At 68.0% G+C, this 57,671-nt stretch carries 24 protein-coding genes; 14 read left to right on the plus strand and 10 right to left on the minus strand.

Features of this window, described 5'->3' with window-relative positions:
* Positions 1 to 291 precede the first annotated feature (291 nt).
* Complete coding sequence (locus AB0D67_RS28985; protein WP_362942772.1) at positions 292 to 579, minus strand: hypothetical protein; 288 nt, start codon at positions 577 to 579, stop codon at positions 292 to 294.
* A gap of 257 nt (positions 580 to 836) precedes the next feature.
* Here AB0D67_RS28985 and AB0D67_RS28990 point away from each other — a divergent pair, with 257 nt between their 5' ends.
* A complete protein-coding gene (locus AB0D67_RS28990) occupies positions 837 to 1,934 on the plus strand; it encodes a hypothetical protein (protein ID WP_362942775.1) in 1,098 nt (365 codons plus the stop codon).
* A gap of 264 nt (positions 1,935 to 2,198) precedes the next feature.
* Here the strand turns inward: AB0D67_RS28990 and AB0D67_RS28995 are convergent, their stop codons facing one another.
* From AB0D67_RS28995 to AB0D67_RS29020, 6 genes are all read right to left on the minus strand, one after another.
* Positions 2,199 to 2,879, minus strand: coding sequence for a hypothetical protein (locus AB0D67_RS28995; protein ID WP_362942778.1), 681 nt, complete (start codon positions 2,877 to 2,879; stop codon positions 2,199 to 2,201).
* A gap of 112 nt (positions 2,880 to 2,991) precedes the next feature.
* On the minus strand, positions 2,992 to 4,617 hold the full coding sequence (locus AB0D67_RS29000) for a hypothetical protein (RefSeq protein WP_362942781.1): 1,626 nt from the start codon (positions 4,615 to 4,617) through the stop codon (positions 2,992 to 2,994).
* A gap of 22 nt (positions 4,618 to 4,639) precedes the next feature.
* Positions 4,640 to 6,397, minus strand: a complete 1,758-nt coding sequence (locus tag AB0D67_RS29005) for a hypothetical protein (protein ID WP_362942784.1) — start codon at positions 6,395 to 6,397, stop codon at positions 4,640 to 4,642.
* 175 nt (positions 6,398 to 6,572) lie between these two features.
* On the minus strand, positions 6,573 to 7,589 hold the full coding sequence (locus tag AB0D67_RS29010; RefSeq protein WP_362942787.1) for a C40 family peptidase: 1,017 nt from the start codon (positions 7,587 to 7,589) through the stop codon (positions 6,573 to 6,575).
* A gap of 56 nt (positions 7,590 to 7,645) precedes the next feature.
* Positions 7,646 to 8,215 carry a hypothetical protein gene (locus AB0D67_RS29015; protein WP_362942790.1) on the minus strand — a complete coding sequence of 190 codons (570 nt, stop codon included), beginning with the start codon at positions 8,213 to 8,215 and terminating at the stop codon, positions 7,646 to 7,648.
* Positions 8,185 to 8,520: a helix-turn-helix domain-containing protein gene (locus AB0D67_RS29020; protein ID WP_362942793.1), complete on the minus strand. Its 336-nt coding sequence runs from the start codon at positions 8,518 to 8,520 to the stop codon at positions 8,185 to 8,187. Before AB0D67_RS29020 ends, AB0D67_RS29015 begins: the two co-directional genes overlap by 31 nt.
* Positions 8,521 to 8,780: 260 nt before the next feature.
* On the opposite strand from AB0D67_RS29020, the gene AB0D67_RS29025 reads away from it, so the two are divergent.
* The 9 genes from AB0D67_RS29025 (at position 8,781) to AB0D67_RS29065 (ending at position 19,887) form a co-directional block, all read left to right on the plus strand.
* Complete coding sequence (locus tag AB0D67_RS29025; RefSeq protein ID WP_362942796.1) at positions 8,781 to 9,173, plus strand: DUF6112 family protein; 393 nt, start codon at positions 8,781 to 8,783, stop codon at positions 9,171 to 9,173.
* 29 nt (positions 9,174 to 9,202) lie between these two features.
* Positions 9,203 to 9,904: a hypothetical protein gene (locus AB0D67_RS29030; protein ID WP_362942799.1), complete on the plus strand. Its 702-nt coding sequence runs from the start codon at positions 9,203 to 9,205 to the stop codon at positions 9,902 to 9,904.
* A 307-nt stretch (positions 9,905 to 10,211) separates the two neighbouring features.
* Complete coding sequence (locus AB0D67_RS29035; RefSeq protein WP_362942802.1) at positions 10,212 to 11,810, plus strand: hypothetical protein; 1,599 nt, start codon at positions 10,212 to 10,214, stop codon at positions 11,808 to 11,810.
* Positions 11,807 to 13,372, plus strand: a complete 1,566-nt coding sequence (locus AB0D67_RS29040) for an SCO6880 family protein (protein ID WP_362942805.1) — start codon at positions 11,807 to 11,809, stop codon at positions 13,370 to 13,372. The genes AB0D67_RS29035 and AB0D67_RS29040 overlap by 4 nt, the downstream gene beginning before the upstream one ends.
* A gap of 115 nt (positions 13,373 to 13,487) precedes the next feature.
* Positions 13,488 to 15,110, plus strand: coding sequence for a hypothetical protein (locus AB0D67_RS29045; protein WP_362942808.1), 1,623 nt, complete (start codon positions 13,488 to 13,490; stop codon positions 15,108 to 15,110).
* Positions 15,107 to 16,795: a type IV secretory system conjugative DNA transfer family protein gene (locus AB0D67_RS29050; RefSeq protein WP_362942811.1), complete on the plus strand. Its 1,689-nt coding sequence runs from the start codon at positions 15,107 to 15,109 to the stop codon at positions 16,793 to 16,795. The genes AB0D67_RS29045 and AB0D67_RS29050 overlap by 4 nt, the downstream gene beginning before the upstream one ends.
* Positions 16,792 to 17,634 carry a hypothetical protein gene (locus AB0D67_RS29055; protein ID WP_362942814.1) on the plus strand — a complete coding sequence of 281 codons (843 nt, stop codon included), beginning with the start codon at positions 16,792 to 16,794 and terminating at the stop codon, positions 17,632 to 17,634. Before AB0D67_RS29050 ends, AB0D67_RS29055 begins: the two co-directional genes overlap by 4 nt.
* Complete coding sequence (locus AB0D67_RS29060) at positions 17,631 to 18,755, plus strand: DnaB-like helicase N-terminal domain-containing protein (RefSeq protein ID WP_362942817.1); 1,125 nt, start codon at positions 17,631 to 17,633, stop codon at positions 18,753 to 18,755. The genes AB0D67_RS29055 and AB0D67_RS29060 overlap by 4 nt, the downstream gene beginning before the upstream one ends.
* A gap of 34 nt (positions 18,756 to 18,789) precedes the next feature.
* Entirely contained in the window at positions 18,790 to 19,887 is a 1,098-nt protein-coding gene (locus AB0D67_RS29065) for a DnaB-like helicase N-terminal domain-containing protein (protein WP_362942820.1), read from the plus strand.
* Positions 19,888 to 20,031: 144 nt separating this feature from the next.
* On the opposite strand, the gene AB0D67_RS29070 is transcribed toward AB0D67_RS29065, so the two are convergent.
* Both AB0D67_RS29070 and AB0D67_RS29075 read right to left on the minus strand, forming a co-directional pair.
* Positions 20,032 to 20,427 (minus strand): hypothetical protein, encoded by a 396-nt coding sequence (locus tag AB0D67_RS29070; protein ID WP_362942823.1) that lies wholly within the window; start codon positions 20,425 to 20,427, stop codon positions 20,032 to 20,034.
* The gene (locus tag AB0D67_RS29075) at positions 20,424 to 20,636 is read right to left on the minus strand and encodes a hypothetical protein (protein WP_362942826.1); all 213 of its coding nucleotides are present in this window, start codon (positions 20,634 to 20,636) and stop codon (positions 20,424 to 20,426) included. Before AB0D67_RS29075 ends, AB0D67_RS29070 begins: the two co-directional genes overlap by 4 nt.
* A gap of 377 nt (positions 20,637 to 21,013) precedes the next feature.
* Here AB0D67_RS29075 and AB0D67_RS29080 point away from each other — a divergent pair, with 377 nt between their 5' ends.
* The 4 genes from AB0D67_RS29080 to AB0D67_RS29095 all read left to right on the plus strand — a co-directional run bounded on the left by AB0D67_RS29080 (position 21,014) and on the right by AB0D67_RS29095 (position 56,239).
* On the plus strand, positions 21,014 to 21,982 hold the full coding sequence (locus tag AB0D67_RS29080; RefSeq protein ID WP_362942829.1) for a hypothetical protein: 969 nt from the start codon (positions 21,014 to 21,016) through the stop codon (positions 21,980 to 21,982).
* A 35-nt stretch (positions 21,983 to 22,017) separates the two neighbouring features.
* Positions 22,018 to 22,578: a hypothetical protein gene (locus AB0D67_RS29085; RefSeq protein ID WP_362942832.1), complete on the plus strand. Its 561-nt coding sequence runs from the start codon at positions 22,018 to 22,020 to the stop codon at positions 22,576 to 22,578.
* A gap of 107 nt (positions 22,579 to 22,685) precedes the next feature.
* The gene (locus AB0D67_RS29090; protein WP_362942835.1) at positions 22,686 to 55,883 is read left to right on the plus strand and encodes a UvrD-helicase domain-containing protein; all 33,198 of its coding nucleotides are present in this window, start codon (positions 22,686 to 22,688) and stop codon (positions 55,881 to 55,883) included.
* A gap of 197 nt (positions 55,884 to 56,080) precedes the next feature.
* Entirely contained in the window at positions 56,081 to 56,239 is a 159-nt protein-coding gene (locus AB0D67_RS29095) for a hypothetical protein (protein ID WP_362942838.1), read from the plus strand.
* Between the two features lie 106 nt (positions 56,240 to 56,345).
* On the opposite strand, the gene AB0D67_RS29100 is transcribed toward AB0D67_RS29095, so the two are convergent.
* Complete coding sequence (locus tag AB0D67_RS29100; protein WP_362942841.1) at positions 56,346 to 57,422, minus strand: hypothetical protein; 1,077 nt, start codon at positions 57,420 to 57,422, stop codon at positions 56,346 to 56,348.
* Between the last annotated feature and the right edge of the window lie 249 nt (positions 57,423 to 57,671).

Consider the following 57,671-nt stretch of genomic DNA (forward strand, 5'->3'; position numbering starts at 1 on the left):
GCAGAAACAGGATCACGCGAAGGGCGGCTCATACACCACTTCGCTGGACGTGACCTCTTACATTCCGCAGTGAGCGAACCGGCCCTCCAAGGGTCTCGTCTTGCAGCTGGTCAGGCAGCACCTCGACGCTTTGAGGCTTCGCTGCCGATGACCCATGTTGCAGGCAGCTCGGACTGCTACTCGCCGCGAAAGGCCGAAGGTCCGCACCCCGAAAGACGACCCCACTTCGGCCCCGCCGCGGCTTGGGCCCTGGCGCCCGCCTCGCGCCGGTCTATGGGCGGATCCGGATGGTCAGGCGGTGCGATACTCCACCCAGGCTCGGCATGCCGCAGCCATCTGCCGTCGCTTCGGCCGCAAGAGCTCGGGCCCGGACGTGGCGAGCCGCTCAGCGAATAGTGCCCGGGTTGCGGCCAGCGCGGTAACCCCGCCGGTCGGCGCCGCGCCCCAAGTGGGTAGGCGGGTGGCGGCCTGCTCCGCCTGTTCGGGGGTGTGGCCGGCGTCGATCAGCCGGGGAATCAGCAGTGCGATGTCCGCCCAAGGCGCGCCCTGGCAGGCCATGGACCAGTCGACGATCCGCACCCGGCCGGCCTGGATAAGGAGTTGGCGTCATCGTCACCCGGACACGTGCGGTGAGCGGGGGCCGTCCGCCATCGCCGGGTGCAACCGCGGCGGCCTGCGTTCTGGGCTGGCTTATGATGGCCGACCCCGCCAAGACGATCCAGGCCCGGCCTAGCCGAACAGAACAGCGCAGAGCGTCGCACGGCGCGGCATCCGCGACGACATGGGATGTCGTCCCTAGGATTTCCGCTGATCATCCGTGAGAGGAGACATACCCCGTGGGAAAACCCAACCAGCAGCAGCGTCGCGTGAAGAAGGCCGCACGTCGTAAGCAGCGGCTCGCCGGTCGCCCGGCGAACGCTGAGCGGCCAGCCAAGGGGCACAAACCCGCTCCGGCACCACTGTTCTCGCCCGGTCCGACCTTGGACGATCTCGGCTGGCAGCGCCCGGTACACCGGCTGGTTCCCCTCGAAACACCACGAACGCTGGAGCAGTTGGCACGCCGCTACGGCCTTGCCGACAGCGACCATGTCTCCCTCAACGGCCAGTGGTGGACTCCCGAGGAATTCCTCGCTCTGCAGTGGATCGAAGAGATCTGTGATGACGAGGAGGAGAAGACCCGCGACGATATCCTTGCCCGCTACGGCACGAAGATCCCCGCTGACCTCGCGGTGCTGGACTTCAGCACCTGCAGGTTCATCGGCGTGACCACCTGGAACGATTACTTCCTCGCAACCTGTGCTGAGGATCTCACCGCTCTGGCGCAGACTTCCGACCTACGCGAAGCGCTCGCCATCTTGCACCGCGACGGCTGGATTACCCCTATGGCCGATGGCCTCCTCGACGCCCCCAGCCTTCTCCTTGAGCGGGTGCCGCCCGCACCGCCGTATGCCCGCCGCTGGCCCACCGCCAGCCATCTCCACACCCGCTTCCGGCTCCAGGTGCTGCCAGCGGACGTGGTCCCCACCCTGGACGAGTTGCTTTATGCCTGCCAGTTCCAGTGGATGGATCAAGATCTCCACTCGATCACCGGCATGACATGGACCTCGAAGCAGCTCAGAGATCATCCTTGGCTGGACGCGCGGGAAGGTGAACTCGACCCGCAGGTGGTCGACGAATACCAGCGCATCCTGGACCGCTATGGTGAGGAGATCCCCGCCGAGCAGGCAGCCTTGGACCTCGCGGCGGTGGCCTTGCCGTACATCGTTACCGGCAACTTCGACCTCGTCAGTGACGAGCAGCTCATCTTGAGCTTCGCCCAAACCGGTGACCTTCGCCAGGCGCTCGGCACCCTGCACCGCGACGGCCTGCTCTTCCCGCTGGCCAATGGCCTGCTCCTGGCGCCCGGGCTCGCCAAGGTCATCGACGAGACCTGATCAGGACACTCCAGTCACCGTATGCCTGAGCCAGGCCATCATGAGCACGACCGACCTTGAAGAAGACCTTCCGCAACTCGTTTCAAGCGTTGGACGGCAAGCTTGCACGATCACGTCCACGTGCTGCTCACTGACCTGCCGACGGAAGCTTTCTACGCGGCCGTGGATCGTCTCGCCGGTCCGGTCACCGACGATCGGCGCCATCTCACCCACAAGATCCACCACCTAGCGGAAAAGTGTCACCCCGGTCGGCGAATGTGATGATCAGACGGGAATGATCATACGTTGGTAGAGGGAGATGGCGGAGTCTTGGAGTCGGTCCACCACGGGCCACAGGTGCGTTGGGGCGTGTTTGGCAGTGCACTCGACGGCATGCCAGAACTCCCAGACCGCGTCCCAAACGATGGCCAAGGCTTCGTTCCAGGCGGTGCCTTGGGCGGCCTCCCAGACGTAGGAGGTGGCGGCGTAGGCGGCGTACCAGGCGACACCCCAGGTGGCTTCCCCGATGAGATCCGTGGTGACGGTCTCAGGGACGTTACTGATCGCTCGTATGACAGGCGCGGCCGCCCACACTGCTTCCATAGATCGGATCTCGTTCATGCCGTGCAGCGCGGTGGCCTGGATAGCGAACCCGGTCACGCTCAGCCACTCAGCGGTATAGGTGCGGATCAGCCAGTCCAGTGCGAGGTATGAGCGCGCTTCGTCATGTCCGTCTCCAGCCGTTCCGATCATAAGAGGGATCAAGGGGCGGAGAAGCTGCCGCTTGTCATCTGGCAGCACATCGTTCAGCTGTCGCCCGTAGGCGGTGAGCAGGGGTGATACGCACCGTGGTTCGTCGCTGTGCGGCTCTCCTGCTACCCAGGCCACCGCCTCCAGCAGACACACTCCGTCCTCTCGGGTGGAGTGATCGCCGGGCGTCAGTGTGACAGTAGCGAGGTCGATCATGCCGGTGTCCTTCATTGGAACCGTCCCGTCCGATGTGGCATCGAACGGGACGTCTCAAAGGGAAAGGAGCGGCCGCCTACGCCCCGCGCGGGTTGAGGCGGCCGCGGATGGGTTACTGGGCGTACAGGTAGACCTCAGTGGCGACCTGGCCGATCACCTCTAGGTCCTCGGCGATGCTCTTTTCCGGGTCGTGTGGGTTGAAGGCGATCGCGATGCGGCCGAGGTTCTTGCGGCGTGTCAGGGAGTTCCAGATGGGGTTGGGTGCCAGGCCGGCGTCGGTCAGGCGCCAGGTGGCGCCGTCCCAGGTCTGGCGGTGGGTCCACAGCACGACGCTGCGTACGCCGCCGGTGTTGACCGGCTGGTCGACGCGGGCGGCGGCGGCGGCATCGGCGGCCTTGGTGATCTCCCTGGTGACCTTGGTGGGGGTGTCACCGCGGTGGGCTAAGCCGATCTCCCGGGCTCCGAGCAGGACGCGGGTGTCCCATCCGCGCATGCGCAGACGCACCCACTGGTTGGTCAGGGCCCGCTCCAGAGGGATCTTGTAGGTCTGGTAGTCGGTGGCGAACAGACCGGAGGAGATGTTGACGACGTCGACGCCGCCGGTCAGGACGTACTTTTCGACGCGCTCTAGGGTCAGGAGCGGATATTTGGCCTGCAGGCCTTTTTGGCAGGTGGTGTTGGCACCGCAACCGAGCTCGGGTACGACGACATCGACGGCGAGCTGGCGGCGGCCTTCGGGAACCGCGGTGCGTAGGGCGGCGCGTAGGGCGGCCGAGGTCTCGGCGACGAAGCGTTGGATCTCCTCGGCACTGTCGAAGTTACGGATGCCCAGGTCGTAGGCGATTTTTATGCCGGCGACACCGGGTTTGGCGGCCTGTTGAGCCAGTTGGTCGACGGCGGCCTTGAACTGCTCTGTGTTGCCGCGCCGGGCGGCTTCCAACCAGGTGGTGGTGAGGTCGGCTTCCAGCCAGATGCGCAGGCCTCGGCGGTGGGCTTGGCCGATGGCCTGGCTGAGGGAGTCGTCAGCGGGTGCGGGGGAGGTGGTGGTCGGCGTCGCGGCCGGAGCGGAAGCGGTGGTGTTGGGAGTTGGGATGGTCGAAGAGGTAGGCGTCAGGGAGGGACGGATCAGCTCGGGGTCCGGGACGGTCGTCGGTGGAGGAGAGGACGCCTGTTCAGCGGTGGTCGAGCTGGTGGAGAGGCAGTCATAGCCAGTGGAGCGCTGGCATAGGGCGGCGGGTGGTTCGACCAGGTCCCCGTGCTGGTCGACACAGCGCCAGCCGCTGGTGCTGTCATCGGCGGTGCAGGTGATGGTGCGCGGGCAGGTGGAGCGGCGCTCCGAGGAGATGAGAGTGGCGCCGCCGTTGGGGCCAACGCAGTAGATACGTTTGTCACCGCGGGCGCCGGAGGGGGAGTCGAGATCGGCACTGGGTGGGGGAGCGGTGTCAGAGCCCGGGGAGAAGCCATCGACGGTATTGACCGCGACCTTGGTAGGGGAGGGCAGCGGAACGCGCGTCATAGAGGTGCTGACGCTGACGGGGGTGTCCATGGCGGCGGCGCAGGCGGCGTATTCGCTGGTACCGGGCTTGTACAGGCTGGTGCACGCCTGGGAGGCGGGGACCTGTTCGGTGTCGGCGATGGCGAAGCCGCTCCAGGCGGTCACCAAGACGACCGCGATCAGCGTGATGGCGCGCCAAGGGCGTTTGCGTGGTGGGGGTGAGGCGGTGGGGTCCGGTGTCATGGCGGGCCTTTCGATCAGGAGGTCAGCCGCACGACGGGGTGCGGACGACGATGGTCAGCTGGCCGGTCGAGCCGGCGGTTGACCAGGTCACGGTGAGGGGATGGGCAGAGGCGGCGCAGGCGCCGTAGTCGATGCGGGTGGGGTCGGTCATGGGGGAGAGGATCTGCAGCGTGGAGCTTTGGCCCGAGCTCAGGGCACCGCTAGCGGGTAGCAGTTGCAGGGCTGGGCTGCTGGCGCTCCAGGTGAGTGACCCGCTGGCCGTTAGGGTCACGGTGGCTGTGCCGGAGGCATCCAGATCTACCGTGGTGGACGAGGCGCTCAGTGTGGTGCCGGTGCCGGATCCGAAGTCGCGGCCGGTGCTCGGCGGTGGTGGCGGCTGGCCGGGGCCGGTGTCGGGCAGATTGCTGGAGCGGGGCCGCGGAGAGGAGCCGTTGACTTCTCTGCGGGCGGGGATCGGGGAGGAGGTCGGGCGCTTGGGGGTAGCGCGCGGGCGCTTGGTGGGGGCCGGTGGCGCGCTGGTGGTCGGGGCCGCCGTAGGCGTGTGCGAGGTGAGGGTCGTCGGCGGGGGCGGCGGGGCGGTCTCTGGTGGCAGCGGGTCTTGGCTGGGCACGGCAAGAGGTTCGGGGTAGCGGGCGCTGGTGGTCTGCACCGGGGCGGGCTGGCTGAGCTGCATTCCGACGATGATGCAGATGACCAGGGCGGCGGCGGTCAGGGCTGTGGAGCGGGCGGCGCGCAGGGGGCGCGCGCTGAGGCTGATCAGGACATCCCGTGGGCTTTTCTTGCCGGGCGTAGCCGCCTCAGTGAAGCGGGCTTCGGTGACAGCTGCGGGCTCGTCGGTCCAAAATGCGCGGTCGGCGTGGTCGGAGTCGGCCCAGAAGTCCTTGCCGGCGTTGGCGCGGAACCCGTCGAGGGCGGGGTCGACAGGGCGGGCGGGCCCGAGTTCGAGCTGATCGATCTGCTGGGGGAAGCCGGTGACGGTCCAGGTGAGCGGTGTTTGGACGGCGTCGCCGGTTTGCAGGATGCGGGCGCGAGTGCGATCGGTGAGCTGCGCTACCGGCAGGTGCTGCAGCAATGCGGTCGCGTCAACGGTGAGGTTGGCGGCTTTGGCGCAAATGGGACAGCGGCCGACATGGGAGCGGATTTTGATGCGGATGCCGCGGCTGGGTGTGGTGATCCAGCCGTGGGCTAGGGTCGCGACCTCAGGGCAGGCGGGGTTTTGGCGGTCGGCCTGGCGGATCGCGCTGGCCCACGCCTCGACGAGGTCGGTGGCGGCGGTGAGCGCGGTGGTGATCGCGGCAGGGTCGGTGGCGAACAGGGCGGCGAGTTCAGAGGCTTCCAGGCGGTGGCGCAGGTGCAGTTCCAGCAACTCCCGGTCGCGGCGATCCAGCGCTGACAAAGCGTCGTAGGCCAAGCGCGCGCCGGTGAGGCCAGGCCCGGCGGAAGGGTCGGCGGGCGAGGGGACGGCCGAGGAGGGGACGGCCGGCAAGGGGCTGGTGGAAAAAGCGTGGCTGTCGTCGCAATGAGCGGCCTGGTGGCGGGCGAGGGCGTACAACCAGGCACGGAGCTGGTCGGGGTGGGTAAGGCGGTGGGCGTGTTGGTGGGCCAGCGCCAAGGTCTCGCGCACGGCGTCGGCGGCCCGGGAGGTGTCGGCCAGCCACAGTCTGGTGTAGTCGAGCAAAGCGGCGCCGTAGCGCTCACATAGCTGCTCAACGGTGGGGAGCGCCGGGGCGCTCTGGAAACGGGGCGGCGCGGCGATGTGGTGCGGTGGTTGGTCAGTCATTGGCCCACCCTCCGGAACCCGAACGACATGACAAGCGAGTCAAGGCGGTTGTCAAAGTTAGTTGGGATCTTGATAGGAACTCCATCGCGATGCTCTAGAACGAGGGGATTGTGACCGTTTCGTGACACGTTGTGTCATGTTTCCTGACTGTACTTGTCGGATGCGCAGTGGCAGGTCAGAGTGCAACTCGCACCACCGCCACGACCGAACGCCGATAGGTGGTCCAGTCGGTCAGCTTGACCACCTCCCCGGTGCGGGGAGCCTGAATGACCTTGCCGTCACCGACGTACATGGCCACGTGTCCGGGCCGGGTGGGGGTGCCGTCACTGCCGGCGGAAAAGACCAGATCACCTGGGGCGACCTCGCTGATGTTCACCCGGCGGCCGACCTTGACCTGCTCGAAGGTGGTGCGGGGCAGGGTGATGCCCGCGCTGCGGTAGGCGGCCTGTAGCAGGCTGGAGCAGTCGCAGTTTTGCCGTCCCGGGTTGGTAGGTCGGGCCTTGGGGTCCTCGCACGCTCCGCCCCACTGATACGGGGAGCCCAGCGCGCGCATCGCCCAGGCGATGGCGGCGCGCACCGCCTGCGACACCGCGCCGGGCAGGCGCGGGACGGCCTGCGGGCCCGGGGTGGAGGCGGCCGGATCCGGAGCGCAACTCGGTGCCGACGCCGCCGGGCCGTCGGCCAGCAGGCGGGAGGCCAAAGCGGTGGACTCTTTTGCCCAGCGCCGGTAGTTGGATCCATCGGGGTAGGCCGAGCGCTGCACGGCCTGGGCCGCGCTCCAGGGCGGCAACCGCTGCCAGCCGGGGATGTCCAGCAGGCCGGGATTGGCCGGTGGGGCGGGCCCGCCCAGGAAGGCCAGAGTGGCGTAGCGCACGTCGCGGCGCTGGGCGGCGCTGCCCCATCCGGCGCGCTGCTGAAAGATCCCCAAGCTGTCACGGTCACCGTGGTTGAGATTGCGAAGGGAGGATTCGGCCAGCGCGGTCATCAACGCGATCGGGGCCGCGGCTCGGGCCTGGGCGGCGGGCAGATGCTCGGCGATGATGGTCACGATGTGGCGGGCGTTGGTCATCTGCTCGGCGCTGAGCCTGGTCGTGGCCACGGTGTCGGTTGAGGCCACGGGGGACAGGCTGCACTCTTCGGTGTCATAGTCGTCCAGGTCGAAGGAGGAGCCCTGGATGAGAAGGAACAACACCACGCTCAGGGCCAGGGCCAATGCGAGGACCGCGGTGACGAATGGCCGGGGAGGGCTCATCCGGCCTGGCTCACCTCATCGACGCGCCAGGTAGCGCCATAACGCAACAAGCGCAGGCTCCAGATCAGTTCGATGTGCTCGGTGCGCTCGTCCAAGGTGAGCTTCTGAGTGCAGGTCAGCAGCACGTATTGGGTATCGGAGTCGCCCGGGGCGTCGGCGGCGATGCGGGCGCTGGTGATGCGCACGCTCGATACCTCACTCAAGGTGGTGGCCAGAGTCGGGTCGATGCGGTCGCGGGGGGCCAGCGCGGCGGCGTAGCGATGGGTGATCAGACCGCGCAGCCGCACCGAGGGCGCTAGTTGCTCAGGGGCCCGGTGGGTGTAGGTGAGCAGGCGGTGGGCGAAATGGCGGGCGGCGGCCACGGCGGCCCGCTGCTGGGCGGGAGTGGCCGGGCCGGGCTGGGTTCTGGGGGGCGGCAGGGACGCTCCGGCGGCCGGCGGCACCGGGGTGAAGGAGGGCGGGCTGGTAGTGCATCCGGTCGCGAGCGTGATCAAAGCCGCGACCAGCAGCGCGAGGAACCCGGCCGTGCGGCGGGCTAACTGGTGGTGATCGGCGGCTCCGGGCACAGGCAGCGCAGCAGCGCGGCGCGGGAAAAGCGCCAGGTGCCGCCCAAGTGCACGCTCGGGATGACGCCGCTCGTGGCGGCGCGCAGCAGTGTGATCAGGCCAACGCCCAGCAGAGCGGCCGCCTGCTCGGCGTCCAGGATCTCCTCGTCGTAGACCAGGTCGGCGCACGAGCGCCCATGCAGGCGCTCGGCCAGGCACAACCGGGAAAAACGCAGCACGCGCGGAGCGAGACGCAGATGGTGCAGCTCGCCCTTGTCCGCCGCACGACGCACAGTGCGCTCGTCGACACCCTGGAAGTCGGCCACGTGCGCGGTCGTCCACACCGGCCCGTCGCGCGGGAGCAGGTCGGCGGGAGCCTGACCGCGGGGCGGGCGGCCACGACCACGGGAAGGGGCATCCACCCATCAAGTCTCGCATTCGCAGCGTCCGCCTTTACCGGTGATCCATTGCCATCCACTCATCGTGTCCGTAAAAATAGCCAACCGTCCGTAAAATTTGTAAAGTGGCGCTGTCAACTTCGTCGGGCCGCTACCGCACCCAGTGAGGTCACATGGACGCATCAAGCGTGAGCGAGCATGCCTACCGGCTGGTGGTGATGGCCCACACCCGCTGGCTTGACGCACGCGAGCAGCTGCAGCACGCGATCGCCTGGGCGCCCACCCCGCAACCTTCTGGAGGGCCCGAAGGGGTCAACCTCAACATCGCCCCGAATCGCAAGCTGCCTGGAATGAGCGCTTTCGAGGAGATGGTCGGCGGCTTGATCTCCTACGGGCTGATCGGGTCATTGATCGGTGTGGTGGTCTCCGCGTTAATCCTCGGAGCGGGGCGGTGGTTCGGCAATCCCTACGCCACCTCCGTGGGCCGAGTCGGCATCTTCGCCGCCTTGGCCGCAGGACTGATCATCGGCGCCGCCCCCCAGCTGGTGATCTGGTTTTACAACATCGGCAAGGCGTTCTAACCGTGTCGCCCACAGGGCGGCTCCGGCTCATGGCCGCCATCGCCGTCTTGGTGGTTCTCCCGGCGGCCTGGTGGGCGGGACGCTTGACCGCTGCTCCGGCACCTATGACGGCCGAATCAGCCACCGGGCCCGCCGCCGCAACCTTCACACCGCCACCTGCCGTCGCACCGTCGGGGTCGACGACCACGACCACTCGGCGCAAGAGCGCGCTGGCGGCGGCCGCGCGCGCGGTAGCGCTGATCGGCTCACCCCATCTGCTGTCGACCGATGGCCGCACCTGGCTGGCACAGGTGCTGGCCGCGCCCACCCACCGCATGCAGCTGCGCACCCTGCTGGAGCGCGAGGCTTCAGCCCCCACCATGGTCGCGCTGCGCGACGATGCCGAACGTGGCCTGCGCTATGGGTTTCGCACCGTGCCGGTCGCGCTGCGCGCCGAACAGGTCGATACGCGCCGTGCGGTGGTGAGCGTCTTCGCCGCCCTGTATCTGGTCAGCTCCTCCCAGCCCGCCACGCTGGGGCACGGCCTGATCCGCGTGGAGTTGACCTGGAGCGCCCTGGGGTGGCGGGTGCAGTACTACCGCAACAGCCCCGCCATCGGCCCGGTCCCGGCTGGATATGCTCCGCCCGACGGCGGCTGGCAGCCGATCAACGGCGACAACGTCATCTTGCTCAGCGAGCAGCTGCGCGAGCTGCTGTCGGACTCGGTGGCACCGGACTATGCCCCCTCCTAGCAGGTGCGGCGGCTCATACCGCCTGCCTGCCATGAGCGCGGCCGGCAGGCGGCGGACCCGACGCGTCACCGTCGCCAGCGCCGCCGCGTTATTCATCGTGATCACAGCGCTGGTGTGCGCGCCGACTGCCACCGCCGCCCTCCAGCCGGCTCCACAACCCACCTCGGTCCCCGCGCCCACCGCGGCACGCAGTCCGGCCCCGGCGTCACCTTCGGCCCGCCCGTCGGCGGACCCGTCGGCCTCGCCGTCGGCCAGGCGCTCGCCATCGACGCCGGCCACAGCGCCGACTCCCACCCCGGCCCCCAGCATGCTCACGCGCGAGGGGGATGTCTGGTGCGACCAGATCGCCGGGGGGCTCGACCCGAACTGCCTGATCAAAGGCGTTCAGACCTCCATTTTGACGCAGGTCAGCGAGACCACCGTCTGGCTGGCGCAAAAGATCACCGCCGCCATCGAAGAGCACGGCAAACTCGACCTGCGCACAGGGTGGTTCACCGACCTTTACGGCACCATTCGCGCACTGGCCACGATGGTCGCGGTGATCACCTTGCTGGTGTCGGTGCTGTTTGCCTCGCTCAGCCGCGATGGCGCCGAACTCGGCCGCACCCTGGTGCGGGTGCTGTCGGCAGGCGTCACCACAGGTTTGATCGTGGCGATCGTGATGCTGGCCCACCAACTGATCGATGAGTTCTGCGTGCTCGTCCTCGGCGAGGGCGGCTGGGATGCGATCACCCGCCGCATCCTGGCTCCCGTCGGCTACCTGTGGAAGGTGTCGGTCAGCGCCTCACCCGACCAGCCCTTCGTGCTGATGGTGCTACTCAGCCTGGCGCTCCTATTCGCCCTCGCGGTCATCTGGGTTGAGATGATCATCCGCCGCATGCTGATCGACCTGTGTGTGATGATGTGGCCGCTGGCCGCCGCAGGCAGCGTCTGGAGCGGCGCCCGGGTGTGGACGGCCCGGCTGCGAGACACCATTGTGGCCCTGCTGGTGGTCAAGCCCGTCATCATCGTGGTGTTACGCATGGCGGCCGGCCAGCTGGAAGGGGCCGACTCACCCGACGATCTGCTGCTGGCGGCCGGATTGTTCTGGCTGGGCGCCTTCAGCCCGTTCCTGGTCATGAGACTCATCGGCCTGGTCCAAGGTGCCCTGAACCCCGGCGGCACCAGTGAAGGTCTGCGCCAGGTGGCTGCTGGAGCCACGCTCGCTGCCGCGGGCAAGGCCTTCGGCATGGTCTCCCGCCTGGCCGGCAAGGGAGCGGGCGCCGCTGGAGCAGCGATGCTCGGCGGTGGCCGCACTCCAATGCCGCAGTTGGCCGAACCCGCCCAGCAAGAGACCACCCCATCCGACGGGCAACGTGACACCTCCGCCGAACGCGACTCCGGCGCGGTCAAACCGATCGACGCCGAGGTGTTACGCCGCATGGGCCACCCGGTGCATACCCCGCAACGGGCCCCCAGCGCCTCGTCCGCGAACAACGGATCCTCCTCGCCCAGTCCGGATCGCCACGCCCGCCCACGACCGGCTGCGGCACAAACCTCTTCGCCGGCCGCCGGCAGCCACACTCCGCCCACTGTCCCTGGCAACAACACCCCGCCTACCGACCCCGGCAATGGCACCACGCCCGCCCCCGTCGACGCCGGTCCAAGCACTCCGCCAGCACCGACCGTGCCCCTGCCGCCGCCTGTGCAGCGCACCTACACCCCCGTCCCCCCGGTGCTGCAGCAGCCACTGGGCAGACCCCCGGCGCCCGCCGGACCCGGGCGCGCGACCACCCCGCCCCCGTCGCCGCTGCCGCCCCGCGGAGTGGAGGGCTTACGCAGCTATGACGACACCCCACCCGTCCCCCCACCCTCCTCTGCGCCTGTTCCTGACCCGCCGCCACCTCCGCCGAAAGAGCAGCCATGACCCCTGACGCCTCCTCCTATCAGCGCTACACCTACACCTTCGGTCCCCGGGAGAGCACCGGCGTGGTGCTGGGTTTGGGCATGGGCTCGATCCTGAGCGTCTTCGCCTCCCTGTTCATCCTGATCCACCTGGCTACCGCGGGTACCTGGGGGCTGGTGGCCGGAGTGGTGATCGTGGCGGCCACCGTGGTGGCGGTCTGGGTACCGATCGCAGAGCGGCCGATTGCGCACTGGCTGCCGATCGCGGCCGCCTTCGCCGTCCGCCGCGTGCTGGGCTACAGCCAGTTCCGCGGCGGGCCCGCCGCCGAGCACGCCAGCACCGTCCGCGAACAGGGCCGAATCACCGGCAAAGGCAGCAGGCGAGCCCGCCCGCCGGTCGCCGAACCCCTGGAGCTACCCGGTGAACTCGCCGGATTGGCGATCATCACCGCGCACGTGCACACCCGCCACGGCCCCCGCAAGGTCGGCGTGATCAAAGACCGGCGGCGCGGCCTGTACACCCTCATCCTCGCCACCCGCGGTACCGCCTTTCACCTGCTGACCCCGGCTGAGCAAGATCAGCGATTGCTGCGCTGGGGCGAGACGCTGGCGGCGCTGGCCGCGCCCGGCTCTGGCATCGTGCGGGTGCAACTGCTGGACGCCGCCGTACCCGACTCCGGCGATGCGCTGGCCCGCTACTGGCTGACCGGCGGCGGCCACGGCGGTACCGCCACCCGCGACTCCTACCGGGAACTGCTAGAAGCCGCCCGCCCCATCACTCAGCGCCACGAGACCTACATCGGCCTGACCGTCCACCCGGCCCGCATCCGCCGCCAGATCCGCACCCTGGGCGGCGGAGATGCCGGAGCCTGCGCTCACCTGATCGGCCAAGCCCAAGCCATCCAACGCGACCTGTTCGGCGCCGGAGTCGACGTTGACGGCGCACTGGCACCCCGACAGATCGCCGCGCTACTACGCACCGCCTACGACCCAAGCGCACGCTGGTCGATCGAGGCCAACGGACCGGACGCCCAGCGCGGCGGCGGTATCGCCGTCTCTGAGGCCGGTCCGATGGGGAGCGACGGCAACCACGCCGCCTACTACAAAACCGACGGCAGCTACCACGCCGTCTACTGGATCAGCGAATGGCCGCGCCGCCCGGTCACCGGCGCCTTCCTGGAGCAACTGTTGCTGCACACCCACTGCGAGCGAACGGTCAGCGTGCTGCTGGAGCCGCGCGATGTCCGAAAAGCCGAAGACGAACTGGCGCGCGCCGAAACCACCAAGGACTCCGACGCCGGGATCCGTCAGCGCTGGGGATTTCGCAACTCGGCACGCGAACGCCACGAGCGCGCCACCCGCCGCCGCCAAGACGACGCCCTGGCCGCCGGTCATGCCCCCTACCGGTTCCTCGGCCTGGTGCGCATTTCCGCCCCCACCCTCAAAGACCTGGATCGGGCCTGCGGAGATATCGAGATCAACGCTCGAGGCCTGAAGCTGCGCCGCCTGTATATGGAACAAGACGTCGCCTTTGCCGCCACGCTCCCGCTGGGGCGGGGCCTGCGCTACGGGCTCATGCGATGACCCGCATTACTTCCCCCCGAAAGCTTGGCCGTTCGCGCCGTTCTCGCCGGGCGCGTCCGCGCCTCCCGCGCTGGCGGATCGCTCCTCGTCCTCACCGTGCTCACCGGAGGATCGCATGTGGCTGAAGCGCCGCTCCCGCCCGGACGGGCCGGTGGCCAAGGTCGACGTCCAGGTGCCGCGCATTCGCCGCACCACCGCCCCAGCTGTCGCCCGCCCTGGTCCGGCCTGGGCCACCGAAACCGTGCCCGGCGTGTTCGGTGATGGTGCACTGCGCCCAATGTCGGGTCGCCAGCTGCGGCGCCTGCACCTGCCGCCGCACCGGGCCACCACCGATGTGCTGCAGGCCATCTACCCGTGGATGGCCGATGCCGGGGTCGGCTCACTCGGCCCGCTGGTCGGCCACAATCTGCTCGGCGGCGGCACCTGGTGCTATGACCCATGGGAGTACTACGACGCCGGATTGGTCACCAACCCCAACCTGATGGTGCTCGGCGAGATCGGCTCCCGCAAATCCACCCTGGTCAAATGCATGATCGCCCGCGGGTACGAGTTCGGGCGCGACGCCTACATCACCGACGTCAAGGACGAATACTCCGATCTGGCCGACTTCGTCGGCGCCCAGCCGGTGTTCCTCGGCCCCGGCCTGCCCGCCCGGCTCAACCCCTTCGACGCCGGCCCGCTGGGTACCAGCGATCCGGACCTGGTAGCCGAACGGCAGCTGGCCATGCTGGTGGCGCTGGGCACCGCGGTGCTGGATCGGCCGCTGACCCAAGCCGAGCACACCCTGTGCAAGATCGCGATGGCCGAAGTCACCGAGGGAGCCCTGCGGCCGAGCACCGATCCCCGCGGTGGTCCGGCGGTCGCCGTGGCGGCCGTCGACCGGCCCCGCGTGCCGGTCCTAGGCGATGTCATCAACGCCATGATGGATCCGGCGCAGCGCTTGGTCGATCAGCTGCCCATCACCCGCGGCGAGCTGCGCGACAAGACCGCCGACCTGATCATGGGCGTGCAGCGGCTCGTCGACGGTGACCTGCGCGGCATGTTCGATGCCCCCACCAACATCGACGCCGGACCGCACTCGCGGCTGATCGTGATCAACCTTTCGCGGATCTTGGCGCAGCGCCGCTCGGCGCTGCCGCTGGTGCGGATCTGCGCCACCTCCTGGTTGCAGTCGGCGCTCGGCCAGCGCGATGGGCGGCGGCGTTTCGTCGTCTCCGATGAGGCCTGGGCTGATCTGACGCTGGGCACGCTGCGCTGGTATCAGTCGATGCGCAAGCTGGCGCGCCAGAACTTGGTGTCCAACGTGCTGGTCTTCCACCAGCCCGCCGACCTGCACGCCGCCGGCGATGCCGGCAGTGAACGCGAGTCCCTGGCCCTGGGGCTGATCGCCGACACCGGCACGGTGGTGCTGTATCAGCAAAAAAGCGGCCAGGTGCCGCTGTGCACCCAATACTTCGGGCTGAACACCACCGAGGAGCAGATCGTCACCGATCTCCGGCCCGGCGTCGGATTGTGGAAGGTCGCAGGGCGACGCTCCTTCCTCATCCAGCATGTGCGCTCCTCGGCCGAGGCGCGCTTCACCCACACCGACTACCGGCCGCCCGCCTCGGCTGGCCCATCCGGGCCGGGGGAGCAGCTGACCCTACCGGTCGGCACCGATCCATCTCCTCCAAGCGCCGCGCCCGCCGGGCGGCGCGGCCGCCGGGCCCGGCGAGGAGCGAACGGGGCACACCCATGACCCTCACCCCGGCTCCGCCTGCGTCCAGCAGCGGCAACGACCCCTACTATGTCGCGCTGGCGTTCTTCGCCGCGCTGATGAGCATGGTCGTGCTGGTGTGGCTGGCCGGGCGCGCCGCGGCCGCCGCCGCTGGCAGCACCGGCGACTTCAACGACGCGCTGGCGTTCGTGGCATACCTGCTGACCTCCGCTGACGCGGCCGCCTCCTGGCATCGTGCCACCGGCCAAGGGCCGCTAGAGCCCGGCGTGTTCTGGGGGCTGCTGGCGTTGCTGCTCGTGGTGGTCGGCGCCATCGTCTTCCTGGCCGGACGTGCGCTGCGCGAGCATCTGGCCCAGCGCGGCAACCGGGGCGCCGCCTGGGCCACGCCCACGCACGAAAAACGCATCACCGTACCCGAGGACCCCGCCGAGCGTCCCGGGCGCATCGTCGCCGGACGCAGCATGCGCACCCGCTCCCTGCTGGCGGGCGACGACTGCATCTCGGCCACGGTGTTCGGGCCCAACGGGTCAGGAAAGACGCTGGGTCTGATCATCCCCAACGTGCTGGAGTGGAACGGCCCGTGCGTGGTCTCCACCGCCAAGGGCCCCGACCTGAAATGGATCATCAAGGCGCGGCGCAAGCACGGACCTGTCTGGGTGGTGGCTCCCGAAGGGCTGTCGTTCATGCGGCCGGCCCGCTGGTCACCCACCACGTACGCCACCGACGAAGAAGCCGCCGACCGCATGGCCCGCTGGCTGTGCGACGCCTCGACCATCACCGACGACCCGCGCACCCGCCCCTGGGTGCTCAAGGCCCGTTCCCTGGTCGGCCCCGTGCTGATGGCCGCTCACCTGTCCGACGGGGGAGTGGACAGGTTCTACCGCTGGTGCCTGGACGGCCAAGACGCCCGCCGCGACGTGCGCTCCATCTTGATGGAGCACGGATACGAGCAGATGGCCGACAACTACGAAGCCGTCTGGCGGCTGCACCCCGACGGAGTGGGCAGCGTGCTGTTCACCGCCGCCGCCGTGGTCGATGCCTACTCCCGACCCCGCATCCGTGACAGCGCAACCACCAGCGATTTCACCGCCGCGCAACTGCTGCGCGAAAAGGGCACGGTGTGCATCGTGGCCCCGCCCTCCCAGGCCGAGGCCCTGGCGCCGATGTTCACCGCGCTGGTCGCCTCCATCGTGCACGAGGCTGAACAGACCTACGAACGCACCGGCCCGCTCCAACCACGGCTGCTGCTGGCGCTGGACGAGGCGGGAAACGTCTTCCGCTACCCCGGCCTGCCGACCCTGCTAACCACCGCTCGCGGCATGGGCATCCAGCTCATCACCGTCTGGCACGACCTGGCCCAGCTCCAGACCCGCTACGGAGCCGACTCGGCCCGCACCATCTTGTCGCAATCCAAGCTGCGGCTGCTGCTGCCCGGCATGGGCGACATGAACACCCTGGAGTACTTCTCCCGGATGATCGGTAACGAGGTGACCGACCGGCCCAGCCACAGCACCGGCAACGACGGCCGCCACAGCGTCTCCACCCAGCCGCAAAAAGACGAACTCGCCCCCGTGCACCTGCTGCAGCAGCTGCCCGAGTGGAACGCGGTCATGCAGTACGCCAACCTGCCGCCGATGCGCGTGCGCATGCGCACCTGCTTCGGCGAGCCCACTCTCAAAGCCCTGGCCAAAGGAGAGACTCCATGACTCACCCCGCCTCGGCGTTCGTGCCCACCCCGCCGGCTCATCGCCTGGCCGCGGCCGCGCCCTCCCAGGCCGGCGACACTGTCGGCCAGAGCCCGGCTCAGCCGCCCGAGTCGGCCGCGCCGCGATGGATATGGGAAGCCATGGATCCCGGCCAGCGGCGCACCCGCATGAGGCACATGGCCGCCTGGGTGAGCTGGCTGTGCACGCGCCACACCGAACCTCCGCTCGCCCTGCAAGAGAAGATCCCCAACTGCTGGCACCTGCATCCCGGCCCGCTCGACATCTTGACCACGCTGTATGCCGAGTGGATCCGCATCCACGCCCCTGGCAGTGACCTACCGCTGATCTCCTTCTACGACGCGCTGGCCCGCCACGCCCCCGCCCTGGGCTATCCCGGCAAATGCTTGCGCAGCGGCCACGACAGCCAACGCGACGGCTCGCGGTTCGTGGATTTCCCCACCTGGATCACCGCCTCCGACTGGGCTACCGCCCCGGCCACCGCGATCACCTTCCTCATCGAACCGGAGACCCCTATGCCCGCACCGGCCGCTCCCGCCCACTCCCAGCCCGACACCCTGCCCACTGCCGACATCGCCGCCCTGGTCGAAGCCGGTCACGCCGAACGCCTGGGTCGCCTGCCCGCGGTGCGCATCGAGGGCACCTGGTGGCTCGGTGACGAAAGCGCCGGTATCTACGTGCGCGTCCCCGACCCGCAACTGACCGTCGACCTTGACCGCCGCCTGGCCAAATACGCCGCCGGCCAGGCCGCGATCGCCCGCCAGCAGGCCGCGACCGGCACATCGGCGACCACCCCGGCCCAAGAGGAGGCACCGCGATGACCCCGGATCTGTACGCCGAACGCGCCCTGCTGGCCGCCCTGCTGCGTGACCCTCGCCAAATCCGCAAGACGCTGCAACTAACCGGCATCGACGACTCCGAATTCGGTGACCCCGGTCACGCGCAGCTCATGCGGGCCATCATCGACGCAAGCCAAGATGAAACGCTCGATCTGAGTGACATCGACGGCTGGAACACCATGCGCCGCACGGTGGAGAACGCCGCCGTCGCAGGCGGCCGCAGCCGCGCCTGGGTACACGAGATCGCCGCCAGCCGAATCACGCCCTCTCAGGCCGTCGAGTATGCCGTCATGGTTCACGAGGGCGCCACCCGGCGCGGCATCGCCGCTCACGCCCAGCGCATCGCCGACATGATCAGCCAAGCGCCTCCCGAACAGGTCAGCGCGCAGATCACCATCGCCCACAACGTCATGATCAAACTAGCCGAGCTCTGGAGGCTGGATCCTGAGATCCTGACCGCGGAAGCGACAGAAGCCGACGACACCGAGGTCCTCGAGACCCCGCAGGCCCCCTCGTTGCTGCAGCGTGGCCTGGCTGCTCTGCGAGCACCGCTGCCTTTCCTGGACGGCACCGCCCGCACCGAAGACCGACTGCTGGCCTCTCTGGTCACCGACCCCGGCCAGATAGCCGAAGTGCGCGGCTGGCTGGACCTGGAAGACTTCACCGCTCCCGGCCGCGCCGAAATCTACGCTGCACTGGTGGATCTCGCCGACCGCAACCGGCCGATCGACGCCCCCACCGTGCTGTTCGAAGCCAGCCGACAGGTGGCCATCAGCGCCCGCCAAGCCGACCGCTTCATGGCCCATTGCGCTAAAGCCGAACCCGGCCAGGCCATCTCCCTGGCCCGAACCCTGGTCGCCACCGACACCGCCGCCTACATCAGCGCCCAAGCCCAAAAGATCATCACCACGGTCACCGCCGGCACTGCCACCCCTTCACAAGCCATCGGCGTCGCCATGACCACCCTGCAACGCATGCAGGAATCACTCGCCCGCCTGAACACCGGGCGACAGGTGACCGCCAGCGACAGCATGGTCTACGTCCCGCCCCCACCTGACCGCGCGACGATGAGCACCCCACCAAACGCCAAGACCTCCATGTGACCGGCCCGGCAAAGACGAGGCCACCATGACCTCCTTGAGCGATCAAGTCGGCGCCCTGTACCCACCGACCAAGCTGGACATCCACATCGAGCAAGCCCTCCTCGGTGCCCTGTTGCTGGAGCCGACGCAGATCGACCAGGTGCGCTCCTGGCTAGAGGCCGACGACTTCGCCCGCCCCGCCCACCAAGAGATCTACAAAGCTCTTCTGGCCCATGCCGACGCCCGCTCCGCCGGGCACGCCGACCCCGCTGAGCATGCTGCGGTGGCAGTCTTGAAACGCCTCAAGCACGTACCGAACTTGACCGGCGACTATCTGCACGACCTCATGACGGCCTGCCCCATCCACGCGCATCCCGTCAGCTACGCCCTGCTGGTAGTAGAGGCCGACACCCGACGTGCCCTGATCGCGCATACCGCGCGCCTGGCCGACCTCATCGACCAGCACGCTCGCGGTGAAAGCAGCGACGTTGACCATGTCGCGCTGATGTTCTCCGTCAACGAGCACGTCAAAAACGTCATCACCCGCCTGGCTGCCCGGCTCAACGTCACCGACCTAGCGGCCGTTCCTCTCCCTGAACCCACCGGCCCTACTGCCTCGCCCGTCGCCGTTCCAGCCCACCTGGACCAGCAAGATCAGTTGCTGGCCGCACTGATCGCCGACCCTCGTCGTATTCCCGAGGTGCGCATCCTGTTGGACCCTCAAGACTTCACCGATTCGACCCGCGCCCGACTGTTCGCACTTTTGACCACCATGACCGACAACGGTCAAGTCATCGACCAGGTAACCGTGATGGCCCACGCCTACGACACCGGCATCCTGACTCCCGACCAAAGCGGTGTGACCTGGTTTCAGCAGCGCTTCACCAACCCCGCCAGCGCGGCGCCCTGGTTCCTGCAGCTGGCTCAGCAGGTCCAAGAGTCCTCCGCCTACGCTGTTGCCGCCACCGCCGTCAGCCAGATCATCGCCACCCTTGGCCGTCCGGGCCTGGACGCCCGTCAGGTGCTGGCGGCGGCCGCCCGCGAACTCACCGCGCTGGCCGCACGCCAACCTCACCATGTCCAGCCCGTCTACGAGCCGCCCTACAGCGCAGACTCAGCCGCTTCTAGCGAGACGCCGCCCATGCGCTTATGACCATTGGATCCATCCGCTTGTACGATGTCGGCGCATGAAGGATCGCGTATGTACGGTCCGCGGGACCGACACCTGCGCCAGGCCCTTAATCACAGCCTTATACCCTACAGAACCCTGATTCTGTTTGGTTAAGGGAGCACTCCCCTACGGCATCTTCTCGACACTAAGTCCGAGCGGGAGATACAGCTGCGGCTCGCCCGTGACGATGGGCCAGCCGGTCTGAATGGCCACCAGGCAGCAGTGTGTGGCACACACGTCGCGGTGCAACTCGGGGTACGGCGCCGCCAGGTAGGCGGCGTTCTCCAGGTCAAGGCGGTCGCTCAGGGCGTGCAGGGTGACCCCGGGTGTCGTCACCAGGTCGAACAGCATCGGCTGGGCGGTCGGCCGACGGGCGATGGTCACCTGGTAGGCCGAGGCCGGCACGACCAAGGTGGCGCCGTCACGGGTGGCGACGCTGAGCAGGGCGCGCTGGTAGAGCTCGGGTGCGGCGGCGTATTGCAGCAGCGCGGAGGGGTCGAAGATCTTGCCGGAGCTGATCACGCGCTCGCTCGCGCCGGGTCCTCGCCGCTGTGCCAGAAGTCCTCCATGCGGGCGATGAGCCGGGGGTCACTGGCGCGGATCTCTTCGACGGCACGGCGGGCGTCGGCGACTTGGCCGGGTGTGGCGACGCGCACGGGCGAGACGAAGGTGCCGTACAGCCTCTCCCGTAGTGCATCGAGTCCGGGGGTGCCCGGTACCTGGTCGCTCATGAATTCCACGATAGCGCGCCCGGAGTGCGTGCTCCAGCGTTGCGGCGTCCTCCTTGCCGCCGAGCGCCCCTTTTGCCGGCCGTGGCCTCAGAGCACTGATGGCGCCTGCCGTTGGCAGCAGGAGGCACGCCCTCTTCCCGCCGCGGAAAGGGGTCACAGCTTGATCACAGCGAACGTGCGCGTGCTATTGCATCATGACTCTCATCCTTACACTCTCTTGACTAGAGATGACAAATATTGTCAGAAGCGTTCGAGCAGGGACTTTCCCTCTCTTTCGGCGCTCTGATCCCAACACCGTCACAGCGGCCAGGCAGCGATGACGTCGCAGGGGATCCACCGAGGCGCATCCAACCTGACCGCAACGATCGAAACGGGGCGTGGACGTGAGTGCATCCGCCGACGGCACAGGCGCGGTCAATCTGCTCGATCTCACTGACGGCTCGTCGGTGAGCGCCGGGGGCGGCACGACGGCGCCGGATGACAGCGAGGCCCGTAGCACTACGAGCGCCGCCGGTCACGACCTCCCCGACGCTGAGGGGCCTCAGGAAGACATCGAACCGGAGTTTTGGGACGACGATGAGGAGCCCCGGCGGTTTTTGCTTTCCTCCCGGGCGGCTCTGCTGGTCGTCACAGGTGTGCTAGTGATCATCGCCATTGCGGTGATCATGTTCTTCCTGGGCAAGGACCAGTCGCCATCGGAAAGCACCACGGCGGCGCCTTCGGCTCCGGCCGTACAGGACCCTGATCCCGTCGTGGTGGAATCACCGCCTCCTCCCCCGGTCAGCGAGCCGCCCTCGCCGCCGGTCAAGCCACGCCCGAGTCGGCGGCCGACGTCCAAGCCCACGGCGCCGCCCCCATCGCGGGCCAAGGCCACCGAAGCACCTTCACGGCCGCCGACTCGCCGCCCTACCCCCTCGGTAGCGCGACTGGTCGGTGCTCCGACGGCGGCTCCGCCGCCGCCGGAGACCGCCGAGGCCTGGCCCGCCCGGCTGCTCAGCGCTCCCCCGCCGCCGACCGGACGATCGCTGTTGACGGTCTCGGCCACCGTCCTGGATCTCAGCGCGGCGCAGACGGCTCCGCTGGTGCTGGCCGCGCCGCAGGAGCAGGTGAGCTGGAGCCTCACCTCTGGCGAGGGGCTGGTGGCCTCGGCGACCTCCGGGACGCTGATGGCCGGGCAGAACGCGACTGTCCTGGTCAACGCGGCCCCGGCACCCGCCGGACCGCCCGCCGGGTGCGGGCAGGTCAAGCGCGGATCGATCATGGTGCGCTGGAGCCTGGGCGCGGATCCGGCCCGCACGATGGGGACGCATACGGTCGCGGTGGCGTTCTGGGTGCCATGCCGGTGAGTGCCCGTCCCGCCCCTGAGCCTTCCCTGACCGGGTTGATGCGGTTGGCCCACACCGGCCTGCAAGTGCCCGATGCGCGAGTGCGGGTGGTGCGCTGCCGCCCCTACTACGTGAGCCGGTGGGAGTATCGGGCGCTGCTGGTGCGAGGACGGCAGCAGGTCGGGCAGATCCGGGGGCCGCTACCAGATGTGGCTGATCCGGAGGCGGCGGCCTGTGAGCCGGTGGTGTCGTTTCATCCCTGCGGGCGCGTGTTCACGCCCGAGGATCTGGAGCGCTTTGCGGCGGCCTGCCGTTTGGACGGCCACGTGCTCTCACCGGCGCGAGTGCTGATGCTGTTGGTGGACGAGTACCGCTTGGAGCAGATGGTGCGCGGATGCGCGCACCGGGGCGGGGTCATGGCCCGCTTCGTCGATCAGGAGCAGGCGTATTACATCCCGTTGCGGACTTGGCCGCGCAGCGCTGAGGAGCGTGCGGCCGCACTGGCACACCTGGAGCGGGCCAGTGGGGTGGGTGGCCCGTGGTGGATCTGGGACGGACAGGGGTGGGGCTTGCTGTCCGTCCCAGATCCACCTAGCGCGGGACCGGGAGGTGCCTGATGGCTCGCAGGTCTTGGCCCCGTGTCATTGCATGCCGCCGGTTCAGTGCCTCGGATCCGGTGGGCCGAGCGTGGGCGCGTGTTGGTCTTTTCGTTGGGAAGTGAATCATGGCGATCTCCGTCTTACGTGCAGCGCGCCGTCATCCCCTCGTGCGCCGGGTTCAGCGCGCGGTGGCCATCGGACGGCGCCGGGGTGAGTATCTGGCCGGCCAGCGTGGGCAGCGTGCCCGCGCCGCCCAGGCGCACGGCGATGCGGCGCTGGCTGGTTATGCCCGCCAGTTGGAGGCGCAGCTGGCTTTCGCCCAGCCGATCATGCGGCAGGTCTATGATCCGGCCTGGTGGGCTCAGGTCTCGCCTGAGCGGCTGGGGGCGGCCTGGCAGCTGATCGTCAGCTGGGCGGCGCTGGCTGAGCCGGCTGCCCAGGCGGCGCTGGCGCACTTGAGCACGCAGACCGAGGCCCGCTACGGGGTGCGCGTCGACAACATCCGCATGCAGGCGCGTGACGTGGTCGCGTTGCTGGCGCGCGCGTGGTCGCCGCGTGCGCGCGACCCGCAACCCGGGGATGCCGAGGTCGAGGAGCCGGTCTACAGCTACGTGATCCGCGATCTGTGGCAGCAGACGATCGTGGCCCAGCAGATCGGATGCCGGCCCGGCGCCGGAATCGCACCTGCACTGTTCGGCGCTGAGCAGTTGCTGGCTTTCGACGCTGAGCTGAGCGCCGCCACCGGGATCGCGACGCCGGCGCGCTCATACCGGTTCGCGATCGAGGTCTACCAGGGGGAGGACGTCACCGCCGTCCCGCTGGCCGACATCAGCGGCCTGCACGCCGCCGCCTTCCGGCAGCAGGCGCTGGAGCGGCGGGAACGGATCCTGGCCGGAGCCCCGGCCGACGCGCAGGAACTGCGCGATGCGTTACTGGTGGAACGGCGCCGCATCAGCGACCTGATCGCTGTGCATCGACGGCCGGACACCGAGGAGATCGCCCCGGAGCATGGTCCAGCGGTCGAAGGCGCTCTTCAGGAGCAACTCGCCTATGTCCAGGTGCGGTTGGAAGCGACCGAAGCGACGCTGCGCGGGGAAAACGCCGAGCACGTCTACCAGCGCGTCGCCTTGCTGTACTGGTTGGATGATGCCTGGTGGCGCTCAGCCTCGGCTCAGGAGATCACCGAGATCTGGTCGCAGGTCACCGCCTGGGCAGACGGGGCGGCCAAGCGACAGACACTGGACACCCTGGCCGCACAGCTGCATGCCCACCGCGGTGTCACGGTGGCGCCGCAGACCACCCCGGCGCAGCTCCTCGACGAGTTGACCGTGGTGATCGTCGACGAGCCGGCGACCGTGAGCGACGCTGGTCCGCCTCGACCGGCCCCGCCCGCGACTGACGAGCAAGTCTGGCCGGTCCGGTCCTCGGGCGCGGTCCCGCAGACCGGTGACCGCCCCTCAGCTACACCCCGGCAGGAAGCTCCCGACTCCCTCCCGCGGCCGGACGCCGGCGTACAGCAGCCGAGCTCCGATGCCGGTCCGGAAACGACGGCCGCCCCGATCAGCGGCCCGACTGCGGTGCCGCTCGCGTCGGCGCGTCCTCGCTACGACAGCCATGAGCCTGCGACGTCCTTCCCTACCGAGTCCATCAGCCTTGAAGGACCGTCGGTGGCCTCGCCCGCCGTCAGGGACGAGACTCTGCCGCCCGTGCCCGCTTCGCCCTCGGCCCCGGCCGATCTGCAAACGGCGCCCCCACAGCCCTCGGCCGCCGACGCTCCTGGCAGCACACCACACGCCGTGCCGCCAGCCGAACAGCCCAGCACTCCCTCACCTTCGCTTCCAGGTGGCGAGCACGCCACGCCCCCACCTGGCCCTGCGCGCTCATCCGCGCCCACTCCCGCTGACGTTCCCGACGCGGCGACAACGCCGACGAGCGCGGACGCCCCTGCAGCCGCATCTCACGATGCGCCGGTCGCCGATCATCGCCGCAGCGCTCCGGCTGCACTGCCTCCTGCACCGCCGCGCGGTGGTACGGCAGCGCCGCGTGACGCTGCCGCCGAGCCGCCGCCCCGCGAGTTGCCCCCTGTCGCCAGTGCCCCAGAGCCGGGCATCACGCCTGAACCGTCCGCGCCCGCCCGCGCTGCCGTCCCGGTGCCTACCGCACCGGCGGACCCGCCCTCGCACCGGGACGCCCCAGCAGACTTCGATCCGCGCATCGCCGCGGCCTCACCGGAGCCGAAGCGCACGCCGTCACCATCCCTGCCCGGGTCGAGCGACCGGTTCACTTCGGCTGAGGAACTGGACGCCGCACGCACCGCACTCCAGCGTCTCTACCAGGAGTGGGCCAATACCCCAACGGCCAGCCTTCTGCACCTCCAAGAGGAGGAGTTGCGGAACGAGCTCGGCGTAAGCGGCGGGACCAATGAGGGCGCGCTCATCGCGTTGGCCTGGCAGCAGCTTGGTGCCGCCGCCGACGTGCCGGGCCGGGCCGCCACCGGATATGCGGACCTGGCCAAGGTCTGTTCCACCGGGGAGCGACTGCTGGCCGCCCGGCAGGCCTTCGTCACCGCCGAAGACCGCCGCGTCCTGCGGCTGCTGGCCACGCACGCCGACGAGCTGGCCGCAGGACTACGAGCCGCCGAGAGCGGGCCGTCGACGCCTACGGTCCCCGGTGCTGTCCAAGACTTGGATCAGCGCGCCATCACCGACGGCACCCTTCACGGCCCGGCGGCGTCCCGCGGTGAACCTCCTGTCGGTGCCCCGCCTGCGGACCGGCGGCAACCGGCCCTCACCGATGCGCCCACGCCCACCCCGGCGCTGTCCCACACACCGCCGGAACCGCGATCGGGCAGGCGCCTTGCGGGTTCCCAGTTTTCCAATCTCGCGGAACTACGCGCCCATTACCGGCAGCGGGGTAGCGCCCTGGCCGACGAGGCGACCCTCGGGCTGGGCCGCGACGGGTTCCTGGCCTATCACCGGCCCGGCAACCGCGCCGCGTGGCAGTTGCTGCACGCCGCGACCGCGATCCCGGTCCAGGGCGCCGACCCTCTCGGCGGCGACGTGCTACCGGAGCGGGGCGACCAGCAGACGATCCGCCGCCTGGTCGCGCAGATCGAGCACCTGCGCGACGCCCACGGCCGGCCACTGGACTGGAACACCGACGATCCTGCGGTCCTGCGGCAACGTCTGGAGGCCTTCCGCACCGACGATGGAGCGTCCTGGTCGGATGCGCTGCTGCGGTTGACCGCCGAACACGACATCGCCGCTGGACGTCCCCACACCGCGGCGGCCCGCCGCTGGCTGGCCATCCGCATCGATCCGGACCGGCCCGTACTGCCCGAGGGCCACAGCTATGCCGATCAGCTGCAGCCCGGCATGACGCTGATGGTGCGCGAGGACGACCACGATGTGCCGGCCTTTGCCCGTATCACCGCGGTCATGCCAGAACGCGGCTTCGGGCAGTTCCAGGTGCACCTTGACAACGGCACCGCCATCACCGTGCTGCGTAACGACCACCTCATGCTGGGCGAGGCGGCGATCGTACGCGATGGCACCGGAGCGGTGGTTGAGGAACTGGTGCTCGCCGCTGAGCTGTCGCCCGGTCAGTGGGTGCGCTGGACGACTACGGCTGGCTCGATGGGTCTGGAGCTGGCAGATCAGGCATTTCGCCCCGGTGAGACGGTCACGATCACCGGAACGTTCCTCAACCGCGACACGGAGGACCCGTCCCTCATCCAACTCGGCAGCGCGGTGGTCGGCAGTCAGCAGCGCGACCACCTGGTGCAGATTCCCGATGTGCACCAGGTTCCCGCCCCCACCCGCGTCACGCTGCTGCACGCCCCACCACCGCAGCACGCCGAACCCCCGCTCCAGGCGTCCGCACCAGACCTCACCTCCCCCACCACCATCTCCGGCCCTGACCACGTCCCCGCACCGGTAGCGGATGCACCGGCGACTGCACCCGATCCGGCCCCGGCACCATCTCCGCCTGCCGAGCAACGCTCCGGCGGTGACGCGCCTGTCCCCGCCTCGCCCCGTGCGGTCACCGCCCCTTCCCGATCACTAAGTCCGACCGATCCGCCGCCGACCCGACCCGCCCTCGCTGATCGTGGCGCTGCCTCGGATCCCGATGAGCACGAAAAGGTCGGCGGCGATCAGCTGATGCTCGTCGACAGCGAGCCGGCGCCTCGGCCGCGCAGCGCCCCCGCCCGCCGCGGTACCGCCGGTGAACCGGCGAAACCCGCCGCGTCCGCCTCCAGCCTCAAGGCCCCACCGGCGACCGCGCCGCCGTCCCCGCTTACTCCCCTTCCTGCTTCGGCCGCCGACGTCGCCACCGCGGATCCGGTTTCCGGGCCTGCCACCGATGCCGATATCGCCCAGGCACTCGGCCGCCTGTCCCCGTCTCTGCTGGCCACCGTGCTGCGCACCCGCGATGATCCTCGGCATCTGCGCTCCCTGCATCCAGGCCCCGGCAGCATCCGCCCGCCCGATCAACCAGATGCCCAGATCACAACGCAGATCGAGGTCAGCGCCACAGGCCTGCGCATTCGCGCCGACGGACACCGCGAAAGCATCATGACCTGGCCGGAGGTCCTGCAGTGGCTGGAGCCCGCCGCCGAGTCACCCCACTGGACCGTCCTGCGGCATGCCGACCTGCTGCACGCCCGCTATAACAGCGGCTTGGCAAGCTTGCGCCTGATCGGGCAGGAGGACCTGGGCGCGCTCGTGTGCGCCGAGCTCCACGACTACCGACTCCAGGCGGCCACAGCGCTCCTGGAGGCGGCACACACCGCCCGTGCACACACACCGAACGGTCAGCGGGTCGCCCGCATCCGGCCCAAGGCCCGCCGCGATGATGCCGACGACAACGCGCTGCTGTCACTGACCGAGATCGCCCCGGATGACCCTGATATGCGCGCTCCGGCGATCCTGGCGCGCCTGGAGCGGCTGGAGTCCCTGGCTCCCCCGCCGGCAGGTGCGGGTCGGCAGATGCGCCTGTCGGCGCTGCGTGCGGGCGCGGTCATCACGGACCACCACCAGTCCCCATGGCCGTTGCGGCTGAACGGACCGGCCACCACCGCGGCCGGCCGCTTCCAGGTCAACGGCACCCTGCTGCAGCCGGTAGCCGCACAGGCCACCTGGTCCTACCCCGGCACCGGCACGGCCGATGAACCGACGGTGTGGGCGCTGCGGCTGCCCCCCTCCCTGCGGGAACTCGCCGGAACCTTCCCCGTAGAGAGCGCCGGAGCCTCGCACCCGCCAGCTGTGGCCTTTGGCGATCAGGAGACAGCCACCCCCGTGCCCGGGAGAGTTACGGGGTTCACCTCACTGGGCGAGCTGCTGGCCTACCTGGAGAGCGTGCCATCCGAGGCGATGCCCGAGCGGCAGCGGCGGGCCACACCGTTCGCCCCCGCCGACACCGACGACGCCTACGAGGCGAAGATCAAAGCCCGCCAGCAGCTGCTGGGGCACATCCGCCGCTGCAGTGAGCTTGCGCTCAGCCCCGGCGGCCACCTGCTCATCTACACCGACGACCGGGGTCAGTATCAAATCGCTCTGGCGCGGACGCTATTGCACCTGCCCGCGGCGTTCCTGGAAGGACGCGGCGGAGGCGAGATCCTGGCGTTGGCCGCCTGGATCGAAGAGCGCATCCGCGACGCCGACGGCGTCACCTTCCCATGGAGCTCTCCTCAGGCCCGTCACGATCTGCACTCCTGGCGTTCCGCCGATGGGCTTCCCATCCGCCAGGCGATCCAGCGACAGATCGCCGCCTACGACCGCACCCGCGGCGTCTCTTCCCTGGCGGTACGCGAAGACGACGAACACCAGGCCAGCGCCCAGCATCGGCAAGGGCCTCCTGAGGGGCCCATCGGCATCGCCGATGTCACCGTCGGTGCGCGAATCCGGGTGATCTCCCGCCGCGGAGAATGGGCACAAGGCCACGTCCAGGACATCACCGATCACCCTCACCGCCCCATGGTGAAGGTGGTGCGGCTGCGCGACGGCGATGGCACCGAGGTCGACCAGGTGATCGACCCGGCCGAGCACCGCGTCCTGCGACTGCCTGATCTGCAGGCCACACCCGCCGGTCCTAGCGCCGCCGCCCCGGCTTCGCGTATCGGTATCGGTTCCCCCGCGGAGGGCCTTGCCGCTTCCGCCGGTGATCCCGCTGGTCTCCAGGACGCCGATGGCCCGCAGACGCTCGCGGCCGTAGAGAGCGCCGATACCGCACCCGGCATTGCACCTCCGCTCCCAGGTCTTTCCCCGGGCGGCATTTCTGACGGTGACCGTGCATCCGCTCCCGGTGCTGCGATTCGGCCGGCCGGCGACGCCCCTGTGGAAGAGCTGGACGATCCCCCGTCGACGTCTTCCTGGTTTTCCGGTCTGTTCTCCGATCCGACCATGCCGCCGCAGGAGCACGCGCAGGTACTGGAGGCGATCGATGCCCTAGCCGAGGTGGCGCTGGCTCATCCGGGTCTGCGCCGCGCCGCCGCCGAGCTGGAGCTGCGCGACTTCGAAGTCCGGATCTTCCCGTTCTGGCTCACCGAGCAGATCCGCACCTCTCCCGCCGTGCCCGCGGTGTTGCGCCGTACCTACTTCACCGCCAAGGGCACGCAAGAGATGCTCTATATCCGCCTGGCGCGCTATCTCCATGGCCGCTGGCAGCGTATGGAGGCGACCCCGCCGGCGACCACGGCGCCGATCCCGGTCAGCGATGCGTCCACCGATCGGATCATGCAAGGGCTGCGGGATCAATACGCCTACGGCCACAACCCGATCTTCCACGACGACGGCCGCGTCCACATTCACGTCTCCCTCCAAGGCGACACCCTCCCGCTAGATGTCGCCGCAGAACGGCACGCGCCCACGCTCGGTATCCGCTCCCGGCCTCTCACTGACATCGACCTGAGGAGCGCGCTGGGACGGTTCAGCCGTTCATGGCTGGCCCGGGCACTGCGCGCCGCCGATGATTCCAGTCTCACCGCGGGGCTGTTTCCCACAGGCCACAGCGGCTACCGCAACGCCGGCGAAGCCGATACGGGGGCCTTTGAGACCATCCACACCGACAGCGGCGGCATCGAGATCCAGGTCGAGACCACTGCCGGTACCCGGCGGGGGCGGTTCGGCTGGCCGACCCTGCTGCGCCGGTTGCGTGAGCGGGTCCCAGATGAGCAGCGCCGCATCCTGCTGGCCGCCCATGCCGCTCTGGCCGGCTACCGTGAGCACCGGGAGCATTTCGCGCTCACCGGGCACGAAGCGCTGCGAGACCACGCCGTCGCCGAGCTGGTGTCCATCGCCGATGCGGCCGGCGCCGCCATCGCGCAGACGGCGGCTACCGCACCGGCCCCTTCCCAGCCGGAGATGCCGACGCTGTTCGACGGCGACGGCTCGCCCGACGACGCCGTTGACGTCGACGCCGTACTGGCGCGCATCGCCGAACTCAGCGCGGTCCTGCCCGAAGCGCGCACCACGGGGGCACGTCTCTCGCAGCTGCGTCCAGGTGACGTGGTGCACCGCCCCGAGGACAGCAGCGCCCCCTTGCTCGTCACCCAGGAACCCGCCGAGATCGACGGCCGCTTGACCGTAACGGGGGTTGTGCTCACCGCCGGCGTACGCGGTGAGACCCTGACATGGCCACCACCCGGGCGCAACTCCACACCGGACCCCCAAGTCATCGTGCTACACCTGCCCGGCTCCTTGGAGGGCATCGTCAGCGCGCCTCCAGCGACCACGACAACCCCGCACGCAGAACCGCTCGCGGTACCGCCGACGACCACCGTGTCGACGGCAAGCGCGGCACACGGCCCCGCAGATGCCTCCCCACCACATCTACCAGCGGCACCTACGGAATCCTTGGCCAGCGGACCGGCACCCACCCTTCCTCCCACGGTTCAGCACCCCAGCACAGCACCGGCCACGCCCGCGGCCGCCGACGCCAGCAGCGGCGAGGAAGGACAGGAGGATCATCGCGAGGCGCGATTGACCGCCGCGGTGGACGACCTGTGGGCGATCACCCTGCCCAAGGCGATCTTCGCCCCCACCGATGTGGCCCGTATTCAACAGGCCATCGCGGATCTGGCCGAAACCCTCCCCGGACCTCACCCGGTGGAGATCTACCGCTGCTGGGCGGTCCTGCAGCATGTCCTCAACAACGTAGAAGTCCCGGCTGACCCTCCGGCCGCCACCGCGGCCAGCCAGGAACGAGAGCGGCTGCTGGCGCTGGCACGCACCGCCCTGTCCGCCCGCGAACACTCCTCCTATCACCGCACGCCGATCACCATCGAGTCGCTGATTCCGGATGCCCACCCGAACCCATCGGCGATCACCCGAGCGGTCAGCACGCTGACCGCGCTTGCGCTGGCTGAGGTGCCGTTGCGGGCCTCGGCCGCCACCTTGGAGCCGGACGACTTCACCGAGCGCGTCTTTTCCGTCTGGCTGGTACGGCTGATACGCGCCGAACAGGTGGAGCTACCGCCGGAGTTTCGCGCCTTCTACTTCTCCAACCGCCAAAAGGATCTCCACCAGCGGCTGGCCGCGGCGGTGCGCGGCATCGTCGCCGTCGATGGCATCGACCCCGTTGACGCCGCCGCATCGGTCGAGCCCGCCCAGCCGGCCACCGAGGCCGAACGCATCCAAGATGAGATCCTCATCGCGCTGCGCGCCGCCGGAGTCATCTACCGGATGACCTATCGGGAAAGCGGGCTGACCTTTATCTGGATGACGCACAACGGCAAGAGGCAAGAGAACGACTCCCTGCCGCTGGATGTCGCCGCCGCCCGGTTCGCCCCCCACCTGGGCATCACACCCAAGCCGTTGCGCGATGCCGACGTCATCGCCGGCCTGAGCGGATACAACACCCACTGGTGGGCGCACTTCGTGTCCGTGATGGACGACCCTGCCGGACTACGGGATCTCACCTCCCGCGCCAACGGCAGAGGAAACACCGTCACCACCGCTCAGGGTCTGTCCATGGAGGTGCACGCTGCAGACGGCACCCGCCGCGGGGTCGTGCCCTGGGAGCAGATCATCGACCGGTGGATTCGGCCCGGCCTGACTCACGAGCAACGGCACATCCTGGTAGAGGCCATGGCTGCCTACCAGCACTTCATGCAAGGCCATGAAGTATTCACCATCACCGATACCGACAAGCACGCCTCCGCTCTCCTCCGAGAGCTGAACACCTACGCCGCCGCGGTCCGTGATGAGGCGATGGCTTTCGCCGCCCGCACCCCCCTTGGCCCCATCGGCTCACCGTCATCGGCCGGCACTTCGGCGCCCCAGGCGGAGGACCTGTTCTCGTCCGCAGCACACGATGACGAGCAGACGCGCTCGACGACGCACCAAGAAGTGCTGGACCGCATCAGCGAGTTGACGGCCGAGGTCCCCGACCGGTGGGAGACCACCACGGCCCTGTCGCAACTGCGGGCCGGGGACGCGCTGGGATCGCTCCGCCGTGACATGCGGCTGTTCGTCTTGACCGAAGACCCGCGCGATGCCGGCGATGAGGTGATCGTGACCGGCCGCGTCCTGCACCGCGGCGTCTACGCTGAGCCCTCCACGCGGACCATCGCCAAGGACAGCGGCGACCCGCAGCCGACGGTGATGCTGCCGCGCTTCACGCCCTTACCGCCGGAACTCACCTACGACCACCCTCCTTCCGCCGACGCCCCGGTGCAGGAGCAGACCGCCGCCGCAGTGGCGCAGCCCGAGCCCGGCTTCCTCGAGCCGAGAGGGAACACCCTCGCGCTCACCGATGTCGACATCCTCTACGCCATCACCGCCCAGGACTCGCAATTCCTGGCCGCGCTCATCCGCAGCATCGACGACCGCACCGCTCTCAACCATGTGATCTCCGGGCAACACGGATCCAGCGGCCCCCGCTTCGGCGGCCCCGAACCCGGCCTGCACCAACTGATCCAGGTCCAGCGCAAGGGCATACAGATCACGGTGCACGCCTCGGACGGAACCCGGCACGGACTGGTGACGTGGGAAAACCTACGGCAGTGGATCACCCCAGGCCTTGACCCCCGCCTACGCGATGCAATCTTGACCGCCTCATCAGTGCAGAGCCGCTACGTCGCGGCCCGGGAGGTCTTCACCGCGATCGGGGAATCCCACCTGTCTGCAATGGCCCGTCAGGAGATCGACACCCTCCTGCACGATCTGCAGGCCACCCTCCTTGAGCGCGCCCTGCACGCCAACCAGACCAACCCCGACGGACAGGCTCGGCGCACAAGCCGTACACCAACGATCCCGGAAAATGCCGCCACGCTGTTCGACCTCGGCACCGACGCCGAAGCGGATGATCCCTACGCCGCGCCCCTGCAGCGCCTGCGCGATCTTTCAGCGGTCCTGCCCGACCGCTGGCACGACTCCACACCGCTGAGCCAGATCCAGCCAGGCAGCTTCTACAACCACGCGGGCTACGCCGGCGCGGTGTGCCGCATCACCGCGCTTCCCGTCGACCACGGCGAGTACGTCGAGATCACCGGTGAACTGCTCAACGGCGAGGCCGTCACCGGCCGTTGGTACAAAAACAGCACCTCCGCCTCGCGTTCCGGCATCGAGCACACGGTGGAAATCTTGGTGCTGCCGGGTTCTCTTGCATCGCTGTTCCCCTCCGCGCCAGCCGGCACGCCCACCACCTCCATCCACGCTCCGCAGACCACCGCCCCGACCGATCACCTCGAAACCTCACCCGAACCGGCCACGCATGCCCCCGCCGCTGCCAGCCCGGCCGAACCGCTCGCACTGGTCGACTCCGACATCGCCTACGCTCTGCGCCGGCCCGGTTCTCGCTTCCTGGCCGCGCTCATCCGCAGCATCGACGACCACACCGCCCTCAACGATGTGATCTCCAGTCATCGCAGCTTCGGCGATCCCCGCTCCGATGGTCCCGATTCCCAACCGGCCCGGAGACTGTCCATACGGCGCAACGGCATGGAGATCGAAGCTCACGCCCCGGACGGCGCCCGTGCAGAAGTGGTGCCATGGAGTCTCCTGCGCAAGTGGATCACTTCCGGGGTGCCTCCGCACCTACGGCAAACGTTCCTGACGGCATCCTCGGCGGAAACCGCCTACACCTCGGCCTCAACGCATTTCGCCGCCATCGGTGAGCTCGACCTACGCCGCATGGCATTGCAGGAGATCACAACGCTTCTGGAGGACCTGACCGACACCATCGTCGGTCGCATTCTGTATGCCCGCCAAGCGGACGCCTCCACACTGGCCTCGGCGGAGCCTCGAACTCACGTGGCCACCGAAGCTGCGACCACACTGTTTGACCTGAACGAGCAGTCCCCGGCGCCGGAGGCACCTTACGCCGAGCATGTGCAGCGTCTGCAGGAACTCTTCGCGGCCTTGCCGAAACGCTGGTACACCCCTACGCCGATCAGCCAGGTACAACCTGGAAGTTTCTATCTGTACCAGGGCCAAAGCCCATGCCGTATCACCGCGCCCCCCGTCGACCATGACGAGGAGGTCGAGCTGATCGGTGAGCTACTGGACGGCCAACCCGTCACCCGACGCTGGAGCAAAGCCGGCCATGAGGCAGACGCTGAGCGCACGGTGGACATCCTTGAGTTGCCGAGTTCGCTGACACCGTTGTTTCCTGCCGCTCCAGACCATCCCGCCACCACGTCGTTCCACAGCTCCCCGGTCTCTTCATCGGCCGAGCCCGCCACAACAGACCTGCGTCAACAAAGCGACGAATCCTCTTCCCCCGCACCAACCGCGCGAAGTCAACGGGATGCTTACTATCCGACGGCAGGAATCTTCGACGCCAAGGTCACCGGCCAGCTGCGCCAAGCCGCCACCACCCTTCGACAGGTGTTGCGCAACGGCACAGCCGCCGAACTGGATCTTGCCTACGGTGCGTTCTCCGAGGCTGTTCGCGCTCCCCTGGCTGGCTCCTCACCCTTCGATCCCGGTCCGGCAGTCCACGAAGTCGACCGGATGTTGTATCACGCCGCCACGGCGTGCAACGAACGCGCCATCGATCTCATCCTGGCGAGTGCCGCCGTCTACGGGCTCACCGAGGAGGCAGTCGCCCCCCACATCGATAAGCAGCGGAACAAGGTCCGGCCGCTGGAGGGGGTGGCGGCCTACGTCCAGCGCATGGAGTCCTGGGAGCCGGACCAGCTCGACAAGGCCGTGATGGCGTTACACGCCGAGCGCCACACCGAACGCGCGGTCGATCCACGGATTCTGCTGGCCCTGTCGGTCACCCACCCCCACGGTCCCGGGGCGGACTACCTGGCCGGGGCGGATCTGGCCCACACCTGCTACGTGGACAACGACCTCGTGGCAGCGTGGACCGCCGGGGAGGACACTGTGCGCGGCGCTGCTGACTACGCCCGCGCCCGCGCCCATGTGCCGGCTGGCCGACACGACCTGGATCCCGCCGGGTGGGCGGCGCTCGTCGAGGGACTAGATCGTATCTGCGCCTGGCAGCTGACCATGCCCGATCCCGGACGCATCCAAGCGGCCGCGGCCCGTCTGGGGCTTCCCGACGCACCTGCCGGGGCAGAAGGCATGGGGTATGCGCTGCGCCGCGATCTCATCATCCAGACCCGCACCCATCTAGCTCGACTGCTGGCGTGGTCCGATACCGCCTTGCAGGTCGACGTCATGGAGCTGCACGCTCTGCTGGACCACCACGACCGCGCGCCCGAGTTGCCCTCTTCGCGGCGTGCGGAAGTCACCGCAGATGTTTTCGCCCGTCTGATCGCCTGGGATGCGATCTTGATGCATACCGCGGCTACCCGTCCTGACCGGCCGCTGATCGCCGGTCCTGCCTATCGCTCCGGCATCACGCTGGCCCGGCGCCTGCGGGTGGAATCCCGCGACGCGGAGACCTTTGTCGCCACGGTGCGTGCCGCCGACCGCGATGCGTTGATCGGCGCGGCCGACTACGCCCGGGCCCGCGGAATCGATCACCAGCTGATGCCTTCAGGATCCGAGCTGAAAGATGAAGGGCAGCGCTGGCAGAACCTGGCCACCGATATCTGGGCCGCCTTGGGCCTTACTCCCGAGCAGCGGCCCGAACTGCCCGGGCGCCCCCTCAGTGGGCTTTTCTCTGCCGAGCACCTGGCGGCGGAGGCCTCTGCCCCGCCGGACTCACCGGGCGAGACCGCGCCCTCGGATGCCGCAAAGGAGCAGCTTCCCCGCCAGGAGGCTGATTCTGCGTTCACACCGCCGTTCGCCCCCGCGGCCGGAGTGTTCGCCCCAGTGGTTCACCAGCGGCTCCTTCAGCATGCGCTGGCCTATCAAGAGGCCCTGGACAGCCGTAACGCTGCCCACATCGACGAGCGCTACCAGCAGCTGGTCGCCGCGGTGCGGGCCGCGGTTGCCAATCTAGACCCGCCCCGCCAGGCGCTCGAGGTGCGCGAGCGGGACCGCATGCTGGACCAGGCACGCCAGGCGGGAACTGAGGTGGCTGCCGACATCACCCGGCGGATCGCTCTGGCCAACGGCGCCACCACCGCCGAAGCCGACAACTTCGCCCGCCGGCAGCGCCTCACCGCCGAGCCGCTGGCCGGCGTCAGCCGCCTGGCCGCGTTCATGGCCCCCCGGACACCCGCGCAGCTGGACACATCCGCCATGGTCATGCGCGCCCAGCTAGACGTCGGCCTGTTCAGCAACGAAAGTGCCCTGCCAGCGCTGTCGGTGGTCCAAACCCGGCCGCCGAGTCCTGCCTACCTTGCCGGGGCCGACCTCGCCCGGTCCGTGCACCTTCAGCATGACACAGGCGATGCCTGGATCGCCGATGAAGAGGCCCTGCGCGGCGCCGTGGACTACGCCCAGGCGCGCACGGATCTCAACCCCAGCTACGCGCCCGCCGAGGTGCGCGCCTGGGTGCCTACTCGTGACGATCTGACACAGGTGTGGTCCGTTCGCCGCCCCGAGATGGATGCCGCCCGGCTGCACCGCCTGGCCCATGCCCTGCACCTGCCCGGCCTGCCGCTCAAGACGCTGGCCGATCTCACTGCCGTCGATCGCGCCCAGACCGCAGACGCCCGCGACCGGCACCTCACCATGTTGGAGAGCAGCGGTGATGCCGAGTTGCACGCTGAGGGCATGATAATCCGGGCGCTGCTCGATCTACTCACTGACGCCCCGCACCTGTCGGCAGAGCAGCGCCGGGCCTGCTTGGAGCACGTGTTGCTCATCCGGCTTCCCGCATGGGATGCCATCACCGCCCGCCACGCCCGCGATGCCCAGCGCGCGCCGCTGCCGGAGCCGGCCTATCTGCAGGGCGCTGACCTCGCCCGGCGCCTGCATGAGCAACGACCGGACGCCGACGACGCCTGGACCTTCCTGGACGGCTGTGATCCGCAGACGCTGCGCGGCGCCAGTACCTATGCCTTCGCCCGCAGCAGCCTGGTGTCCCTAGAGTCCGCCCCGCAGGAGCAGCCGCCGGTCACGGCGTGGAAGCTCATCGTTGAAAAGATCAGTGAGCACAGCGGCATCACGCCCGGAGCCGCTCCCGCCCCCATGCCTGACCTGGACTCCGTCGCGCCTGTCGACGTGCCCGCCGAACCGGCGTTCCTGCCCGCGCCAGGGGTGTTCGCCTCGGAGGAACACAAGCAGGTGCACGCCGCGGTCACCGCATATCAGCAGGCGTTGGACAGCGACAATCCCTATCGCATCGGCCGCGCTTTGGAAAGCCTGGCCGAAGCGGTGCGCCAGGCCACCGCCACGCTGGATCCCCAGCGGCGCCAAGCCGAACACGACCGAATCATGGAACCCGCCCGGCAGGCATCCCTGGAGGCCGGTGCGGCGATCATCCGCTGGGCCGCCCTGGCCAACGGAGCCAGCACTGATGAGGCCGAGCAGCTCGCCCGCCAGCACTTGGCCGCCCTTCGACCGCTTTCTCCGGCCAGCACGCAGAGCCATTCCCTGCACGGCTACGGCCCGCATCAACTCGATGCCCGCGCCATGGATCTGCGGGCCCGTCTGGACACCAACACCGCCATCGATGAGGTCGCCCTGGCCGCTTTGGCGGTGGCGCAACGCCAACCGCCCAGCCCGGCCTATCTGGCCGGAGCCGCCCTGGCCCGGAACCTGTACACCGCTACCAGCCTGGATGCGGCCTGGCGCGCCGAGCCCGACAGTGTGCGCGGCGCGGTGGACTACACCGCCGCGCGCGCCGCCCTGCACCCCGATCTGACACCTTCCTGGGGGGCGCTGCGTGATCGCCTGGCCCTGGTCTATGACCAGCAGCGCCCCGACATGGACGCCGACCGGCTCCAGCGCATCGCCCGGGCCATCGCCATGCCCGACCCCCCGATCGAACTGCTGGCCTTCTTCACCGACGACGAGCGCACCGCAGCAGCCGCCGAGGTAACCGGTCACGCCCGCGTTCTGGCCGGGGACGATGCGGCCGTGTCCTACGAGGCGGTGCGCCTGCAGGCCGCCCTTGAGCATCTGAGCCGCTGGACGGAGATCGATCCGGCCGGCAAGCGGGCTCATCTGGTACGGGAGCTGCTGGTGTGCGCTCCGGCATGGGACATGGCGGTCGGCCGTACCGCGGCGCTGGAGAACTACTCCCCGCTTCCCGCACCCGCCTACCTGGACGGGATCGCGCTGGCCAAACACCTGTACGCTCAGCGGCTGGACACTCCGGCCCTCGTGGCGCAGATCGACCAGCTGCCGCGCGAGACGCTGCGCGGCGCCGCCGACTACGCCCAAGCCCGGTGGGACGCCCGGCCCATCCCGGATACTCCTGCCTGGCCGCGCGAGGTGGAGCGCTGGCGGCATATCGGCGATCAGATCCGCATCCACGCGGGCTTCATGGCCGAACCAGAAATCGATCTTGAAGCGTTGTACGGGGCCGGCCCGATCCCCAACATTCACCCCTATGAGGTCGAACAGGACACCGAACTCCAGCGCACCTGGCACGACCTGCACGGGTGTGAGCCGGCCACCTGCTCCCTCGGTGATCTCGACGACACCCGCGCCGCACAGTTGCGCCGTGCCCTGGACATCACCGGCCACCTCACCGAGCTCGGCATCCCCACCGGCAGCCACGCCGTGGCTTGGGAGGCTGACACGCGCACCCTGTACGTGCGCTGGCAGCCCGCAGGCTCAGAGGCGCCGTGGAGTTTCCCCGTCGACGACAGCCCCGGAAACGTCCAGATCTACCGGGGCGATCAGCTACTGCTCACCGCATCGCTGGCCATCTCGGCGGCCACGCCTCCCGAACAGGCCGCCCGCGCGTTCCACGCCTTCCTGATCGAGACCGCAGGCCTACCCGACCTCAACCGGCCCGACCGTCCGACCGGAGTCCCGCAAGCAGAAGCCGACGCCGATCCGGGTGAGCAGGCCCGCCAGCGGCTGACGGCGCTGGCCGCCAGCGCGCACCTGGTCCCCTCGCCGCAGGGGCACATGCTGGTCGCCGGCGATGAGAACAGCCTGCAGATCGTGACCTCTTTCGCCGGCCTGCAGATCGTGCCCGCCGCACTTCTTGAGGGCCGATCCGTCGAAGAAACGGCCGAGCTGGCCGCCGTAGTGGAAAGTCAGCTGCGCGACGGTGAGGACCAGCCGTTCCCCTGGCGGCTGACCGACCACACCACGCACACCGGCTGGACTTCGGCGCGCGGTCTCAATCTGCACCGTGACGTCATCCACCTGATCGCCCGCTACGACCGCCAGCACGGCCGCAGCCACTCCATCGCGCTCACCCACGACAACGAACGCATCTGGGCCGAGCACCACACCCGCCAAGGCCGCCCGCTCGGACGGATCGACCGCCACGACATCCGCCCTGGCGACCGGCTGCGAATCATCGGTGATCGCGGCCGCGGCTGGCACTTCGATGAGCGCGAGGTCCTCATCGAGGCGGCCGAGGACGCGGTCCGCCAGCTCGGCGCACGCGGCACCGAAATCGACATCACCGGCGACGACGGCCGCACTCTGACCCTTACCCTCACCTCCGCCGATGCCCTGATCCGGCTCGGCGACCTGTGGGCGCTGCCCGACGCCACTTCCTCGTCCTCCCCTGCAGGCGCCGAAACCGGCCCCGGGGTGAAGGACGTCCCTTTCATCGATCCAATCGAGATCGTCGATCTCCAGCCCCAGCAGGAAGTCCCTGCCACAACTCCGACAGCGGCGCAGCACGCCTTTGAAGGAGGCGGAGCGCCCTCCGCGCACCACACCCCTGTCAAGGCGATTCCGTTTGAATGGGCGCTTGAAGGCAAGCAGCCCGGCAGCGAGTACGACTACGAACTGCTGTCTTCAAGCAACGACCGACTATCCCAGGTGTTCGAAGGGATCAGAGGCCGCTACCCCATGGCTGTCTCCGTCGGACTTCCTCAGGTGACCGTCACGGTTGCGGCGACCAAAGACGGCGAACACATCTCTCAGTATGTGATCATGGCAATTCAGGATTGGTCCGGGCACCGGGATGCCAATAATCGCCGGATTGCCTACACCCGCTGGTTCTACGTTCCCTACGAAGAACTGGCGGCACACCGAGTGTCGTACGAGGCGCTTTATCACGCCTTCACGAGCCTGCCCGCGACTCCGACGCCTCCGCTAACGGTGAACGTGCCGCAGCTCGATCCGGCCACCTTCGCATCCGGACCCGATGCAATATCCGCAGCATCGCTCCTGATGACGGGTCGGCCGGTCTGCATTGTGGGCGCGGAGAACGTCGCGATAATCGAGCGGTTGCGCTTCCTGGATACCGTCGCTGCTCTTCTTCCGTACGGCATGCGGGCCAAGCTGACAGCGGCCACATGGACCAGCAGCACGACGACACATAAGATCCGGCTGTTCTTCGCTCGGCATGCCCCAGAAGGCGCCTATGCGATCACTTGGGGGCGCGGGGCTCAGATCACCCAACGCGACGACCCTGCGGGGATCTACTATGACCTGCTGACCCGCCTGGATACCCAGCTCCCCGACGTTCTCGCCGCGCTCGCCGGGAAGACTGATCCGCTGTCGTTCACCGCAGAGGACCGGTCCACCATGGTGAGGCTACTGGAGCACATCGGTGACCGAGAACTCACGCACGGCCCCGAGATCGACGCCACCGATGAAGACGGCCGCCCCGCCAGGATTACCCCCACCTCCGCGCTCGCCACCGAGCTGCGGCGCACCTGGCACGAACTGCACGGCTGTGACCCCGCCCACTGCTCGCTGGGCGATCTCGACGACATCCGCGCCGAGCAGTTGCGCCGTGCCCTGGACATCACCGCTCACCTCACCCGGCTGGGTATCTCCGCCGGCAGCCACGCCGTGGTGTGGGAGGCCGGCAGCCGCACCTTTCGCGTGCGTTGGCAGCCCCCGGGACAGGATCTGCCGTGGAGCCTCACCGTCGACGACAGTCCCGAACGGGCGATGGTCCACTGGGGCAATCAGTGGCTGCTCACCGGATCGCCGAAGATCTCGGCAACGACGCCTCCCTCCGAGGCCGCCCGCGCCTTCCATGCTTTCCTGATCACCACCGCTGGCCTGCCCGATCCGGCAACTATCCTGCGTGCCGGATCTGCTCCTGCCGGTGCCCCCGAGACGAATATCGCCGACGACGCCGCAGCCGACGAGGTGGCGGTTGAACGGCCATCGGCGCTGAACGACGTCAACAATGCAGCAAGTGCCGGGCTGTCACGGGCAGAAGTCCCGGCCGCGGGCGCCGATCCACAGGACCGGCAGACGCTCCCCGCCGCACTCGCCGAGCAGGCCGCAGCAGCTGAACCTGTCCTGCCGCCAGCAGGTGCGATCGGTTTCAGCCGCGACACTCTGGACATCGGTGACTTCATCGAGGTCGACGGCGTGTGGCACCGTGTCCGGCGGCTCAACACCCTGTCGGTCACCGCCGACAATCAAGCAGGCGCCTCCCCCCGCCACAGCTATGACCGCATCGGCCGGGTCCGCCGTCCCCACCCGGACGGCACCGCTCCCACCGGCCCCCGCTGGATGCGCCAGGCCTTTGCCCTACCTATTGACGCCGTCCGGCACGCTCGCCGCCACTCCGACGACCAGCACCTGACCTACCGCGTCTACCGGCGCGACAACGTGTTCGTCGCCGACACCGAGCCCACCGACCGGCCGCACTACACAATCGACCAGGGCATATGGGCCCGCGTCGTCAACAACACGGCCGAGCCGGTGTCCGGGCCGCCCGATTGGAAGGCCCTGACCGAGCTAGCCGACAGCGTCGCGGCGGCTCCCGTCCCACCGGCTTCAGTGGATCCCGCCCCGGAGCAAGCCGCGCCGGCGAGTGCCGCCGCCAGCGAAGGCACCGCCGCCACCCCTGCCGTCCCCAGCGAAGCCGGCGACCCCGCCGTACCGGAGCAGCTGCGATCGGCTGAGGAGCTACAGCAAGCCTGGCACGACGCTCACCAGCACATCTACGAGTGCACACCGGACGCCTGCCCGGCCGGCCCCTTGGCCGAGGACCTCCTACCGGATCTGCAGCACGCGCTGAAGATCGACGATGCGCTCGCCCGGCGCAGCATCCCCAACGGCCAGCATGAGGTGATCTGGGATGATGAGGTCCAGGGGTTCGGTGTCAGCTGGCGCCCGGACCGGCGCAGGCGTCGCTGGACGGTGTACGTCAAGGCCGATGGCGGCGGCATCTTCCCGATCATGTACGGCGATGCGTGGGCCGACGCCGGACTTCGTCTGACCAGCGCCACGCCCGTCGACGAGGTCGCCGCCCGCTTCCACGGCTTGTTGATCCGGCGCGCCGGTCTGACCGATTCCACCTTCTCAGCCGCTGAGGCCTCTCCTCCACCGGTACTGGAGGCCTCTCCTGTACTGGCGTCGGAAACGGCGGAATCGGCCAGCAGCCTGGCCCCGCCACAGGCGGTCGCGCTTGCGGCCGATTCCGAGGACATGCCTGCACCGCCCGGCCCCCTGGCACGCCAACTCGTCATCAGCGACACCAGCACCCCGCCGACGGTGTCGGGCACCGCCTTCAATGACCCACCGGCGCTGCGTCAAGCCCTCAAAGACAACCGCTTCGGGTGGAAGAAGGAGCGTCGGACATGGGTCTATGAAGGCCCCCCGAGTGATACCGGCCGTCATCTGGCCGAACTGCGCGCGGCCATCGCCAAGCTGGACCGCCAGCATGCCCGCAACGCCGCAGCGGCCAAAGCCAAAGCCGAGGCGGCCAAAGCCAAACCGTCCTACCCGCCCACCGCCCAGCAGCAGGCCATCATCGACGCCTGCATGCAAGGCTTGGACGCCGTCGTCCCGGCTCTGGCCGGCACCGGCAAGACCTCCACGCTGCGCCTGGTCGCGCACGCGATGGCCGAGGCCAACCCGACTAAGAAGATCGTCTACTTCGCGTTCAACCGCGCCATCGCCGATGAGGCGCAAGGCGTCTTCCCCGGCAACGTCACCGCCAACACCGCGCACTCCTTCGCCCGGGCCGGGCTGATCGACGGCACCTACAAAAAGAAGATCAAGAACGTGGACAAGGGGGTGCGGCTACCCGCCGAGCAGGCCGCTCTGCTGGGAATCCCCGCGGTCTTCATCGCCGACGGCCAGGAGGTCACCGGGGAGGAAGCCGCCCGGCTGGCGATGGCGACGGTACGGCGCTACCGCGAGAGCGGCGATGAGCAACTCAGCGCCAAGCACCTGCCGCATGACCTGCCCCAGACCTCCCAACTGGCGGCCGCGGTGTTGGAGTACGCGCATGCCGCCTGGGCCGACATCACCGACCCGGCCGGGAAGCTGCTCTTCGAACACGACGACTACTTCAAGCTCTGGGCTCTGGGCCAACCGCTTCTGCCCTACGACATCATCTTCTTCGACGAGGCGCAGGACATCAACGGCGTCCTGATGAAGGTCATCAAAGCCCAACCGGTGCAGACCATCGTGGTGGGCGACTCCAACCAGAGCATCTACGGCTTCCGCGGCGCCATCGACGCCCTGGAGGGCTGGCCCGCCGATGTGACGCTGCCGCTGACGCAAAGCTGGCGATTCGGCCCCGCCGTCGCCGCGGCCGGAAACCGGTTCCTGACCTTGCTCGGCTCGCCGTTCCTGCTGGAAGGCAACCCCTCACTGGACACCCGCATCGGCGAGGTGCCCGAACCGGATGCGGTGCTGTGCCGGACCAACGCCGGCGCGATCGCGATCGTCGTGGAGAGCCTGGAAGCGGGCAAGCGGGTGGCCATGGTCGGCGGCGGCGAAGCCCTCAAGGGCATCGCCCGCGCGGCCCAGGACCTGAAAAGGGGCCGCCGGACCAAGCACCCGGAGCTGGCTGGCTTTCGCACCTGGGATGCCGTGCGTGAGCACGTGCGCAACGATGACGACAACCAGTCCTTGAAAGTGTTCGTGAACCTGGTGGAGCGCTACGGCGCCGAATCGCTGATCCAGACTCTCGATCGGCTGGTCGATGAGAACGTCGCCGATGAGGAGCTGGCGGCGCAGCTGGTGGTCTCCACCGCGCACAAGGCCAAGGGCCGCGAATGGGACCACGTCAAGATCGCCAATGATTTCCGGGTGCCCAACTTCAGCCAGGACAACGGGCCGATCGTCATGCCCTCGGCGGAAGACCTCCGGCTGGCTTATGTGACGGTCACCCGGGCACGGCACAGCGTGGACCTGGGATCGCTGGGGTGGATCCTCAACGATCAGCTCGTGGCCGAGGTCAGGGCCAAGCTGTCTGAAGGCCGCAGCCTCGAGCGGCCGATGCCGGCCGTTCCGCAAGCGGCGCAACAGCAGGCCTCCATGGCCGGTGAATCAGCACAGGTGCACGACGCTTCTTCGGCCGCTGCTGATTCCCCGAAGCACCGCACCGGCGTTGCTCCCGCTGAAGCGCCGATAGCAGCCCGCCACGCCGAACCTTCGCGCCCCGGCCTCGACGATCAAGCCGCTGTCCCCGTGGCATCCTCGGGGTCCTGGCCCGCACCACACGGCGGCCACGCCGAACAAGAGAAGCTCCGTCGTCAGCATCGGCAGCAGGCCGACGAGCGTGCCCGGGCGTTGCCCGAGCGCATCGCCGCGTTGCCGGATCCGACCGGTGCTCAGCAGGCAGCCGGGCGGCGCATGGCCGAACTGCTGGTCTCCATCACGGCCGAGGATGCCTTCGAGGTGCCCGACTCCTGGGCGGTCGTCTCCGACTACCTCAGCGATGCTGGCCAGCGCGGCGTTGACGGCGCGGAAGCCCTGTATACCGAGGTCGTCGCCCTGCTGGAGCAGGAAGGGTACGAGACGCCCAGCCCGCAGCTGCGCCGCCAACGGGCGTCCTGGGCCGCCATGTCCGATGCCGAGCTTCTGCAGGCCTACATCGACACCCCGACCGACCAGCCCGCTGCCCGCGAAGGCATCGAACAGGTGCTGCACGCGCGCGGCTGGGATGCCGCCTCCGCCCAACCGCACCGCGGGAGCGCGCATCACCTCACCGACGCCCAGCATCCTTCCGAGGCGCTGGTGGGCCGGCGCGTGGCCTACAACGACGGCACCACCCGGGTCCTGGGGTTGCTGGCCCGTGACGTCGACGGTGACTTCGTGCTCACCAATCGCTCTGACGGAGATCGCAGCAGCATCTACCTGAATGCAGGCGATTTCATCGGCCTCGTCGCTGCCGCTGACCCGACGCTGGCCCACCTGGAGCCGCAGGAGTTGCTCACGCCCGAGCTGGCCGCGCGCTTGGCCGGCCTTGAACAATTCATGCAGCAGTTGTGGGAGGACGGGCGCCGGTTCGACGATCCGGAGTTTCGCCGGTGTTTCCTCGATCACCGCCGGGCGGCTGAGCTCTGGCAGGAGCGTCCCGATCGGAGTACCCCAGAGCCGGTCATCACCGACCTGTTGCCGCTGCCTGAGCTGGGGCTGGAGTCGCCGGCGTCGAGGGTGGGGTATGAGCATGAGACCGCCCACGACGATGGCGTTGGCGCCCTCTCTGCATCGCCCAGCGCTGGCCGGCATCCGGCGTCAACGGCCCGCCGGCGCTCCCCCGGCCCGGGGAGCGCCTCGCCGGGTGCCACTATGGACGGTCCAAGCGCATCTTCCGAAGGTAAGGATCACATCGATGGTGATGAACCGGTACGGGATCAAAGCCCTGAAACACTGGCAGAAGTGGCTGCCGGCGCTTCTGGAGACGATTCCGAACCCGGAGGAGTTCTTCACCGATCTGGGCGAGCGGGCGGCAGAGGAGATCGAAACCCTGGTACAGAGCAGCCCGCCTCCCTCCAGCGACAGCTTCATGGAGAACCTGGGTCGGGCGAACATGACCCGTCACCTGGCCGAACAGCAAGTGATGCAGACGCTGATCCTGGTGGATCCCGAGGACGAGCAGCGGATCCAGGCTCTACTGGACTGATCCGATTTACCCCGCGCACCCAAGACGATCTCGCCCCATCCGGGGACATGGCTCGGGTGCGAGCCAACCTGCGGGCCTTGGAACTGCTGCAACGCCTGCAGCGCGAGGCACGCCCCGCCACCGCCGATGAGCAGCAGATCCTGGCCCGTTGGTCAGGATTCGGCGCGGTGGCCGAGAAGGTCTTCAAAGAACGGCACGTCGATTTCGACTTCGCCCGCGAAGCGCTGGAACGGCTGCTGACGACCGAGCAGATCGCTGAGCTGCGCCGCAGCACGCAAAACACTCACTACACCGACGCCGCGATCGTGCGGCAGATGTGGACGGCTCTGCGCCGTCTGGGCTTCGACGGCGGGCTGGTGCTGGAGGCCGGCTGCGGCATCGGCAACTTCATCGGCCTATCGCCTACCGACACCGCGCATCCCACCACGATGGTGGGCATCGAAAGGGAATCGATCGCTGCCGACATCGCCGCGGCGCTGTATCCAGATGCGATCATTCGCAACGAGAGCTTCGCCGACACCCATGTGCGGGCCGGGACCTTCGATGCCGCGATCGGCAACGTACCGTTCGCCTCCACCGCGCTGAGCGATCCCCGCTACAACGCCGGTCGCCATTCCATCCATAACCACTTCATCATCAAGTCACTGCGGTTCGTCCGCGAGGGCGGCATCGTCTGCTTCATCACCTCCCGCTACACCATGGACGGGACGACCAAGGGAGCGGCGGCCCGCGCCGAGATCGCCCAATACGCCGATCTGGTGGCCGCCATCCGGCTGCCGAATGGCGCCCACCAGCGGGCAGCTGGCACCGACGTGGTGACCGACGTGCTGGTCTTCCGGCGTCGCGAAGCCGGCCGGGAGCCGGATCCGGTGGCCTGGCACAACACCGTGACATTGGAACGCGATGGCCAGAGCATTGAGATCAACGAATATTGGCGCGACCACCCAGAGATGGTGCTGGGTGAGTTCGGCATCGGGCACGGCTCCCACCATGAGGCCGAATTGCAGGTCCGGCCGACCGGGGATCTGGATGCGGCGCTGGCGACGGTGCTGGAGCGCGTCGTGGCCAGCGCGGCAGAGCGCGACCTGACGGCCAGCGCCCGCCCGGACACGGCTCCGCCGGTGAATCTGGACGAGGTGCGGCTGGGCAACACCCGCGAGGCCCGCTTCGAGGGCTTCATCACCGCTCGCAGCGATGGTACCTTCACCCGGGTCGTCAACGGCTTCGACGAGCCCCTCACCGTGCCCAAGAGCCAGATCAAAGAGTTCCGGCAGTTGCTACGTCTGCGTGACACCGCGGTGGCGCTGCTGGAAGCCGAGGCGGCCACCGCAGAGACCACCCCGGAGATCGACGCGCTGCGCCAACAGCTCAACCACCGTTATGACGCCTACCAGGCCACCTACGGGTTCCTCAACCGCAGCACCATTCAGCATCGCACCAACAAGCAGACCGGACAGGTCACCGAGATCAAGCGCCGCCCCGCGGTACTCACCCGGCTGCTACTGGATCCTTTCGGCGCCACCGTTCAGGCGCTGGAGCGCTTCGACGCCACCACCGAAACCGCCACCAAGGCCGACATCTTCCGCCGCCGTGTGGTTCCATTCCGTACACCGCGCACCCACGCCGACACCCCGGCAGACGCGCTGGCCATCTGCCTGGACGCTCACGCCGAGGTTCGGCTGGAGGTGATCGCGCGCCTGCTCGGCCTCGACGGAGAGCAGGCCGCCCGGGAGGCGCTGGGCACTTTGGTCTTCGATGATCCCGACAGCAGGGAGCTGGTGCCGGCCCCGGCGTACCTGTCGGGAAATGTGCGCGTCAAACTCAAGCAGGCCCAGCAGGCCGCCGAACGCGACCCGGCGTTTCAGGTCAACGTCGACGCCCTGACCGCGGTCATCCCCGAAGACCTGGGCCCGGCCGAAATCGAGGCCCGTCTGGGCTGCATCTTCGTCCGACCCCACTACGTCCAGCAGTTCCTGCGCGAGCTGCTGGACGATGAGAACCTGACCGTCACCCGGGAGAAGGGCTCCTGGAAGGTCCAGGGCGATAGCCGCTCCAGCGTGCTGGCAACCAGTACCTGGGGAACCAAGAAGGTGCCTGCCGGCCGCCTGGCCGAGACATTGCTCAACCTGCGTGCCATCCGCGTGACGAAGAAGTCCCCAGAGGACAAGGTAGTTCCCGATCATGAGGAAACCGAAGCCGCCCAAGCCAAGGCTGAAGACCTCAACGAGCGCTTCAGCACATGGGTATGGGAAGACGTACAACGCGCCGATGACGTCGCACGCCTGTACAACTGGCACCACAACGCGATCGTGCTGCGCAGCTACGACGATGTGCAGCTGTCGCTGCCCGGGCTGAACGAGACGATCACTCCGCACCCCCACCAGATCGCCGCGGTCGCCCGGATGATCTATGAGCCGTCAGTGGGCCTGTTCCATGACATGGGTGCCGGCAAGACCCTAGAGCAGATCATCGGGGTCATGGAGCTCAAACGACTCGGTTTGATCAACAAGCCGGTCATCTGCGTTAAGAACCATATGCTGAACCAGATCCGCGATGAGTTCCTGTGGGCATATCCGCAGGCGAGGATCCTATGTGCCGACAATGATGACCTTGCTGATCGTTCAAGCAAAGAAACCATTCCCGGAAAACGCCAGCGGGAGTTCATCGCCCAGTGCGCCACCGGCGACTGGGACGCCGTCATCTTGACCCGCTCGGCATTCGAGAAGATCGCCATGACCGAAGACTCCCAAAAGGAGTACCTCACGTGGCTGAATGAGATGGTCGCAGCCGCTACAGAAGCGGCCGAGGGCGAATCCGACGAGCGCAGTATTAAGGAATCCGCCACCGCGCTGGAAAAATTCGAGGAGCGCGCCAAAGACAAGCTAGCGCACACCAAGTACGGCGGCCTGTCGTGGGAGCACACTGGAATCGACTACATCTGCTACGACGAATCCCAAGACCTGAACAACTTGTTCACCCCTTCCAACGTCCAAGACCAGATGATCCCCGGTTCGGCTCGCGCGTTCGACGCCGAGATGAAGATCCGCTACACCCGCGCCCGCTACGGCAAACGGGTCGTCACCTTCGCCACTGGCACACCTGTTACCAACAAGATCATTCAGATCCACGTCGTGGAGCGCTTCCTGCGCCCAGACCGACTGGAGGAGGCTGGGTTCGACACCCCGGACTCCTGGCTGGGCACCTACGCCACGCAAAAGACCCGGCTGGAGTTGAAGGCCAACGGTGCTTATGAGCCCAAGAGCCGCTGCACTCAGCTGGTCAACGTCCCCGAGTTGCTGCTTACCTACCACGAAGTCGCCGACATCAAAGGCTATGACGATCTGGGCTTGGAACGACCTGCTCTCACCGGCGGAGCCCCTGAGATCATCCCCATCCCGCCCTCTGCCGAGCTCTTGGATTACCAGGCCGGTGTGCTGGAACCGCGCTACCGCGCCGCCAAGGGCGCTCGCCGTGAAAAGGGGATGGACACGGTCGTCTCCGTCATTCAAGACGGCCTTAAAGCCGCTCAACATCTCGGGTTGGTCTACCGCGGTACCAAAGAACCGCAAAAATTCAGCTTCATCGCCGAGGAAATCTACCAGCAGTGGCTGCTCCATAAAGACGACGACCACTACGTCACCAAGGAGGGCGAACCGGATCCGGTCAAGGGCAGCTTGCAGCTGGTGTTTTGCAACATGGGTGTGCCCGGTGGAGCCAGCCTTGACCTTTATGATGAGCTGCGGGAGCGACTGGTCTCCAAGGGAATGACTCAGGAACGGATCCGTTTCATCCATGAGGCCACCAACCGGCGACAAAAGGCAGAACTGTTTTCCGCTTGCAATGCCGGCCATGTCGACGTGCTGATCGGCAGCACCGAGAAGATGGGTGTCGGCACCAACGTCCAAAAGAGGGTTATTGGCATCCACAAGGTCCATGGACACTGGCGGCCCGACTACCATGAGCAAGAAGACGCCCGTGGACGCCGTCAAGGAAACCAGAACTCAGAGATATTCATCAAAATCTATCGGACCCAGCGCTCCTACGAACCATTCCGCGATCAGGCTTGCGAGCGTAAATCCGACTTCTTGAAGTACTTGAAGAAGCGCGATCCGAGCGTACGCACCTTGGAAATCCCTGACGGGGACACCATCATGTACGCGCAGATCGCCTCAGTCGGCGCCGACGATCCCCGCATCATGGAAAAAGCACAACTGGAAGCCGATCTCAAACAACTGAAGCGACGCCGCAGCCAGCACGCCCGGGATCAGAACAACCTCCGCCTCACCATCGCCAAACGCGAGGACGAGATAAATACTCGGAAACGAAGAATAGGCGTCATCAACAAAGCGATCGATAGGCGCATCCCCACCGCCGGCAACGCCTTCAGCATGGAAGTCGACGGCGTCACGTACACCAAGCGAACCGAAGCGGCCGAACGTCTTCGCCAGTTGATCACTACCCGCATGAGATATCACAAGAGTTCATCGGTCTACGAGACCGCTGTCGGCGAGATCGGCGGCTTCCGAATCATCGCTCATCTCATGTCCGGCGTGGAAATGTCTGTCATGCTGAGCCTGGAAGACTGTCCGGGGGATTCCGTGTTCCTGGATCACCGGAATCTACCGGGCGGCTCCGGAATCGTCATTAGGCTCGAAAACAAGCTCTCGGCTCTGGAAGAATTACGCGAAGTCGCAGAAAAGCAGGTCGCGGAATTCGAGAATGATATCGTCAACGCTACTGCCTCTATCGGCAAGCCGTTCCGGGAAGCACCGAAGCTCAGCGAGCTGGAAAAACGCCTTAAAGCGCTGGATGAGGAGCTGAAGAAGGATCATGCCAAGGAGGGCGGGACAGCCTCTTCCGGAGGGTCGGTTATGTCACCCGCCCGTGCGGCAGCACATGCCCACGCGCTGACCGTTGCCCAAGGTCTGCAGGCACCTGACGCCGAGGAGTTCGCGACCTGGTTCGCCGCCCGCTACGGCGACCAAGACCCGGGTAAGCAGCCGCTGGTCATGCAGGCCTACACGGAGACCTGGTTGCCGAGCCAACCTGATAGCCACCCGGTCAAACAGCGGCAGCGAGACGGCGGGAAGGCTTCGGCCTCCGTAGGCGATGAGCACACCGAGGATGCTGCACCGGTCGTTGCGGTGGATCGAGGGTCCCCCGACCCGGCGCCGACGGCCCAGCCTGACCGCTCCGCATCCCCTGCCGCGCAGAGCACACTCGAGGAGCGCGTTTACCGGATCACTCCGGCTGACGGCTCGCCGGTGAGTTACCTGCGTGAGCACGAGCTGCTCATCGACTTGTTCCAGGCCGTCAACGACGGTCTGGTGCGCGTGCACATCCCGGTGGCCACCCGCATCGAGGTCGCCTACCTGAAGAATGGCCTGATCGGCGGCGAGGACTTCACCGCGACCGTGCTGGTGCCCGAGCTGGCGGCGCTGTGGCGGGAGGCCAACCCTGCCCCGCCGTCCGCATCCGGTGCCCCGGAGGAATCGCCGGACGTCGAGGTCTATTGGCGCCTGCTGCACAGCGCCAGCCAAGACGAGCAGCTCCGCAGCTACGTCCACGCCCACCCGGACCTTCCGCTGAGCACGCTGCTGTTGCTGGAGCGCTGGACCAACAACCAGTCCCTGGACGGCTTCCCCGACGTGCCCGAGGACTTCCGCAACCGCTACTGGAGCGACCAGGCCTTCCGCGACAACATCGAACAGCTGGCCACGCTGCAGCTGTATCGCGTCTTTACCGACGGGGCCGAGGACCTGGTCTACGACAGCACCCGGCATACCGGTCTCGGGGACGCCTGCCGCGCCGCGGCCGAGCGGGCGCGCATCATCGACCGCGTCTGCTACGTCTTCCCCTCCGATGAGCGCTTCGCTGCAACCACGTTCGCCCCCGCAGGGGGACACCTGGCGATCACCCCTGATGGCCGATGGACCTACCAGCACGCAGGTGCCTTCCTCACACTGGCCGGCGCGCCGCAGCAATTCCCGCCGCCCGTCCGAGAGATGCAAGCGGCACCAGAGGTTGACTACCGGTCACTGGCGGTGCTGCACGACCCGTATGAGTCCGGCGCCGAGATCGCCGCGGGCCGCATCCGGATCCAAAGCGACCTGGTCACCGTCATGCAGACGGCAACGCCTCACCAGGTCACCGAGGAGACGATCGGTGCCGCGATCGAGGAACTGCGCGATCGGCTGGTGCGGCAGGTGACGGCTTTCGCCGCGGGCACCGACCGCGATGCCATCACCACCGCATGCGCCGCCATCAACGCCCTCGCCTCGGCCCTGCATGATGCCGCAGCCGGGGCCCTGGCCCGCGCTGCCAGCCAGATGGCTGAGCACGCCGCCCAGCACGGTGCGCGCCTGTACGCCATCCCGGCCGACCAGGCTGAAGCGCTGATGACCCAGTCGCAAAAGCACAGCGCCACTGACGAGAAGGTCCGTCTCGCGCTCAGGCAGCTGGACGCTCCCCCAGAGCCGTACTTCGACGGCGGAATCAGCTCCTTCGAACGCGAGAAGGTCATCGGACAGCTCCGGACATGGACCTATCTGTACGGCCACTCCAGTACCGCTGACCGGCTGCACGCCGGTGCCCTGAAACTGATCTACCTCACCGTCATGGAAAAGGACGTCGACCGCCGCCAACTACATGTGGCGCTCAAGTGGTGGCATCAGGTCCGCACCTCCGCGCTGCAGGCCGGCCTCAGCTGCCGCGATGACGACGAGCGTCAGTTGCTGTGCGCCATCGCGCGCGGCGCGGCCACTCACCACGCGCGCCTAGACGCCTATCGCCTCGCCGCCGACGACAGCCCCCCGTACGGCAGCGCGGCAGAGTACCTGGCCGGCCTCCAACAGACCGCGGACGCCTACCAGGCCTGGACCACCAGCACAACCGGAAAGCTGCTGACCGCCTCAGGCAAACGCACCCGGGAGGCGAAGCTCGAAGCGGTCGTCGGCGCCGCTCAGCACTTCACCGCCGCCCATTTCGCGGCACGCTGGAATCCCGCCGAGGGCGAGCACACCCTCGATGCTTTCCTTCATGACCACCTCAGCCGAGCTGAGCAGGCCGCGCACAGCGCCTATCAGATCGCCTTGGAGCTGGCCTGGCCCAGCCCGGATAGCTATACCCGACCCGGCCGGGGTGGCTATCAAACCCCCGCCGATCGCGCGCTCCACAAGGCGATGATCGAAGCCTGGTACCGCCACGCAGCACGGATTCGCGCCGTCGGTAATAATCCTGCTTTCCTCGCTGACCTCAAGGCCGCGCTACTCGCCTCTGCCCCGATATCCACTGCGACGGCCCCGTTGGCGCCTTCGGCCGCGTTGTCTTCACCGCAACCCGCCGCAGACGTTGCCGATCTTGAGGTGCACGTGCGGGCCGCTCGCGACGAAATCCTGGCCCTGACACCGGCGGAACCCCGCATCGCCCAAGCGGCACGCGACACAACCGTGCAGAGTCAGCAGGACATACCAGCGGAGGGTGACTCACCCTCCACGCCGTCCCTCTCCTCGGACCGCCTGACCGCAGGAGAGGCCGGCGACACCGTCAAGGAAAGCGACATCAACCGCCCGCCGCACGTCGCCGACGACACCTTCGATCCCCTCACGACCCCTTTGGCCCCATTGCCGGAACGGCCGACGTTCTCCACACTTGCCGAGGCGCGCAAAGCATGCCAGAGACCCCTGCCGGCGTTCAGTACGGCCCTCGCCCCGGGCGGTCGTCATGTCACTGGCAAGGACTACCGGCACAGCCGTCAGATTCGCATCTATCAGCTGCCCGAAGGGAATCTCGTCGACTCTGCGACCTACCCGACCCAAGAGCGCGCGCACCGGGCCGCTCTACGCCTGGTGCGGGAAGAACAGCGTGACGACATTCGCCAGCTGGCCGGGAACGCAAGCCCGGGGCCGTACGCGGACGTCACCTCCGAGGAAGGGGTCGACATCGCGCTGGAGCGGATGCAGCAGGCCGCGGCCGCGATTGAGGAGGCATGGGCAGTGTGGGCGCGTTCATCGGCGCGTACCAACCTGAACAACTCTCGTGCCGGGCGTGCCGCTAACAAGGCGCTGGATGAGGCCTGGGCCCGTCGTCGCCCGCAGGGTGAAAAGCCCGACCATGGGCGGCGCATTCACGGGCATCTGCAAGTGCATCGTGCCGCCCTGGCCGCGCTGAAACAGCTGAACGACGAGGGCACGTCACTTGTCTCAGGTGATGATGCGGCTACGGGTGAGGAACTGCAGCGCTTGGCCCAGCTCACCGGATGGGATGCCCACCGGGCGCTGGCCACGATCGATACCCGGCGTGAGGTCATCGACCAAACCAAGCAGGAGGCCAATCAAGCGGCGGTGGAGGCGGTAGGCCGTACTCTGGCCGTACCGTCCAATGATGTCACCGGCGATGCCGCCGAACCTTCCACGGCACCGCTCAGCGCTGATCCCGTGGAAGGCGAAGAGGGCTACCATTACGCGATCATCAACGAGCGCGTCATCGTCTACGGTCCCGACCACACGCCCATCAGCACGGCCCCTGCATTCGCCTCATGGTCACGTCAGGTGGCGGTCGGAACCGTTGACGGGCAGCGCGTCGCTGGACGCGGCACCGCCGAGTACGCGCGCAATGCCGCCCGCCAGCACCGCGCCAGCACCCGACCTGACGGCGAGCGGGACCGGGTCTGGATCGAGATCGTGCCAGACGAGCAGGCCAAGATAGGTTATGTCGTCGTGGTACGCGGCACTATCAAAAACGACCCCGATGATGTCCGAGCGGTCAAGACGGTCGGCCACTTCAAATGGTCGGGCCGGCGCGAGGGATGGGTGAGCGTTCGCACTTGGAACCCCGGTACCTGCGATGCGAACTTCGCGGCGTTGCTGGCCGAGTTCACCGCTCAGAATCGATTCGTCCTCGTCCAGGACCACACCGCCATCACCGTAACCGCCGGTGCGCCCGGCAGCGGGCCGCAGCAGGCGGCAGGAACATCACGCGACCTGGCCGACTCTCCTGGCGAGCACGCGGCACACCCCGTTCCTGCCGAGCAGGAATCCAGCAACGCTGGCAGTGCTCACGACCACGAAGTGCACCTGCTGGCATGTCTGTTCACCGACCCTGGGCAGATTCCTGCGGTCCGCCAGGTACTGGAAGGCCCGGAGGACTTCACCGATCCTGAACTCGGCCGCCTGTACGCCGCCGCGTTGCGACTGCACGACCGAGGCGAGCCCATCGACATCGAGGTCGAAACGCAGCATGCCCCGGTGACCTCCAACGTCGAACAGCTCAAAGCCGCCATGCACGCACTCACCCGCGGGCAGTCCGCTACTGCGCTTCCCCATGCCCTCCAAATAGCCGAACTCGCCGCCACTCGGCTCACCGCCGACTATGCCGCTGCACTATCAGCACCTGCGCGGCCCTACCAGTGGGAAGGACCGGTCTCGGTCGCGCTGGCCCATGCCGCCAGCCGTGCCCACGACAACGGCCAGTCGCATTATGTCTACGGCTACGAAGGGGAAGGCGGTGCTCGTGCCAGCGATACACCCCCGGCCGATACCGGCTACTGGATGGTGACCGCCGGCGGCATCTGGGTGAACCTGAGCGGCTCGTCGATCACCACGATCTCTCCCACTGACCGTGATTTCGATGCCATCCGCAGCCGCCCCGCTGTCGTCACCACCGCGGTCCACGCCGATCTGGAGCGCAAACTCAAGACAGGTAAGCCGTTCCTGCTGGCCTCCTTCGTCATGCCGTTAGCTGCCATGCTCATGGCGACCAGGATCACCAAAGCCCAGCAGAGCTCCTGTGTGGTGTACGAGCGCGAGGAGATGTTCGTCGTGGCGGATGCTCCGCCGCCGGATGTGCGTGCGTACTTCAGCGTGAACTCCGACGGGTCGTGGCTGCAGCACCGCGGCGGCGAGCAGCGCCCTGCCGAGCCGCCGAAGACAGCCGAGGCGTTCACCGCGCTGGCGACCCCGGCCACCATGCCATCCAGCACGAACCACGCCATCTACCAGCCGCCGACGGTCGAGCCTCCGACTACGCCTGGTCCAGGGATGAGCATGTGACTGCTTCGGCTTCCCCTGCACAGGTCGGCAATTCCTCGATATGAGCACGCGGCCACAGCTCGATCGCTTCTGTTCTCAAGGGAAGCAGGCACGCGGGCCGACCGGCCTAACTGCGCCGGCCGGTGATTCGGTTGCGCATGGTGATCACATCCTTCACACTGACGGATACCGATTTTTACGGACATGAGGAGGGGATGATGGGCACCACCCTAAAGATTCTGGGAGTGCTCCTGACGCTCCTCGCTCTCGCCTTCGGCTTCGTCTTCGTCATGTTCGTGCTGGTGTTCGTGGTGGCGATCGGCGCGATGGGCTCCGGTGCGCGAGGGCCGCGGATCCAGTCCTATCACCGCTACTAGCTATGGCCGCAGGCTTCCGCTGAGCCAGCGCAATCCAGCAAGTTGGTCTTCAAGCTCTCATGATCCAGGTGCATCTTCCGGTCACAGTGCTCGCACCGCCACAGATTCACTCGGCGTACCGCGCAGCGAGGCGATCGAAGAAGGTCTCGAGCATCCGTGTGGTGGCTGGCGATTCGGCGAGTTCGGCGCCGCCGAAACGGTAGACCTCATACCCCTTCAACCGCAGGTTGCGGTCCCCGGCCATCATCGCGGCGTACCGGCGCGGGCTGGCTAGGCTGTCATCGCCGGCGTAGTGCTGCTTGCCGTCGCATTCGATGACGATACGCACCTGATGCGGCAGCAGCAGGAGGAAGTCCATGCGCTGACGTTCCAGCGGTGAGGTGCCCGTAAGGTGCCGCTGGCGCGTGTAGGGGTCATAGTGCAGGTAGACCTGAGGGATCAACGCCGGGATATCCGGGCCGAGCCGGATGTAGCGGTCGGCGTAGGTGCGCAGGATCCGCCGTTCAGCGCCGTTTTCGCCCAGCGACTCATCCAGCCGCTGATAGAGACTGCGCGCGACGTCGCGCGGCGACCAGCCGCTCAGGCCTTCCCGGTCGGCCCACCAATCGGTCAGCTCAGTCCAGGTAAGGCCCGCGGTCAACGGCCGGTCGTAGACTAAGCACCCTTGCTCATTTCTGACGATGCGTAGGTCGTTGTTGACCGCGTCGTCGAGAACGATCTCGGGCTTGGGCCCGATGGCGGCGAAGATCAGATTCTTCATCGTTCCGCGCACACCAGATCCGACCCGGCGCGGCGCGAAGATCGGGGCACCACTGACTGCGTCGACTTGAACGAGTTCGTAACCATCGTGGATCAGGTTGTCGTTGAGGAAAGCACGCAACCGCTCGACCTCGGAGAGGTCGAGCCGCACTGCTGGGTGCAGCATCTCTGCCAGGAATGCCAGCAGCGCCTCATCGCCGTCGGCCAAGCCGAACCGTGCGTCCTGGAAGATCCAGTCATCGTCCCAGTCCAGGTTCCCCAACCGGTGCTGGGCGATGTCCTGGGCCGCCGTAGCGAAGCGGGAGTCATAGCTGGGCAGCGCATCGAGATCGTAGATCCTGGCCAGGAATGCCACCTCGTCGAGCGTTCCGCTCCATTGGATCTGCATCTGGACGAGCCCGTTGATGAGTCGGCGGCGGGTCACGTCGGTGATGTACCTGGATGGGGGGATCGCGACCTCCGGCGGAAGCGGTGAAAAGAGGGGCCCTTGCGATGGCCTCGTAGCCTGTCATACCTGCCTGTGGCCCGCGCTGTCCATGCGGAGGCTCATCTACTCCGATGCCTGAGGGCGATATCACGAACGCGCTCAGCAGCCTGGACTCTGGGCTGGAACGCGCCCAGCCCGAGCGGTTGCGGCCTCTGGTCTGCGCGTCCGGCCACGTACCAGAGCCGA

The sequence above is a fragment of the Streptosporangium sp. NPDC048047 genome (assembly GCF_040653115.1).
Taxonomy (GTDB): domain Bacteria; phylum Actinomycetota; class Actinomycetes; order Streptosporangiales; family Streptosporangiaceae; genus Streptosporangium.

Excerpts from the sequence above, each read along its gene's own strand:
- AB0D67_RS28995 (WP_362942778.1), bottom strand. The coding sequence starts at position 2,879 with ATGATCGACCTCGCTACTGTCACACTGACGCCCGGCGATCACTCCACC.
- AB0D67_RS29000 (WP_362942781.1), bottom strand. The coding sequence starts at position 4,617 with ATGACACCGGACCCCACCGCCTCACCCCCACCACGCAAACGCCCTTGG.
- AB0D67_RS29005 (WP_362942784.1), bottom strand. The coding sequence starts at position 6,397 with ATGACTGACCAACCACCGCACCACATCGCCGCGCCGCCCCGTTTCCAG.
- AB0D67_RS29030 (WP_362942799.1), top strand. The coding sequence starts at position 9,203 with ATGGCCGCCATCGCCGTCTTGGTGGTTCTCCCGGCGGCCTGGTGGGCG.
- AB0D67_RS29035 (WP_362942802.1), top strand. The coding sequence starts at position 10,212 with ATGCTCACGCGCGAGGGGGATGTCTGGTGCGACCAGATCGCCGGGGGG.
- AB0D67_RS29040 (WP_362942805.1), top strand. The coding sequence starts at position 11,807 with ATGACCCCTGACGCCTCCTCCTATCAGCGCTACACCTACACCTTCGGT.
- AB0D67_RS29045 (WP_362942808.1), top strand. The coding sequence starts at position 13,488 with ATGTGGCTGAAGCGCCGCTCCCGCCCGGACGGGCCGGTGGCCAAGGTC.
- AB0D67_RS29050 (WP_362942811.1), top strand. The coding sequence starts at position 15,107 with ATGACCCTCACCCCGGCTCCGCCTGCGTCCAGCAGCGGCAACGACCCC.
- AB0D67_RS29055 (WP_362942814.1), top strand. The coding sequence starts at position 16,792 with ATGACTCACCCCGCCTCGGCGTTCGTGCCCACCCCGCCGGCTCATCGC.
- AB0D67_RS29060 (WP_362942817.1), top strand. The coding sequence starts at position 17,631 with ATGACCCCGGATCTGTACGCCGAACGCGCCCTGCTGGCCGCCCTGCTG.
- AB0D67_RS29075 (WP_362942826.1), bottom strand. The coding sequence starts at position 20,636 with ATGAGCGACCAGGTACCGGGCACCCCCGGACTCGATGCACTACGGGAG.
- AB0D67_RS29090 (WP_362942835.1), top strand. The coding sequence starts at position 22,686 with ATGGCGATCTCCGTCTTACGTGCAGCGCGCCGTCATCCCCTCGTGCGC.
- AB0D67_RS29095 (WP_362942838.1), top strand. The coding sequence starts at position 56,081 with ATGGGCACCACCCTAAAGATTCTGGGAGTGCTCCTGACGCTCCTCGCT.